Annotated in this window: 42 protein-coding genes and 1 tRNA gene (1 of these 43 running past the window's edge); 19 read left to right on the top strand and 24 right to left on the bottom strand. The window is 66.6% G+C overall.

The features are described from left to right. Positions 1-565 precede the first annotated feature (565 nt). The 3 genes from ACXRVZ_RS16950 to ACXRVZ_RS16960 form a co-directional block, all read right to left on the bottom strand. Positions 566-1,357: a hypothetical protein gene (locus ACXRVZ_RS16950; protein ID WP_458232604.1), complete on the bottom strand. Its 792-nt coding sequence runs from the start codon at positions 1,355-1,357 to the stop codon at positions 566-568. Between the two features lie 4 nt (positions 1,358-1,361). After that, positions 1,362-1,763, bottom strand: coding sequence for a hypothetical protein (locus ACXRVZ_RS16955; RefSeq protein ID WP_458232605.1), 402 nt, complete (start codon positions 1,761-1,763; stop codon positions 1,362-1,364). A 92-nt stretch (positions 1,764-1,855) separates the two neighbouring features. Then, positions 1,856-2,662 (bottom strand): TIGR04255 family protein, encoded by an 807-nt coding sequence (locus ACXRVZ_RS16960; RefSeq protein ID WP_458232606.1) that lies wholly within the window; start codon positions 2,660-2,662, stop codon positions 1,856-1,858. Between the two features lie 307 nt (positions 2,663-2,969). On the opposite strand from ACXRVZ_RS16960, the gene ACXRVZ_RS16965 reads away from it, so the two are divergent. Further along, positions 2,970-4,508, top strand: a complete 1,539-nt coding sequence (locus tag ACXRVZ_RS16965; protein WP_458232607.1) for a DNA cytosine methyltransferase — start codon at positions 2,970-2,972, stop codon at positions 4,506-4,508. A gap of 19 nt (positions 4,509-4,527) precedes the next feature. On the opposite strand, the gene ACXRVZ_RS16970 is transcribed toward ACXRVZ_RS16965, so the two are convergent. From ACXRVZ_RS16970 to ACXRVZ_RS16980, 3 genes are all read right to left on the bottom strand, one after another. Further along, entirely contained in the window at positions 4,528-4,830 is a 303-nt protein-coding gene (locus tag ACXRVZ_RS16970) for a hypothetical protein (RefSeq protein ID WP_457423060.1), read from the bottom strand. 27 nt (positions 4,831-4,857) lie between these two features. Next, positions 4,858-5,331, bottom strand: coding sequence for a very short patch repair endonuclease (locus ACXRVZ_RS16975; RefSeq protein WP_457423062.1), 474 nt, complete (start codon positions 5,329-5,331; stop codon positions 4,858-4,860). 186 nt (positions 5,332-5,517) lie between these two features. Continuing rightward, a complete protein-coding gene (locus ACXRVZ_RS16980) occupies positions 5,518-7,554 on the bottom strand; it encodes an AIPR family protein (RefSeq protein WP_458232608.1) in 2,037 nt (678 codons plus the stop codon). A gap of 159 nt (positions 7,555-7,713) precedes the next feature. Here ACXRVZ_RS16980 and ACXRVZ_RS16985 point away from each other — a divergent pair, with 159 nt between their 5' ends. The 5 genes from ACXRVZ_RS16985 to drmB are packed head-to-tail and all read left to right on the top strand — an operon-like array spanning position 7,714 to position 17,938. After that, the gene (locus ACXRVZ_RS16985) at positions 7,714-8,733 is read left to right on the top strand and encodes a hypothetical protein (protein ID WP_457423064.1); all 1,020 of its coding nucleotides are present in this window, start codon (positions 7,714-7,716) and stop codon (positions 8,731-8,733) included. Next, entirely contained in the window at positions 8,720-10,363 is a 1,644-nt protein-coding gene (locus ACXRVZ_RS16990; RefSeq protein ID WP_458232609.1) for a hypothetical protein, read from the top strand. Before ACXRVZ_RS16985 ends, ACXRVZ_RS16990 begins: the two co-directional genes overlap by 14 nt. 8 nt (positions 10,364-10,371) lie before the next feature. Then, a complete protein-coding gene (locus ACXRVZ_RS16995) occupies positions 10,372-12,147 on the top strand; it encodes an ATP-binding domain-containing protein (protein ID WP_457423068.1) in 1,776 nt (591 codons plus the stop codon). Beyond that, entirely contained in the window at positions 12,144-15,842 is a 3,699-nt protein-coding gene (locus ACXRVZ_RS17000; RefSeq protein WP_457423070.1) for a helicase-related protein, read from the top strand. The genes ACXRVZ_RS16995 and ACXRVZ_RS17000 overlap by 4 nt, the downstream gene beginning before the upstream one ends. Next, complete coding sequence (gene drmB / locus ACXRVZ_RS17005) at positions 15,839-17,938, top strand: DrmB family protein (protein WP_457423072.1); 2,100 nt, start codon at positions 15,839-15,841, stop codon at positions 17,936-17,938. Before ACXRVZ_RS17000 ends, drmB begins: the two co-directional genes overlap by 4 nt. Positions 17,939-18,895: 957 nt before the next feature. On the opposite strand, the gene ACXRVZ_RS17010 is transcribed toward drmB, so the two are convergent. The 6 genes from ACXRVZ_RS17010 to rsmB all read right to left on the bottom strand — a co-directional run bounded on the left by ACXRVZ_RS17010 (position 18,896) and on the right by rsmB (position 25,434). Continuing rightward, complete coding sequence (locus tag ACXRVZ_RS17010; protein WP_457423075.1) at positions 18,896-20,191, bottom strand: tyrosine-type recombinase/integrase; 1,296 nt, start codon at positions 20,189-20,191, stop codon at positions 18,896-18,898. Positions 20,192-20,372: 181 nt separating this feature from the next. Then, positions 20,373-20,448 (bottom strand) — tRNA-Phe (locus ACXRVZ_RS17015). A gap of 78 nt (positions 20,449-20,526) precedes the next feature. Then, positions 20,527-21,255: a response regulator gene (locus tag ACXRVZ_RS17020; protein WP_457423077.1), complete on the bottom strand. Its 729-nt coding sequence runs from the start codon at positions 21,253-21,255 to the stop codon at positions 20,527-20,529. Between the two features lie 6 nt (positions 21,256-21,261). After that, entirely contained in the window at positions 21,262-23,547 is a 2,286-nt protein-coding gene (locus ACXRVZ_RS17025; protein WP_458232610.1) for an ATP-binding protein, read from the bottom strand. Further along, entirely contained in the window at positions 23,544-24,104 is a 561-nt protein-coding gene (locus ACXRVZ_RS17030) for a DUF4390 domain-containing protein (RefSeq protein WP_457423081.1), read from the bottom strand. The genes ACXRVZ_RS17025 and ACXRVZ_RS17030 overlap by 4 nt, the downstream gene beginning before the upstream one ends. A 1-nt stretch (position 24,105) precedes the next feature. After that, positions 24,106-25,434, bottom strand: a complete 1,329-nt coding sequence (gene rsmB / locus ACXRVZ_RS17035; RefSeq protein ID WP_457423083.1) for a 16S rRNA (cytosine(967)-C(5))-methyltransferase RsmB — start codon at positions 25,432-25,434, stop codon at positions 24,106-24,108. Positions 25,435-25,477: 43 nt separating this feature from the next. Here rsmB and folE point away from each other — a divergent pair, with 43 nt between their 5' ends. Beyond that, entirely contained in the window at positions 25,478-26,179 is a 702-nt protein-coding gene (gene folE / locus ACXRVZ_RS17040; protein ID WP_457423085.1) for a GTP cyclohydrolase I, read from the top strand. 178 nt (positions 26,180-26,357) lie between these two features. Here the strand turns inward: folE and ACXRVZ_RS17045 are convergent, their stop codons facing one another. The 3 genes from ACXRVZ_RS17045 to ACXRVZ_RS17055 are packed head-to-tail and all read right to left on the bottom strand — an operon-like array spanning position 26,358 to position 29,034. Further along, the gene (locus tag ACXRVZ_RS17045) at positions 26,358-26,903 is read right to left on the bottom strand and encodes a LemA family protein (protein WP_457423087.1); all 546 of its coding nucleotides are present in this window, start codon (positions 26,901-26,903) and stop codon (positions 26,358-26,360) included. Further along, a complete protein-coding gene (queC, locus tag ACXRVZ_RS17050; RefSeq protein WP_458232611.1) occupies positions 26,900-27,604 on the bottom strand; it encodes a 7-cyano-7-deazaguanine synthase QueC in 705 nt (234 codons plus the stop codon). The genes ACXRVZ_RS17045 and queC overlap by 4 nt, the downstream gene beginning before the upstream one ends. Before the next feature lie 23 nt (positions 27,605-27,627). After that, the gene (locus ACXRVZ_RS17055; RefSeq protein ID WP_458232612.1) at positions 27,628-29,034 is read right to left on the bottom strand and encodes a hypothetical protein; all 1,407 of its coding nucleotides are present in this window, start codon (positions 29,032-29,034) and stop codon (positions 27,628-27,630) included. A gap of 137 nt (positions 29,035-29,171) precedes the next feature. On the opposite strand from ACXRVZ_RS17055, the gene ACXRVZ_RS17060 reads away from it, so the two are divergent. Together ACXRVZ_RS17060 and ACXRVZ_RS17065 are read left to right on the top strand one after the other, a co-directional pair. Beyond that, a complete protein-coding gene (locus tag ACXRVZ_RS17060) occupies positions 29,172-30,767 on the top strand; it encodes a mucoidy inhibitor MuiA family protein (protein WP_457423093.1) in 1,596 nt (531 codons plus the stop codon). A gap of 51 nt (positions 30,768-30,818) precedes the next feature. Continuing rightward, complete coding sequence (locus tag ACXRVZ_RS17065; RefSeq protein WP_457423095.1) at positions 30,819-31,151, top strand: YciI family protein; 333 nt, start codon at positions 30,819-30,821, stop codon at positions 31,149-31,151. 33 nt (positions 31,152-31,184) lie between these two features. On the opposite strand, the gene ACXRVZ_RS17070 is transcribed toward ACXRVZ_RS17065, so the two are convergent. From ACXRVZ_RS17070 to ACXRVZ_RS17095, 6 genes are all read right to left on the bottom strand, one after another. Further along, on the bottom strand, positions 31,185-32,573 hold the full coding sequence (locus ACXRVZ_RS17070; RefSeq protein ID WP_457423097.1) for a pectinesterase family protein: 1,389 nt from the start codon (positions 32,571-32,573) through the stop codon (positions 31,185-31,187). 34 nt (positions 32,574-32,607) lie between these two features. Further along, on the bottom strand, positions 32,608-32,907 hold the full coding sequence (locus ACXRVZ_RS17075) for a hypothetical protein (protein WP_458232613.1): 300 nt from the start codon (positions 32,905-32,907) through the stop codon (positions 32,608-32,610). A 139-nt stretch (positions 32,908-33,046) separates the two neighbouring features. Beyond that, complete coding sequence (locus ACXRVZ_RS17080) at positions 33,047-34,306, bottom strand: glutamate-5-semialdehyde dehydrogenase (RefSeq protein ID WP_457423206.1); 1,260 nt, start codon at positions 34,304-34,306, stop codon at positions 33,047-33,049. 20 nt (positions 34,307-34,326) lie between these two features. Beyond that, positions 34,327-36,117 carry a hypothetical protein gene (locus ACXRVZ_RS17085; RefSeq protein WP_457423099.1) on the bottom strand — a complete coding sequence of 597 codons (1,791 nt, stop codon included), beginning with the start codon at positions 36,115-36,117 and terminating at the stop codon, positions 34,327-34,329. A 75-nt stretch (positions 36,118-36,192) separates the two neighbouring features. Further along, complete coding sequence (locus ACXRVZ_RS17090) at positions 36,193-36,813, bottom strand: hypothetical protein (protein WP_458232614.1); 621 nt, start codon at positions 36,811-36,813, stop codon at positions 36,193-36,195. A gap of 23 nt (positions 36,814-36,836) precedes the next feature. Next, positions 36,837-38,018 (bottom strand): FAD-dependent monooxygenase, encoded by a 1,182-nt coding sequence (locus ACXRVZ_RS17095; RefSeq protein WP_457423103.1) that lies wholly within the window; start codon positions 38,016-38,018, stop codon positions 36,837-36,839. 70 nt (positions 38,019-38,088) lie between these two features. On the opposite strand from ACXRVZ_RS17095, the gene ACXRVZ_RS17100 reads away from it, so the two are divergent. The 3 genes from ACXRVZ_RS17100 to ACXRVZ_RS17110 all read left to right on the top strand — a co-directional run bounded on the left by ACXRVZ_RS17100 (position 38,089) and on the right by ACXRVZ_RS17110 (position 45,490). After that, complete coding sequence (locus ACXRVZ_RS17100) at positions 38,089-39,069, top strand: potassium channel beta subunit family protein (RefSeq protein WP_457423105.1); 981 nt, start codon at positions 38,089-38,091, stop codon at positions 39,067-39,069. Between the two features lie 75 nt (positions 39,070-39,144). Then, entirely contained in the window at positions 39,145-42,315 is a 3,171-nt protein-coding gene (locus ACXRVZ_RS17105) for a diguanylate cyclase (protein ID WP_457423107.1), read from the top strand. 193 nt (positions 42,316-42,508) lie between these two features. Next, positions 42,509-45,490 (top strand): P-loop NTPase fold protein, encoded by a 2,982-nt coding sequence (locus ACXRVZ_RS17110; RefSeq protein WP_457423109.1) that lies wholly within the window; start codon positions 42,509-42,511, stop codon positions 45,488-45,490. Here ACXRVZ_RS17110 and ACXRVZ_RS17115 read toward each other — a convergent pair. Beyond that, positions 45,487-46,110 carry a hemerythrin domain-containing protein gene (locus ACXRVZ_RS17115; protein WP_458232615.1) on the bottom strand — a complete coding sequence of 208 codons (624 nt, stop codon included), beginning with the start codon at positions 46,108-46,110 and terminating at the stop codon, positions 45,487-45,489. The genes ACXRVZ_RS17110 and ACXRVZ_RS17115 overlap by 4 nt on opposite strands. Positions 46,111-46,220: 110 nt before the next feature. Between ACXRVZ_RS17115 and tkt the strand changes: the two genes are divergently transcribed. From tkt to gap, 5 genes are all read left to right on the top strand, one after another. Continuing rightward, complete coding sequence (gene tkt / locus ACXRVZ_RS17120) at positions 46,221-48,248, top strand: transketolase (RefSeq protein ID WP_458232616.1); 2,028 nt, start codon at positions 46,221-46,223, stop codon at positions 48,246-48,248. A gap of 80 nt (positions 48,249-48,328) precedes the next feature. Beyond that, a complete protein-coding gene (locus ACXRVZ_RS17125; RefSeq protein WP_458232617.1) occupies positions 48,329-49,306 on the top strand; it encodes a hypothetical protein in 978 nt (325 codons plus the stop codon). Positions 49,307-49,391: 85 nt separating this feature from the next. Next, positions 49,392-50,378 (top strand): hypothetical protein, encoded by a 987-nt coding sequence (locus tag ACXRVZ_RS17130; protein ID WP_457423117.1) that lies wholly within the window; start codon positions 49,392-49,394, stop codon positions 50,376-50,378. A gap of 87 nt (positions 50,379-50,465) precedes the next feature. Then, entirely contained in the window at positions 50,466-51,011 is a 546-nt protein-coding gene (locus ACXRVZ_RS17135) for a hypothetical protein (RefSeq protein WP_457423119.1), read from the top strand. A gap of 75 nt (positions 51,012-51,086) precedes the next feature. Then, the gene (gene gap / locus ACXRVZ_RS17140; RefSeq protein ID WP_457423121.1) at positions 51,087-52,085 is read left to right on the top strand and encodes a type I glyceraldehyde-3-phosphate dehydrogenase; all 999 of its coding nucleotides are present in this window, start codon (positions 51,087-51,089) and stop codon (positions 52,083-52,085) included. Positions 52,086-52,493: 408 nt separating this feature from the next. On the opposite strand, the gene ACXRVZ_RS17145 is transcribed toward gap, so the two are convergent. Together ACXRVZ_RS17145 and ACXRVZ_RS17150 are read right to left on the bottom strand one after the other, a co-directional pair. Further along, the gene (locus ACXRVZ_RS17145) at positions 52,494-53,171 is read right to left on the bottom strand and encodes a cytochrome b/b6 domain-containing protein (protein ID WP_457423123.1); all 678 of its coding nucleotides are present in this window, start codon (positions 53,169-53,171) and stop codon (positions 52,494-52,496) included. Continuing rightward, entirely contained in the window at positions 53,149-53,649 is a 501-nt protein-coding gene (locus ACXRVZ_RS17150) for a rhodanese-like domain-containing protein (RefSeq protein ID WP_457423125.1), read from the bottom strand. Before ACXRVZ_RS17150 ends, ACXRVZ_RS17145 begins: the two co-directional genes overlap by 23 nt. Before the next feature lie 312 nt (positions 53,650-53,961). Between ACXRVZ_RS17150 and ACXRVZ_RS17155 the strand changes: the two genes are divergently transcribed. Both ACXRVZ_RS17155 and ACXRVZ_RS17160 read left to right on the top strand, forming a co-directional pair. Continuing rightward, positions 53,962-56,688: a TonB-dependent receptor gene (locus ACXRVZ_RS17155; RefSeq protein ID WP_457423127.1), complete on the top strand. Its 2,727-nt coding sequence runs from the start codon at positions 53,962-53,964 to the stop codon at positions 56,686-56,688. Positions 56,689-56,829: 141 nt separating this feature from the next. Beyond that, positions 56,830-57,671: the beginning of a DUF1549 and DUF1553 domain-containing protein gene (locus ACXRVZ_RS17160; protein ID WP_457423129.1), read on the top strand. The gene runs 1,648 nt beyond the window's last position; only the first 842 of its 2,490 coding nucleotides appear in the window; it begins with the start codon at positions 56,830-56,832; its stop codon lies off the right edge, out of view.

Consider the following 57,671-nt stretch of genomic DNA (forward strand, 5'->3'; position numbering starts at 1 on the left):
GACGACCCACCTAAATCCTTCGCGACGACCCACCTAAATCCTTCGCCAGCGTTCGAGCTTTTCCGGATATTTCTCGCATCCTTGTCGCGAATTTGCCGGGTTCTTGACGCGAACTTTTCGCGTCCATTTCATCTGTCGATGCACAGCGTATGCGACGCGAATTTACACGGGCTAGACGACTTGGCTGACGTCTTCCGGACGGCTCAGCATCACATCTGCCGCGTGAGGCGGCGGATCAGAGTCTGGTATGCCGCGGACTACCCACTTTCGACCCACTTTTGACCCGCTAATGACCCACTTTCGATCCACTGCTGTTTCGCTGGCGGCTGGTCGAGAACGTCTACCGCCTTCTTTGAAGGGCGTAGAGCTAAGAGGTAAGGCTAGTGCAGGATAGGCTGGACGCCAGCAACTGGATGCATGCGGCCATGCCGAGTGCCGCAGGCACAAGGGCTGCTGCGAGTTCGTGCCGCAGTGTATTGACGATGCAGCACACTGTGGCTCGCCCTTCGAGGTCGAAGCTGCCGAGTTGGGAGCCAACCGGGCGTCACACTGCGCAAGCAGAAGCTCACTGTTGCTGCTGTTGTTGCTGCCTGAGCGCGCTCATCGAATCGTTGTATCTGTTGACACAGTGCTCGAACGGCTTATCTGGAGGGGGCGGTTTGCAGACGTTGGGAAGTTCGGCCAAGATTTGCGCGGCGAGCGGCGTCACGACGGTCTGTGATGCCGGACGCTGAGCCAACGGCAGGGAACCAGCTCCCGCGACCTCCTCTGGCGTCAACCGTAAAGGTTCATTGACCTTTGCCACGGACTTTGATTGGGCAACCGCTTCGGTCCCCGTTCCATGCTTCATTTTTGCCCATGCGCGCAACAGGCAAACCACCGCGTCTTTCCATATCTCGTTTTCGGCATTGCTGACCCAAGTGTTCAAGTCGACAAGCGGAACTTGCATGGACTCAAAGATGTCTGCCACGAATGACGAGCATGTGTGCCCATCCGAATTCGCGGGCGGGTTGTATTCGCCGTCAGCGCCGAACGAGCCAAGGTTGCAGAGCACGTTGATGCCGTAGTTGAGCGCCTTCCGATTTGCACTGACATGAGTCGTGCACAGGCCGTGAAGGAGCGCCACAACTTGGGGAGAAAGATCGGGCGGAAGTGGGATGACCTTGGCAGCCCAGTTCTCGCCTGGATAGTCGATGACCTTGAGGAAGCGATGGAATGCCAAATGGACGAGCTGCGGCGCTTTATCTGGACCGTTGCCAAATGCGATCCCCAAGTGGTAGCCGAGCAGCCCGTAAGTGATGGTGATCGCAACCTCTTCTGATCCGACGGCAACCGATGCTGCACCCTCGYAGAGCATCGATTCACCCGTTCATGAGGCCATACAGAGCATCGTCTACGTTTGCGCCGTCGCGTCGCAGAGCAACCTTGGCCATCTCAAGCGCCGCCTGCCAGCCAGGTGTTTCAGAACGCTTTGCGTATGTTGCCCGTAGAACGACGGCCAAATGGCGCCCATTCACTAAGGGGGCGCGCAGGTCCGAGAGGTTGATCGCCTGCGGGCCCGCGCTGAGTAGATCAGACATGAGCGACTTCACCGTGGCGGTCAGGTCGACCGCTTTGCCAGAGAGCTCGCTGTTCATGACACGACGCTTCCATTCAGGCAGCTGCAAAGCTGTCAGCGGAGCCTGCGATTCGGTAGGGAAGAGCACTCGCGAGAGCAACATGCCGCCGCTCGAATATTGATGCGCATAGCGGTTGTAGTCCATGTCTTCGTAGGACTGAACATGGCCAAATCCGCCGAAATTGGAAAAACTTGATTGGCGCCGGCTGATCGTCGGAGCCGCAGGACAGGAATGCATTATTTTTCTCCCTCTGCTTTCATTAGGTGCGCTATCGGCTTGATCATCACTCGGAAAATATGATCGATGATCTCGTGCGCGTGAACAAACGACTCCAAGATTTGATCGGTGCCGACTTCCGCATTTGGAAAAAATGTCACCGCAGTGTCGAGCAGCACAGCGGGAGTTCCGTTGGCAATGCCATCGCCAACGCTCATCGCGAGCAGCCCGCCGTCTTTCAATGGTATATGGAATTGCGAGTAGGGTCTGCAATCGCCGTCTTGGGCCATGTAGTCCAACGAAATCTTCGGCGATTGAAGTTCAAATCCCAGCTTCTTGATGAAAGCTGCGCTGTCAAGCCCATCGAGGTGATAAGCGGTGAAAGCGTCGAGATAGCGAAGAGTGATCGACGCAATTGGAGAGGAATCCGTTGCGACGCGACGCGCGATGGCCAAAGCTTCCAAGCCTGACCGTACCACGGGCGAGAACATCTCCCAATTTACATAGGGTGGCGTTGCGTTTGCAGAAAAGATCCCAGCGCCAGCCTGATAGAGAGACGGGCCGATGGCCGATCTGGTGTTGTTGGCCCTGATCAATGGCTGATGCAAGAGCGCCGGCAGCGCCGGCGGATATAGGCGCAATTGTTCCGTGTATTCGAGATCGGCGACTGCGCTTGAGAAGGCTTCGATGAATGCGGAAAACTTCTGATCGTCCTGAGGAACAAACCTTGGCGCTCCAACTGCCATTGCTTGAGGTGTCCAGGAAGGCACCCATTTGACCTCGGCGATCAATTCAAGAAGCGGCGCGTTCTGAAGGGTTTGGCTCATAAATATGGTCTCGCCTCTGATCAATCTACGTCGGCAAGGTGTTCCTGGCAATAGCCGGCGAGAGCCTCGGTCTCGGTTGGCGAACGACCGCCGCGAGCGCGGGAAGGCGTTTTCCGCGCTGCGCTTGGCTGCCTGGGCATTGTGGCGGAGGAGCTGGGCAGGGTTCCCCCTAGGTGTGGATTCCCCGCTAGGCCGCCGAGGCTCTCAGCCTGGCAGAATGACGTTGCTTGCGATCGGAGCGCTCGGGGGGCACAGCTGATCGCGGCGCCAACACAGACAGATGCAAACAAAAAGAGAAGCGATACCGGTGATCGATCTGTTCGCCGGGCCGGGAGGGCTGTGCGAAGGGTTCTCGTCCGTCTTGGATGCGACGGGCGCGCGGCGCTTCGCCGTCAAGGTCTCCATTGAGAAGGATCCCATCGCCCATCGGACGCTGCTGCTGCGAGCCATCTTCCGCAAGTTCCCGAAGGGCAAGGTTCCGAGCTGCTACTACGACTACGTCCGAGGCAAGATCAGCCGCGAGCAGTTCTTAGCCCACCCTGACATCAAGGCTGCTTCGGAGCATGCGGCCAAGGAAACCCGTTGCGCGGAGCTCGGCATGATCGCCCCCAAGGAGGTCGATGGATGGATCAGGGAAGCGCTGGGTAACCAGACCGATTGGGTGCTCATCGGAGGCCCTCCTTGCCAAGCCTACTCGCTGGCCGGCCGCTCCCGGCTGCGCAGCAAGGACGTGAAGAAGTTCGAGGCCGACGCCAAGCACTTCCTGTACATCGAATACCTGCGAATCATTCAGCAGTTCGCCCCGGCGGTCTTCGTGATGGAGAACGTAAAGGGGATGCTGAACTCCACCAACTCCGGTAAGCGCATCTTCGAGCAGATCCTTGCCGACCTGAAGGCGCCCAAGGCTGGGCTGAGCTACCAGGTCCGTTCGTTGGTGGTTCACAAGGCGGAGGGTGAACTTGCCCCCAACGACTACGTAATCGAGGCCGACGACCACGGCATCCCGCAAAGCCGACATCGGGTGATCCTCTTCGGCATCCGTTCTGACGTGGCGGCGGCGACCCCGGTGCTCAGGGAGCGCCCCGAGTCCTTCCTGCTTCGCAAGCAACCCAGGAAGGTCGGCGTGAGCGCCGCCCTGGCCGGCCTGCCGGAGCTGCGCAGCCGCTTGTCCAAAGAGCCCGACTCGCAAGAGGCCTGGTTCAAGGCTGTCAAAGAGTCTCCAAGCGGTTTGGTCGGCTGGCGCGTGCCTCTGCGCGGTGTCATCGAGGCGGCCATGGAGAAGTTCATCAAGAAGGCCGAGAAACAATCGACCTTCGGCGGGCCATTCGTAGAGACCGTCGTCGCTCCGGGCAACTACATGCCCAAAGATCTGCAGGACTGGTATCTGGATCCGAAGCTGGGCGGCGTCTTGCACCATGAGACCCGCAGCCACATGCGATCGGATCTGCATCGCTACATGTTCGCCGCCTGTTTCGCAGCCACCCAGAAATACGCCCCGGACCTGCGCAACTTCCCGCCAAAGCTGCTGCCTGACCATGTGAACGTGGACGAGGAGACCATCCCCTTCAAAGACCGCTTCCGGGTCCAGATGGGTAAGCATCCATCGTCGACCGTGGTGGCCCACATCAAGAAGGACGGGCACTACTACATCCACCCGGATCCGGGCCAGTGCCGCAGCCTGACGGCGCGCGAGGCCGCTCGCTTGCAGACCTTCCCCGACAACTACTTCTTCGAGGGGAACCGGACTGAGCAATACGGCCAGATCGGCAACGCCGTCCCACCGCTGCTGGCCAAGCAGATTGGTCAGATCATTTCAGACTTCATGGCCTCGCCGCGCAGGCGGTGAGACTTGCGCCAGGCGCCGGTCAGCCGGCGATACGGAAGTCCCGCCCCTTGGCCAGGTTCCAGGCCTGATCCCACAACGCGCCGTAGAGGTCCATGCCGCCGTCCGCGGCCGGATCCATGCCGTGCCGCAGGAAGACCTCGTAGCGGACCATGTTCGCGTCGCAGAAGTCGTGCGAGTGGCATGCCCCAGGAGCCGTCTCGGCTCGATTGCGTTCGACGACTGCCTGCATCTGCTCCTCGGTCAGGTAGGCATGCAGGCCTTCGCTGAATTGCGGGCCAAGGTGTCGACGAGGGGTTGCATGGTGGTTCGGGTTCAGAAGCAAATGGCGCGTTATAGCGCGCGGGCCACCTCAGCCCTGCCGGGCTGCGGCCAGGCTCTGGGCGCTGATCTCGCCGGTGGCCTCGCCGCTGTCGATCCAAGCCCGGAGGGCATCGGGCAGGCCCTTGACGGCCTCTGGATCGCGGGTGGAGCACTCCCAGACCTTGAGCACCCGCCAGCCCATCTCCGCGAGCTTGTAAACGGCTCGGCGGTCGCGATCAACATTGCCCTGCAGCTTGGCTGTCCAGAACTCAGTCCGCGTCGACGGCGTCTTGGCGTACTTGCATCCCTGGTGGGCATGCCAAAAGCAGCCGTGCACGAAGATCGCGATCTTGCGGCGTGGCATGGCGATGTCGGGCGTGCCGGGCAGATCGCGCCGATGCAGCCGGAATCGGTACCCCTCAGCGAACAACACTCTGCGGACCAGCATCTCGGGCAGGGAGTTCTTGCCCTTGATGCCGGACATCATCTGGCTGCGCTTGGCGGGGCTGACGACATCGATCATGGTGGACCACGATACGCCAGCAGACGCCGGCCAGCCGCTCATGCGCTGCGCGACGGGGTCGGCTGGTTCGACCTCGCGTTCACTGCGACCCGCTCCGAAAGGAACGTCGCAACTCTATTCGCCGAGTCATCGAGGTCCCGGCAGGCTTGATGAGGCGTCGGTCGCGATGTGCTTCGCGGTCCGCGATCACGCAGATGCCGGGAGGCCTTCCCGCAGAAGCTTGCGTTGGATCAGAAGTATTGCGGCCGCCTGTCGCTCGGAAGGGACTTTTCCAGGCGTGGCCGCGATGAGCAGCAGCTGCTCCTCCTTGCCTGTCAGCAGCTTGTTGTCGAGTCCCCACTGCCGCGTCTCTCGCCACTTTGTAGGCTTGGTGGCCACAACCTMCGAGATGTCGGAGATACCGCGGTCGATCCGAGCAGTCTCGACCGCATCGCCGCGGATCTTGTCGACCTGCTCCCTTGAGATCAACTCGGCCTCCAACTCGAGCAAAAGCTCCACGGGCTTGCTGTGCGCCCGCTGCCAGGCAAGCTCCTTCTTGGCCCATTCCGTCACGTTCTCGAGCCCCTGCTCTGGCGACGTGATCACCTGATACATCGCTCGCGCAATCAACTTCAACTGTTCGGTGAACGCCGTCGAGATGCCTTGCTGCTTCCAGATTCGCGGAGTGTCGAGGCTCTTCCCAGGCGCCTGCTCCTCAATCATGGTCACCAGCTTCGCAATCGTGAAGGTCACGACGTTCGCGCGATACCCGCCGTCATACCAGTCCTTCTGCGCAGGGATCAGTCTCTCAAGCTCCCGGAACACGATGGTGTGGGCGACCACCGTTCTGAAGTAGTCATCATTAAACTGGAGCGGCCGGGACAACCACTCTGCAACGATGAACTTGCTGAAGACGTCGAAGTTCTTCTGAGCACCTTTGCTGACGTCATGCGGGATGCATCGCCACGAGTTCTCAACTTTAGCGATATCGGTCTTCGTGATGAGCTGAGACTTTGGGTTCTCCGCCTCGAAGCGCTGCTTCTCGCCTGGGCTCATCTTGGCCGTCTCGATCCTGTACTGGCCCTTCGCACGCTCGTAGAACCACGCGGTGGGACGCTGGGCACCGGCCTTCGGAGGAGCCTTGATCCTGCGCGAGAGTTCCTCCATCCGTCGATRAAACTCGTGGTTCGAGAACAGGTCTGAGTCGGACACCTTGGTCTGCTTGTTTGCGTACTCCGAGATCTTCGGAATGAGATCGCCGGAGAGCTCGTCCCCGACTACTGACAGCTTCATCTGCACGAAGATTCCCGACAGATCCGCACCGTCCTTGCGTCTGGAGAATGTCAACGACGCCGTCGTCTGACCGCCGTTGACGATCTGGAGGTCGGTGGCCGACTTGAGGCGCAGGCCGTCCGGCGTGGCCTCGACCACCACGGAACTAGCCGTGGCCGCGATGCCGTTGTTAAAGGCGAAAAACATCTCCGGGGTTCGAAGAATGGTCTCCCGGATGCCCTTGTTGACCTTAGTCGACTTCCCGAGAAAGGAGCGCACGTTGCCCTCGAGCAGCCTGCTCCCATACGTGTCGTAGATCCGCGCAAGCGCATCGCCGGGAATGACGCAGAGATAGCCGTTGTATTGCGACTGGTTCAGGCTCGCGTGTAGGCAGGGAATGCCTCCTTCGGCAACGTCCGAGAAGTCGACGGTCAGCGCTTCACGTCCTCCCCTACTCGAAAGGGCCGAGGCGAACCGCGTCGTGTCCCAGATGTGGAATTCCGCAGGAATGCCTCCCACCAGTGCGTCGGGCCAGTCGCGCAGCTTGTCGCTGAGGATGCCGTCAGTCACGAGGTACAGCCGCAGACGGGGAATCGCCTCGCGATGCGATGCTAGGAGATCAGCGAAGTCGACTACCGGATCCTCGTCGGCCGGGAGATGGTCGTCATTTCCTGCGAAGGTTTCCTCGATGAATGCGGTGAGACGGTTGAACTCCGTCTTCGCCGCCGTCTRCGTCACCGAGTGAGGTTGCTCTTCGCCTCCGAAATCGGCGATCACGACGCGAAGCGACCCATCAGCGTCATCGAATGCATATCCGTCGACACCGAGGCTGCGCCTACGCGTACCAGTGCCTCTGAAAGGGCAAGGCATGAAGTCGACGACCTCCTCCGCCTCCTCGAGCATGCGACCGGCAACAGCAACGAATCCAGCTTCGGGATCCCGTCCACCGAACTCACCCTGGGCCTGCGACACCAAGTCGCTTCTGAACTGCAGTACCACGTCGYCCAAAACGTCCCCCTCCGGCTGCTGTAACGCCGACCGCACCTGTTTTTCTTCTCTGTCCTCGTGCTTGGCTTGTTACTTCCAGTATCCTATCAGCGGGACAGGGAGGTCCCAGGGAGAGACCGTCCCATGAAGGACGACACGAATGAGCGTGGAGCCCCGTACAGAGGGCGGTTGCGGCTTGTCATAGGCGGTACTGAGCGGGAATTGCCGCCATGGGCCGACTGGCTGATGAGCCTCGGCGAATGGATGCGTGAACAGACTTCGAAATCGGGCAATCGCGCTGTCATCGTGCGACTGCCGACGCGTCCGCTGGCCTCGGCCTTCGTAAGCTTGGGCTCTCTGTGTGCGGCGGCTCGAATGCACGACGAATCCCTTGACTGGGAGGCGCTGCGCGGATTGGCGGTTGGCACCCACGTCCACTGGCGAAGCCCGAACGGGGTGAAGTCCAAACGCTTTGCCGGACGCGTTGCTTCGCTTGTCGCCGGGGATGGCGGAGAGTTCCTCATCCTCGAAGAGGTTGACTCGCGAGGCAAGCCCAAGGGGAACAAGACCTACCTGCCCAGGAAGACAGCACTCTCCTACGGCGTAACTTTGGGGGCAGTATCCGCTCGTGCAGACGCAAGTTTGACGTCCGCGGCGGCGCTCATGCAGGCGCTCAACAGCGACTCGTCGGTGGCGTGGTCGCGATCGCCGATGGCAGACAGCACCGTTGTCACCGAACGGAGCAGCTTCTTGATGAACCTGGAAGGGATCGAACTTCGTGCGCGTCAGAGTCACGCGGCTTCGATGCTTGACGCTCTCTCGATCGCCGACGTCCAAGGACGGGAACACGGAAAGCTCAAGGTGGCATCAACTCGCACCGAGATCGTGGATGACGCACCCGACGGTGTGACGGTCCTGGACGGGACGCTGGCCGCGTCGAAGCTCGGATACATGAAGGCTCGAAGCGTGATCCTCTTGCTCTCGCATTCGGAGTACGACGAGGCAGTCTTGCATGAGATCCGACCCTTCCTGAGTCACGCGACGGATACAGGAATTCATGGTTGGCTTCCCAATGCAAGAGTCGGCGATGTGCCGCCAGGCATTGAGGTGTTCGCCTTCGGCATGGACGCCCAGGACGTGGGAGACCTGCGTGACGTCCTCTGACCGGACAGAATCCCGAGGAAGCGAGCCGGAGCGAGTCCAGCTCTTTGATGTGATCGACGGTCGCTATGCCAACGCTTCGTCCTTTCGATTGAGGAAGATCGTCATCGACCATCCCCTCTTCGCGGACATCGCCAGCTGTTGCGCTCGCGTCTTCTCGATGGTGGATCGTGAGGACGACCATCAACGGCAGCTTGCCAGGAGCGTCTGGCTGCTGAAGTCGACGATCGCTCAGACCCTGCTCCCATTCGATGACAGTCGTCTGGGGATTCAGCCCATGATCGAGAAGCTCGTGCAGCAGGCCGAAACGGTGCCGTCGGTCTCGGGGACCGTCAAAGCGCTTTCTGACGCAGTCGCGTCTCTGGTCACACCCGGGCGGAACCCGAAGCGCGAGATGTTCCTTGATGCGCTGGCGCAGGCCGCCTCGCGCGCCGATAGCGCCGCGGTGTTCGCGGGACTTCAGGGGGGCCTGACTCCGGGCTGGCCTGCGACGGTTGATGCTTCGCAGGATTTTCCCGCAGGCGCTTGTACCGTTCTCAGAACTCGAAAGGACATCGCTGACAGCGGCTTTTCGATCATCGTCATCCCCGGCACGCTCAAATTTGCCTCCACGCCGATCGCAATCGATCTTTTGCATGGCGGGCGAGCCCCGAATGTGGTGCTGCTTGCCTATCGACGCGAGAACGTGTTCGCTCCTGAGCCGTTGGGACTTCCGATCGATAGCAGATTCCACCGAGCGATGCGGACTTCGGAAGAAGTCGAGGTCCAGGTCCAGGTCGTCGAGGAGGTCGAAGATCAGCCTCTCGATCAATGGGCGAACGACACTTTCTGGCAGGAAATCCGCAACCAGCATGCCGGAGGAGCACCGCTCTCGGAAGGAGATGTCACGGTGCCCGCGCGTTTTGTGCTCTTCGCCGATGGCAGCGGCACGTTCCTTCCGGACGAGGGCAGCGTGGTGGAGATCTCTCGACTGCTTGACAGACCCGACCAGCCGCTGGCCGGGGCCGGTCAACTGCCGCGCAAGTCTGTACGGGACCTGGAGGAGCGGGATCTCGTGATGATGCGGCTTCGAGGAAGCGGCGACTACCTCGACGAAGTGGCCGACCGGCTGATGGAGCGAGAAGGGCAAGCCTCGTTGAGGGACGCTGCGACGGCTTGGAAGGGCAATCTTTTCCGAGCGCTCAAGCTGCACGGTGAAGGGATTGTCGCGAGACGCGCACGCGAAGCCGGTCTGAAGTTGCGCTCCGCAAGCTATCTCTGGACGTGGGCCAGCGACGTCGTGATCGCACCGCACGATGTCGAGAGCTTTCGAGCCTTGATGCGCGCTCTGGGCGATCTTCAGGTCGGCGTTGAATCCGATTCGTCCGACGAGTACGCCCTCCATAAGTGGGCCGAGATGGAGCGGCTGAAGATCTTCCACCAGCGCGCTGCGTCCGAGATTCGAAAGGCCTTGCTGGAACGCGTCCACATGCTCGTTGCAGCACGCTCGCACGTGGACGTGGTGGAGTCCATCCAGCTGCCGGGACTAGAAGCTGGAAGCATCGGACTTCTCAGGGTGTCGGCTGTCGACGTGTCCTCGGTGCGAGTACCGTTCTCGCGGCTCTTCCATCTCGTTCCCGTGAAGGTGTCCTAGTGGCTCGAATGATTCCGCCGCAGATCTCGGCGAAGGCGCCCAAGGGCGAACAGCTGATCTTCCGCAAGCTGCGCGACGATCCAGGAACCCGGGACTGGATCGTTTTCCATTCCTTCGACATCCGCCGCCATGCCGTCCGGATCGAGGGGGAGGCAGACCTTGTCGTCGCGGTACCTGGCCTGGGTGTGCTGTGCATCGAGGTCAAGGGCTGCGGCGTCAGCAGACACGACGGACTGTGGACCTACGAGTACGACCCGCCAAGGACATCGCCGGTCGGCCCCTTCAGACAAGCGAGCGAGGCATCTCACTCCCTGCGCGACTACCTTTTCAGACGGGATGCGAGCCTGGCGCCGCTCGTGTTCTATTCGGCAGTGATCTTCACCGAGATCGAATTCGACGAGCGGTCGCTCGAGTGGGATCCCTGGCAGGTGATCACGAAGTCAGCGCTACTCAGGAATCCGATCTCGCGGATCGTGGAACACGTCCTCGAGAGCGCCCATTCCAAGCTGGCTTCAATCCGCCCGAAGCTCGCCTGGTATGGCGAGCGAAGCCGACCGACGGCGAAACACCTGGAATCGATGACAGCGTTGATGCGAGGTGACTTCGAGTATGCGCCGATCGGCGGCATGGCCCTCGATGTGGCGGAGCAGTCCATCCGCCGGTTCACCGAGGAACAGTTCGTCGCTCTGGACCTACTCGCCGAGAACGATCGGGTACTGTTCAAGGGACCAGCCGGCACGGGGAAGACTCTGCTGGCGATCGAGGCCGCTCGACGTGCCGTGAGGGCAGGAAGGAGCACCATACTAGTCTGCTTCAACAGTCTGCTGGGGTCATGGCTCAAGCGCGAGACGGCCGCGATCTCGGAAGAGGCAAGAGCGCTCGGCGTCTCGTTTCAGGTGGGTACGCTTTCGGGATTGATGCTCGGCCTCCAGAAGTCGCCTGTGCCTGATAGACCCGAGTCCGCCTTCTGGGCCGTGGACCTCCCTCTGCGCGCCACGGAGGCTCTGCTGACGGGTGAGTCGACGTTCCCTGCCCACGACGTCCTGATCATCGACGAAGCCCAGGATCTCCTCTCGGATGCGATGCTCGACGTCCTCGAGCTCATCACGCGCGGCGGCTTGTCGGCCGGCCGATGGGCGGTGTTCGGCGATTTCGAGCGACAGGCCATCTATGCGGGGCTGGACGGGCAGGCAGGACTCGACCGGCTGAGATCCAGGGCCGGAGGCAACTTCACGACGTCGCCCCTTCGGATCAACTGCCGAAACTCCCCGCGGATCGCGGAGGCGGTGACGCTGACGAGCGGCCTTGCGCCGGGATACAGCCGAGTCCTCGCGGAGACGGAATCCTCGGATGTCGATCCGGTTTTCTACAAGTCCGCATCACACCAGGTGGAACAGCTCGCGACGACGCTCAAACGCCTGCTCAAGAAGTTCCACCCCGATCAAATCGTTGTTCTTTCTACGCGCGCGGACGCTTCATCGTGTGCCGCCGGACTGGCCGCCTCTAGCGGCGACCTCGGCCTCACACCGTACAAGGGCGATGTGTCCAACGCCGTCGGGGTCCGGTACGCGAGCGTGCACTCATTCAAGGGCCTTGAGGCAGCTGCGATCGTGTTGACCGACATCGACTCGGTCGATGACGCTCACGGGAAGTCGCTCCTGTACGTCGGAATGACTCGCGCACGACATGGCCTGACCATGCTGATCAACGATCGAGCGCGCGGTCACTACGATCGATTGCTGATGGACGGATACAGGACGCTGATGCGGGAAGGTTCCAGATGACAACGCTCGAGACGAGTTTGGCCAACCGCGAGAAGATGCTTGAGCGGCTGCGCGCCGAGATCGTCGGCCCGGATCCGGCCGGCAACAAGGTCGGACTTGTCGACAAGCAGCCTATGACGTGGGAGGAATTCCGTGTCGCACGGCAGCAGCTCAACGGGGAAGAGATCGTTTGGCAGGATCCACCCACGAAGCGCTTCGGTGCCGGGATCCTCTTTCCTCAGGGCACTGACGAGCTGCTCGCTCAGGTCGCTGAGGATGCCGGTGGCGAGGCCCTTGCAGATGCGAAGGATTTTGCGCCCGAAGGAGCAGCGCTTGACGACGACTCGGGACAGGCTGATGGAGGAGGCCGGCTGGCCGCGACCGCGGAGTCCGAAGATCCGGGCGAGCAAGGCATCACCCTTGCAAATGCATTTCGTCCGTCTGCGCTCGGGTTGAGCTTCCTCGCTGATCTTTCCGGCAAAGATGGCGGTTTTCGCATCGATCTGGTCAGCGTAGGCCGCATCGCCGCTGATCGAACGGTGGCGAGCGCGTGCGGCGTGTACAGGCCTGTGACGGTAATTGTGGGGGGTGCAATCGGAAAACCCGGCCTCCCGCGCAAGGTGTGGCTAAGGCATTCAGCCGTCGACACCGCCGGCGGAATGCCGGGGATGTCGGTGTCGGGCGCGGAGCTGCTCGCGGCGAAGACTCCAATTCGGCGCCCCATCGATGCAGCAGGACTGCAACTGCAGATGGTGATCGTCTCCCGCAGCTGGCCCGGCGCTCCCTCGGAGCATCATCGACTTATCACGGCATCCATCGTCAACACCGCGAGGGCACAGCGTGAGGAGCTCGATTCGCTGAGCCTGTTCCAAGCGGGCCTACGCGTTTCGAGCCTATCCGGAGCGACGACGATCGATCCGTACCCCGACTATCTCGCAGGCGAATTCCGCGATGAGGATCCGCTGGCCGACGACAACGTCAACCGGGTGCTGTACAGGCAGAGTCGGACCTTTGCCATCGGTCACGGGTGTGGAGCCGACTGGATTCACGGGCGTCCCGGCCGCGTCTCCGAGGTCTGGACAGACGTGCTTCCTGTCTTCGAGACGCCGGCGACGAGCGCCGACCTGTATGTGAAAGGGGAAGACGGGAAGACGCGGAGCCTTCGCACCAGCATGCGCTGTCTCGCCGGGCTGGATCCCGATGACGATGGACTGGACGACGTTCTCTCTCTGATCAAGGAATACCGCCGATGGATCGATGAGCTCAGGTCCGTCAAAGGGACAGTTCCGCTGGCGGACCGGCCTACCGCAGCTGCGCTGATCGATCGATGTCGAGAGTGCGCAGGCCGAATCGAAGACGGCTTGCTGCTTCTGAACAGGCAAGGACCTGAAGGCGACTTGGTGAGACGCGCCTTCAGACTCGCAAACGAGGCGATGCTGGTCGCGCAGCTGAGATCGCGTCAGCCGCTTCGCCTTCCGAAGCGCGATGCAGCGGAGAGACTGACGTGGGACAAGCCGATTGCGAGGATCGAACCCGCAGCGAGAAACCAGTCCCAGGGCTACTGGAGACCGTTCCAGATCGCATTTCTGCTGATGTCGCTGCGAGGCATCGTCGAACCATCCCACGCCGATAGACACACCGTCGACCTGATCTGGTTCCCGACCGGCGGCGGCAAGACCGAGGCCTATCTCGGGCTGACTGCATTCACGGTGTTCTTCAACGCCCTGTCCAAGGAAAACGTGACGGGCGTCGATGTACTCATGCGCTACACGCTGAGGCTACTGACCGCGCAGCAGTTCCAACGGGCAGCCACCCTCTTCTGCGCAATGGAAAGCATTCGACGAAGGGACGTCGAGAACCTTGGGGATCGATCCTTCCGAATCGGCCTGTGGGTCGGGGGCTCCGCCACTCCGAATAAGCGCGCAGAGGCTCTCGAGAAGCTACGTGCGTTGACGAGAGACCCCGATGCAGAGAACCCGTACGTGCTGCTTCGCTGTCCGTGGTGCGCCTCCAAGTTCGGGCCGCACGAGGCGTCTCGCGATGAGCCCACGCGATCCAGAGGCTTCGGCAGATCCAGGGGTGGCGCAACCCGCTCCGAAGTCCTCGGATATTCCAAGGAACGCTCGTCTGCCGGCGATACGGTGGTGTACAGGTGCGCTGACGACGCGTGCGAGTTCGGCGGACACCCGGGGTCGGGAAGACCTCCACTTCCCATCGTCGTGATTGACGAGGACCTCCTTGAGCATCCCCCGAATCTATTGATCGGCACGGTGGACAAGTTTGCAATGCTCGCGTGGAATCCTGCTGCGAGAAAGATCTTCGGCCTCAACGATGCCGGACGTCACGACGGGATTCCGCCAACACTGATCATCCAGGACGAACTGCACCTGATCTCGGGGCCGCTCGGTTCGATGGTGGGCGCGTATGAGGCCGTCATCGAAGCTCTTTGCGTCGATCCAATGGGCGGAGGCATCCTTCCCAAGGTGGTTGCGTCGACGGCCACCATCAGTCGTGCACGCGAACAAGTGAAGTCGCTATACGCGCGAAGCTCAGTAGCGCTGTTCCCGCCCGCCGGACTCGATGCGGCAGACTCATTCTTTGCACGTCAGGCTGTCGACGAGAACGGCATACCCCTGCCGGGCCGGCTGTACGCGGGTGTGCTGGCACCGGCTCACGGCTCGGTCCAGACGTCCGAGGCAAGAATTTTTGCCACGCTGATGCAGAGTGCTGCCCTCCTCGAGGGTGAGCCCGCAGACGTCGATCCCTGGTGGACGCTCCTCGTCTTCTTCAACTCGCTAAGGGAACTCGGTGGGGCGCTGACGCTGTTTTCCGCGGACACGCGCGAATACCTGCGCGTGATGCTCGGGCGGCACGGCGTCGACTACTCGCGCATCAGGCAGCTGTTCCGGGTGGAGGAGCTCACAAGTCGCATTCGCGGAGACCACATCCCGCGTCTCCTCGAGCAGTTGGAGGTGCGCCTTTCAAGTCCGGAGGGGAAGCATGAGGGAAGTTCACTGCCTACACCCGTCGACGCGTGCCTAGCCTCGAACATCATCGAGGTCGGGGTCGACATTCCTCGCCTGTCTCTGATGGCAATCGTAGGTCAGCCCAAGACAACTTCACAGTACATCCAGGTGTCCAGTCGGGTTGGTCGCGATACCAGCAAGCCCGGCCTCGTCGTCGTGATCTACGGCCAGACCAAGGCGCGAGACCGAAGTCACTACGAGAAGTTCAGGGCGTACCACCAGAAGCTCTATGCGCAGGTCGAGCCGACCAGCGTCACGCCGTTCAGCCCTCCTGCCGTGGATCGTGCTCTGCACGGCCTGTTGGTTGCCCTGGTTCGCCAGATGGGCAGCCGCGAGCAGGAAGCGTCCCTGCCAGACCCGTTTCCGCTGAAAGCGGGAAGCGCGCTCCGCGCCAGGATCGAGGGAATCATTCGTGATCGCGTCCTCTCGATCGCCCCGCACGAAGAGAACTCCGTGATGCGGAAGCTCCAGCAGAGGCTCGACGAGTGGAAGGCATGGAGCCCCGTCGAATACGGCAGGTTCGGACAGCCACCCGAGGACGCACCGCTGATGCATCCAGCGGGAACTGCGGAGCGCCCCGAGTGGAATCACCGCAGTTGGGCCACGATGTCGTCCCTTCGAAATGTCGACGCCAGCTGCGAGGCCGACGTCACCGATGCATACATTCCGACTCCCGGAGCTCAACCATGAACCGACCTGTTCGCCGGTCCCAGGCGATCTCGCCCTTTGGCATCGGTGCGCTCATCGACTTCCCCGGCCCAGTCTCGCTTGTGCACGCCGGCCTCGACGCTTGGCCGTTCGACCCCGCCAAGCCGGAGCATCGCGAATTTAAGGTCGAGGATGAACCCAGGCTTGCCCGGCGCCTGGGGGTCGACTTCTTCGTGCAGCCGCCCGACTTCCGCATGGCGAACGGTGCAGGATCAACGGAGGCGGTGAATGTAGGGCTGAAGCTGCCATTTCTCCGATTCCCGCTCTGGCACTCCTGCCCTCGGTGCGGACGCATGTTCGAGACCAGGTACCAGGACCGCTCAGCCCCGCAATGCACCGGGCCGGTGGGAAGTGGAGGCGACAAGGGCAAGACACACAAGGCCCGCCGAACCGTGCAGGTTCGATTCGTCACCGTCTGCCGCGACGGACACATGCGCGACTTTCCGTGGATCGAGTGGCTTGGGCTCGAACCTGAAGAATGGAACCGTACGCGATCGGACCGGTGGCTTCGTCTGCTTTCCACGGGTTCGGCGTCGATCGCAGGAGTCATCGTGGTTGCCGAGCGCCAGCAGGCGGACGGTGTCGTCGAGGTCAAGCGCCGCTCCCTGACTGGTGCGTTCGGCGGCGAACTCGGTGTGAAATGCGACTCGCAGGTACCCGCTCTGGGCATCGGTGATGGAGGCGACGACCCCGGCGAAGCTTGTCCGCAGAAGCTACAGGCCGTGCTGCGCGGCGCGAGCAATCTGTACTTTTCCGATGTCCGGAGCTCCATCTACATCCCCGAGGTGAAGGACGCGTCATTCCCTCAGGACGTTCTGGATATTCTTGAAGACCATGAGTTCAAGCAGGAACTTCTGAACGCGGCGATCCTTTCCGAGAAAGGAACGCTCTCGCGAAAGGCGGTGAGCGTCATGCTCAAGAGGCGACGCCCCGAATCGGAAGTCGACCCTGCCATCCTCGCAGAGGCAGCGAACAAGCATGTCCTGCACGAGGCACTGACCCAGCATCGTCAGACGGCCACACTGCTCGCCATAAGAGCAAAGAACAACGAGGGTTGTCTGACGGCGGCGATCATCGGCGAAGTGATCAGCGCATCGCTCGTCTCCGAATGGGAGATCGATCCCGCCTTGCTCGTTAGCCAGCTCACCCACTGGCTCGAGACGAGACTCGACGACTCACCGGGCGATGGACAGACCGCCGGCGCCGAAGTCGCGGAGGGGGCGTTTCGCTTCGAGGAGTATGCGACCTTCTGCCGCGACGGGCAGGAGGGCATGCCGAAGATCAACCTTCTGGTTCGAAGCCACTCGATTGAATCGTATGAACCTGTGGTTCGAGATCGATTCAGTCGGATCGCACTGCTCGACAAGCTGCGTGAGACCCGCGCTTTCGTCGGCTACAGCCGGCTGTTTGCCGCGTCGTCGCAAGACTCCGACAAGCGCTGGAAGCTGATTTCACGCGCGCGGAAAAACTGGCTACCTGCGGTCGTGGTTCGAGGAGAAGGCATCTTCCTCGTGTTCGACGGCGCGAAGCTGGATCGCTGGCAGTCTGCGTACGGGGCGTTCCACCGTGAACGTCTCGTGCAGGTAAACAGGAACGTGCATGCCCAGGCGAGCCGGCGCGAGACTCACGCCTCTGATGTGGATCCGAAGTTCGTCCTGCTGCACACGTTCGCACACGCCCTGATCAACCAGCTGACGTTCGATTGCGGGTACGGCTCATCCTCCCTACGGGAGCGGATCTACTTCTCGGACGAGCACACGCGAATGAGCGGAGTGCTGATCTACACGGCTGCTGGTGACTCGGAGGGAACGATGGGAGGCCTGGTTCGCATGGGATCTCCGGCCTTGCTCGAACCCACCATCGCTCGCGCCATCGACCGCGCTCGGTGGTGCTCAAGCGACCCTGTCTGCATCGAAAGCCTCGGCCAGGGCCCCGACAACTGCAACCTGGCCGCCTGCCATTCCTGTGCGCTTCTCCCGGAGACTTCCTGCGAGCAGCAGAATCGACTTCTCGATCGCGGGGTTCTTGTCGGCACGCTGGATCGCCCGGAAACGGGCTTCTTCTTTCAGGAGACATGAGCGGCCTCGCCGTCGATTTGCGAAGCGGACTCGCCGACCAGTAGTTTTCCGCATCCAGAAGAAGTGGCCCCGACGATCAACGATCGCCGGAGCCAAGCGGCTGGCTAGGAAGCGCCGCGGCTACTCGCGCCAGCCGCTCGAAATCGGAGGAATCCAGAGCTATGCCTTCCATGGAACTATTCGCGTCTACGGCGTGCACAGCCCCGCCGCGCTTGACGCGGCGCCAGCAGGTCAGGCTCCAGCAGGCTTGCGCATTCGTTTTACGGCTCGCCGAAGGCCCGCACTCAGGTTGCCGTCTCCAATCAGCTCAGCCTTGGCAATCGTTTCCTCATCGAGCATCACATTGACCCGCCGCATCGGTATGGTGTGAAGAGGCTTTGCGCCTGCTCCGTCCCGCTTACCTCCGCGCTGCTTGCTAACCATTCGTCATGGCCGCAGTCCGCGCGAACAAGGTCTTTGCTTTCCGTCTCGCCTGAGGCGGCTGCAGGGCCGCATTCATGCCTCCACTAAGTCGGCGATCAAGTACACGTGTGTCGGCTTTATTCGCATGTCGCAGATGAACTCCACGAGCACCCGATCGCCCCGAAGTTCGAGAATGACGAATCGCTCGGTTTCTTCGTCTGGGCTCTTGGGCACTGCGAACCTGACCGTTTGGCCAACCTGCAGTTCAGCGCATGTGCTTGGAATCATTTTGATAATATACACACGCAATCAATGGCGCGGCAAATTTTGGCCTTGTTGAACGCGAGAACATGGTAAGAATTCGTGCCCTAGTGCCGCGTAGCTTGCGGCCTATGCACCCTTGGCGGGGACGCAGCATCCCATCTACGTTGGCAAGGCCGACCCGGTCGACGCAACGGCGAAAGAGCCCATATCGCAAGGCCAGAAGCTGGCTGCTCGCCTGCGCGAGCACGCCAAGACCATCGGGAAGGCAAGGACGACCCTGCACTGCGCAGATCAAGCTTTCTGTCCCCGATGAAGAGAGACCACCGGCGCGCCTTGGCGCAGCTGGTCCAGATAGTCCGCCCACGTCTGCAGCATTTTGCGCCGCTGTTCGACGAACTCAGTGCGGTTGTACGCACGGCCAAGGTTGTCGCGGACCGAGTGCGCCAGCTGCGCCTCGATCACGTCGGGATCAAACCCGAGCCGCTCCTGAAGCATCGTCCGCGCCGTTGCGCGAAAGCCGTGGCCGGTCACCTCATCAGCCGAAAAGCCCATGGCACGGAGCGCTGCGTTGATGGTGTTCTCACTCATGGCGCGGTCGTGATGTCGCTCGCCACGAAAGACCATCGCGGCATGTCCGGTCAACGCGTGGAGCTCGCGCAGCACGGCCACCGCCTGCTTCGGGAGCGGGACGAGGTGAGGCGCACCATGCAGCTTCTGGCGCAGTTCCCGCTTCATGCGCATGGCTGGTACTGTCCATAGGGCGCCGTCCAGGTCAATTTCCGTCCACTCGCCGAAACGCAACTCTCCGGGGCGCAGCAACAGCATCGGCGCCAGCTTGAGGGCCGCGCGCACAACCGGGGTCGCGGCGTAGTAGTCGATGGCGCGCAACAGCTCCCCGAGACGCTTGGGCTCCGTGATCGCCGGAAAGTGTTTGACGTACGGCTGCCGCAGCGCGCCCTTGAGGTCACGTGCTGCATTGCTTGATGCCTTGCCGGTCGCAACGGCGTAGCGAAGGGCTTGGCCAGAGTCCTGCAGCGCCCGGTGTGCCGTCTCAATCACCCCACGCGCTTCGATGCGCCTCATGACCTCGAGAAGCAGAGGTGCCGTCACCTCAGCCACTGGGACCTTGCCAATCCACGGGAAGACGTCGGCCTCGAGGCGCGCGATGATCTTGTCGCTGTAGCTTTTTGCCCAGCTGTCTTTCTTCACACCGAACCACTCGCGCGCGACGGCCTCGAACGAGTCAAGCGGCGGTAGCCCCTGCGCCTCCCGCTCTTGGGCGGCGCGCGCCTCCACGAACGAGGCCTTCGCGGCCCGGCGCTTCTGACTCGGATCGATGCCTTCGGCAAGCAACTGCCTGGTCGCGTCCGCCTTGCGCCGAGCGATGGCCAGGGTGGTGTCTGGGTAGGTGCCCAGCGAGAGCATGTTGCGCTTGCCAGCAAAGCGGTAGTCGAAACGCCAGCCATGCGACCCGCCCTTGACGAACAGGAGCAGGACCAGCCCGTCACCATCGCTCAGCCGCGTTCGAGCGTCTCCGGGCTTGATCGCCTTGATGGTGGCGTCGGAAGTGATCAGGTTGCGCGGCATGGAGTAACTTTCTGGCCTAGCCCACGCTTCGAGGCCGGTTACTGCCAAAGTTACTCCGCCAAACGGAAGAACTCAAGGGATCGGATGCAACCGCTTGAGACGCAAAAAAGCCCTAGAGCGTTGATTCTCTAGGGCTTCTTGGACTTCCTGGGACCTCTTGGGATTCCCCGGAACGACGTTTTGGTGGCCTGGGGCGGAATCGAACCACCGACACGCGGATTTTCAATCCGCTGCTCTACCAACTGAGCTACCAGGCCTTGGGTCTTCACCGGCAGCCGGATTGGCCGCTCAGCGAAGTCCGCGACTGTAGCACAAGCGGCGGCGCTTTGGCTACGTCAGGCACCACTGCCGCGCTTGTTGCGGCTCAGGTCAACACCCAGCTGCTTGAGCTTGCGGTAGAGGTGGGTGCGCTCCAGGCCGGTCTTCTCGGCCACGCGCGTCATGGAGCCGTTTTCCTTGGCGAGATGGAACTCGAAGTAGCTCTTCTCGAAGGCATCGCGCGCCTCGCGCAGCGGGCGGTCGAGCTCGAAAGTCTGCTCGGAGGCCAGCGCGTGGTTGCCGCTGCCACCGCCGGGCATGTGGCCGGACAGGCTGACGCCCTGGCTGGGCGTGACGGGCATGCCCAGGTTGAGGCCGGACGAGGGCTCGGGGCGGGAGTAGCTGGGCAGGCCGATGGCGGCCGGCGCCGGGCGAGCCGGAGCGGTCTTGACCAGGGCTTGCTCGACGGCGCGCAGCAGCTTCTGCAGCGTGATGGGCTTTTCGAGGAAGGCGATGGCGCCGAACTTGGTCGCCTCCACCGCCGTGTCGATGGTGCCGTGGCCGCTCATCATGATGACGGGCATGGTGAGCAGGCCGGCGCCGCCCCATTCCTTCAGCAGCGTGACGCCGTCGACGTCGGGCATCCAGATGTCGAGGAGGACGAGATCGGGTCGCTTGCGCTCGCGCGCCGCCCTCGCCTGGGCGGCGTTCTCGGCAAGCTCGATGGTGTGCCCCTCGTCGGTGAGGATCTCTGACAGCAGGGCGCGAATGCCCAGCTCATCGTCGACAACAAGAATCGTGGCCATGAATCCTTAGGTCCTGGCGCTCGCGCCACCGGGCTCGGTGGCCGGCGCAAGATTTGAAAATGATAGCGAAACTTGCGCGCCGGTCACCGGCAGCTCCGTTCCTTCATCGGTAGGAGAGCCCGCATCCGCAGCGGCATGCAGGTTGCGCAAGGAGATGCGGGCGCCGTGTTCGTCGGCAATTTTCTTCACAACGGCCAGGCCCAGGCCCGTGCCTTTGGTCTTGGTCGTCACATAGGGTTCGAAGGCGCGCTTGAGCACCTTCTCGGCAAAACCGGGGCCGTTGTCGATGATGTGCAGGCGCACGGAGCGCGGCGCGCCGGCGTCGGTCAGCGACAGCGAGGAGCGCACGGTAACGCGGCCGTCGGGGCGATCCTGCACAGCGTCCAGCGCGTTCTGCACGAGGTTGTGGATGACCTGGCGCAGCTGGCTGGCGTCGCCCTTGATGTGCAGCAGGCTGGGCGCGAGATCGGTGAGCAGGCGGCCCTTCTCCTGCGCCTCGGCGTAGAGGCTGAGCACCTCGTGGATGAGGCCGTTGAGCTCCAGGGGCTTCAGCTGCGCCGACGGCAGGCGGGCGTAATCGCGGAACTCGTTGACGAGCTGCTTCAGCGCCTGCACCTGGTTGACGATGGTGGCCACCGAGCGCACGAGCATGGCCTGGTCGCTGCCCTCCAGCTTGGCTTCGAGCTTGTGCTGCAGGCGCTCGGCGGAGAGCTGGATGGGCGTGAGCGGGTTCTTGATCTCGTGGGCCAGGCGGCGGGCGACCTCGCTCCAGGCCGCCGAGCGCTGGGCGGAGACGACCTCGGAGATGTCGTCAAAGACGACCAGGCGGGCGCCATAGGGCAGTGGCGCGCCACGCACGAGCAGGGCGAGCGCGTGCCGCTTGGGGTCGAGCTGGAGCTCGAAGGATTCCTGCCAGAGCTCTCGGTCCATGTCGGCCGCGCCGTCGTTGCTGAGGCTCTGCTCGAAGCGCTGCACCAGCGAGGCGGAGAAGTCGGCAAGACCTGGCACATCGGCCAGCGGGCGGCCGATGTAGGCCGACAGCGGCAGGCGCAGGATGCGCGTGGCGCCTGGGTTGACGGTCTCGATGTGGCCATCGGGGTCGAAGACGAGGACGCCGGCGGTGAGGTTGTCCAGGATGGTCTGCAGGTGGGTGCGGGCGGCGTCGAGCTCGGCCACCGTGCGCGAGACCTGGGCGCGCGCGTCGGCGAGCTGGCCGGTCATGTCGGCAAACGATCGTGTCAGGCCGCCCAGTTCATCGCGCGAGGCAAGCACCGGGCGCACGGAGAGGTCGCCCTGGGCCACCATGCGCACGCCGTCGGCCAGCATCAGCAGCGGCCGCGCGAGCTGGTTGCCGAGCGTGACGGCCAGCAGCAGCGCGGCGAAGACAGCCAGGATGAGCACCAGCGTGAGCGTGCCGAGGTACATGCGGCGCAGGCCGACGCGTTCCAGCGCGCGCTGCTGGTATTCGCCGTTGGCCGTCTGCACGGCCAGCGCGTTGGCGAGCGTGCTGGCCGGCACGCGCTGGATGACCATCAGGTAGCGCTCGCCCAGGCCCAGGCGCAGTTCGGTGTTGGGCAGCAGCGCCAGCGCGCGGATCTGGGCACCGCCCTGCAGGGCTGCGGCCTCGTCTTCCAGGCCTTCGAGCTGGCTGACCGGCCCCCCGCCTCGCGCACGGCTCAGCATGCTGTCACTGGGCCGATCAGGCGTCAGCTGGCGGGTATCGCCACCGCCCTCCAGCAGGATCTGGCCTTTGCCGCCAACGATGGCGACGGTGCGGGCGCCGAGCTTCTCGCGCAGGCGCTCCAGCGCGAGAAGCTGGGGCGTGTTGTTGTCGGCCAGCTGCTCGGCGGCGTCGCGGGTCTTGGCGCCGAGGTCGGCCACCATCGCGTCCAGCGTGCCGCGGCCGAGGTTGAGGCCGGCCTCAAGCGCGCTGGCCAGGCGCACGTCGAACCAGGTCTCGATGCTGCGGTTCACGAACTGGTAGGAAACGGCGTAGATCATCAAACCGGGCACGACGCCGACGAGGGCAAAGATGCCGGCGAGCTTGAGCAGCAGCCGGCTGCCGAAACGGCCGCTGCGCACCCGCACGAAGAGCCGCACGGCGGCGGTCAGGATGATCAGGGTCAGCACGGCGGCGACACCGACGTTGACCCAGTAAAGCCAGTGGTAGTGGCGCTCGAAGAAGCCGCGCTCGGAGGTGGTGCCGACGATCAGCACGAAGGCCAGCACACCGGCCACGCCCGTGAGGGTCACCAGCGTGATGACCCAACCCCAACGCGACGCTTTCGTCATTTAAGGGAAAAGTCGGGCGCGAAGTTGCGCTTCTGCTCGATGCTGAGCGCAAAGCCCGACTGCAGGCCGATCTGCATGGGGCGGGGCAGCTGGGTGACGTCGAGCTTGTAGCTGAACTCGAGGTAGTAGCTGCCTCCGTCCTCGATGTCCTTGGGCTCCGCGATGCGCCARTTGCTGATGCCGCGGATGACGCTCAGGGCTTCGTCCAGCGTGGCAAAGCTCTGGTGCAGGCCGCCGTTGGAGATGCGGTACTGGCGCGTCAGCGACTGCCAGGCCAGCCGCCAGGTGCGCTCGGCCTGGGCGATGCGGGCGTCGCGCCAGTACCAGCGGTTACGCAGCACCTGGGCCTCAGCCACGAAGTACAGCGGCACGCCCTTGTGCAGCGCGTCCTCGGCCAGGCGGCCGAGTTCGAAGCGGGTCGTGAAGCTCAGCTCCAGCCCGTCGTCCGCGCGCCGCGTGGTCAGCTGGGCCAGCTCGACGCCATCGGCCCGCGCAGCGCCCGGCAACAGGGCGAGCAGCAAGGCGACGAAGGCAGCGATGGCGATGCGGGCGAACAAGTCAGGGTTTCGTGATCAGGGCGTAGAAAAAGCCGTCCAGGGTCGGCAGAGGTCGTTCCGCATTCTCGGCCACGGGCAGCAGGTGACCCGTGAACCCGGGCACGGCAGGGGACTTCGCGTCAGGCTGGCGTTGCAAAAATGCGTCGAGCTGGGCCTGACCCTCGGCGCGGAAGACCGAACAGGTGGCATAGACGAGGCGCCCGCCCGGCGCCAGCAGCGGCCACAGCGCGTCCAGCAGCTCGGCCTGGATGCGGGCCAGCGCGGCGATGTCGTCCGGCCGGCGCAGCCAGCGCACGTCGGGGTGGCGGCGCACGATGCCGGAGGCGCTGCAGGGGGCGTCCAGCAGGATGGCGTCGAACAGCTGGCCGTCCCACCAGGTGGCCGGCTGGCGGGCGTCGGCGGCCTTCAGCGTGGCCGTCTGGCCCAGGCGGTTGAGGGTGTCCTGCACGCGGGTCAGGCGCTGGGCGTCGGCGTCCAGCGCGGTGAGCTGCAGGTCGGGCTGCAGCTCCAGCAGGTGGGCCGTCTTGCCGCCGGGCGCGGCACAGGCGTCCAGCACGCGGGCGCCAGGTTTGAGGCCGGCACCGATCAGCAGGGGCGCGGCGAGCTGCGCGGCGGCGTCCTGCACGGAGACCAGGCCTTCGGCAAAGCCCGGCAGGGCCGTGACGGGGGCCGGCTTGTCGAGGACCAGGGCCTGGGGCGTGGGTGCGCCGAGAACCTGGGCGCCCATGCCGAGGCCGGCCAGGCGCTCGGCGTAGTCGGCGGCGGACGTGCGCCGGGCGTGCACGCGCAACGTCATCGGCGGCGGGCGGTTGTTGGCGGCCAGGATGGCCTGCCACTGCGCCGGCCAGTCCTGGCGCAGCTTCTCGACCCACCAGGCCGGGTGGTTGAAGGCGCCCAGCGGGCTGCGCTCGGCGGCGGCCACGAGGGCGTCGCGCTCACGCAGGAAGCGGCGCAGCACCGCGTTGATGAAGGCCGCGCTGGCCGGCGCGCGCTGCTTGGCGGCCTTGACGGCCTGGTCGACGAGGGTGTGGTCGGCATACATCGGCGTGTTTGCCGGCTCGGGATCGGGCCACAGCAGCGCGAGTGAGACGAGCAGCAGTGCATCCACACGCGGCGGCGGCGCCTTGGGCGCGAGCTGCTGGCGGGCGGCCTCGGCGCCGCCCAGGCGGCGCAGCGCGGTGAAGGCCAGCGCCTGCGTGCCGGGACGCAGGTCGGCAGGCACGCGGCCCAGCAGCTCGGTGAGGGACTTGCCCTCGCGCACGCCCTGCACCGCGTCCGCCGCCTGGGACAGCAGCCGGTGCAGCGGAGCAGATTGGGGGCTTTGGGACATCGCTTCAGTGTAGAAGTGCTCTTTGCCGAGACAATCCGCGCCCATGAACGCCCCCGCCCCCGACGCCCCCGTCTCAGAGCGCATCCGCTACCGCCTCGTGTCGGCCGGCTGCCGTCACCACGCCAACGACAACATTGCCGCCTACGTCGAGCCGGGCGAGCTAGACGCATTGCAGGCCGAGGTGCAGGCCAAGATGCAGGAGGTGCTGAAGAGCCTCGTCATCGACACCGACAGCGACCACAACACGCAGGAAACCGCCAAGCGCGTGGCCAAGATGTTCGTGCGCGAGGTCTTCGCCGGCCGCTACACCAGCCAGCCCACGGTCACCGAGTTCCCCAACGTCAGCCGACTGAACGAGCTGATGATCGTCGGCCCGATCACCGTGCGCAGCGCCTGCTCGCACCACCTCTGCCCCATCATCGGCAAGGTGTGGATTGGCATCATGCCCAACGAGCATTCCAACCTGATCGGCCTGTCCAAGTACGTGCGCCTGTGCGACTGGATCATGAGCCGCCCGCAGATCCAGGAAGAGGCCGTCATCATGCTGGCCAACGAGCTGGAGAGCCGCGTCAAGCCCGACGGCCTGGCCGTCGTCATGGAGGCCGACCACTTCTGCATGCACTGGCGCGGCGTGAAGGACATCGAGGCGGCCATGACCAACAGCGTCATGCGCGGGGCGTTCCTGACCGATCCCAACCTGCGGCGGGAGTTCCTGTCGCTGATGCCCAAGAAGTCGGCGGGCTGAAGCTCAGAGCTTCATACCGAGCCAGGCGGGGCTGATGCATTTGGGGCCGAGCGCCGGGCCGCTCCCAAGCCGGCCCGCTTGGGCGATGTGCGTGCGGCTCAATGCCGCATGCATCGCCGTCCCCTCGGGGGACCGACCAAGTCCGCCCGCGTTCAGCGCGGCGGATTGGGCGAGGGGCTCACAGCGACCTTGCCTCGCTAAAACCGTACAGGTTCGCCAGCACCCGCGTCGGGAACTGGTGCAGCGCCTCGTTGTACTGCCCCACGGCCTGGTTGAAGACCTGGCGGGTGAAGGCGCGCTGGCGTTCGATGAGCTTCAGCTCGCTGATCAGCGCGTCGATCTCGGTCTCGCTGCGCAGCTCGGCCTGGTGGTCCAGCAGCGACATCAGCCGGGTGAGCGCCGCCGCGTGCAGCGCCCCCGCCACGGCCAAGCTGCCGGCCGGGTCGGGCGCCCAGGGCTTGGCGCGCAAGGCCTGGGTGGCGGCCTGGGACTCGGTCTGCGCGCCGGCCAGCGCGTCGAAGGTGGCCTGCTCGCTGGGCAGGCGCGGGGCGACGATGGCCAGCAGCTTGTCGCAGACCTCGCCGCGCTCCTTCAGGTGAGCGTCGAACTGCGTGAAGGCCTCGCCGATGGCATTGCGCAGCGACATCAGCCGGTTGTAGGCGCCAATGCCCCAGAAGAACAACAGCGCCGCCGCGGCGACGCCACCCCACTGCCACGCCGTCATGCGCCGGCCTTGTACTGCGCGAAGCCGCGCGCCCGGAGCGCACAGGCCGGGCAGTAGCCGCAGCCATGGCCCCAGTCGTGCAGCTCGCCGCGCTCGCCGAGGTAGCAGGTGTGGGTCTCTTCGACGACCAGCTTCACCAGCGCCTCGCCGCCCAGGCTCTCGGCCAGGCGCCAGGTGGCCGCCTTGTCGATGAACATCAGCGGTGTCTCCAGCGTCATGGGCGAATCCAGGCCCAGGCTGAGGGCGACCTGCAAGGCTTTGAGCGTGTTGTCGCGGCAGTCCGGATAGCCGGAGAAATCGGTCTCGCACATGCCACCCACCAGCACCGTCGCGCCACGGCGGTAGGCCAGCGTCGCGGCAAAGGTCAGGAAGAGCAGGTTGCGCCCGGGCACGAAGGTGTTGGGTAGGCCGTTGGCCTGCAGCTCGATCTCGCGCTCGCTGGTGAGGGCCGTGTCGCTGATCTGGCCCAGCAGGCTCAGGTCCAGCAGATGGTCGGCGCCGAGCTTGCTGGCCCAGTGCGGGAACTGCCGCGCGATCTCGGCGCGCACGGTGTTGCGGCAGTCCAGCTCGATGCGGTGGCGCTGGCCGTAGTCGAAGGCCAGCGTCTCGACCTCGGCGTAGCGGTCCAGCGCCCAGGCCAGGCAGGTGGTGGAATCCTGGCCGCCGGAAAAAAGCACGAGCGCTTTGCGGGTATCGGTCATGGGCGGGATGCTAAATGCTGCCGTCACCGGGATGGCTCCGGGCGCGCAGACCGCCGCTCGCACACGGTGAGCAACCAGCCCGCCCTCTCAGGGGCCGACCGCCGGCACTCGGCGGCGTCAGGGAGAAACCCCTGCAGAAGTTCAGCCTGCAGGCCCCGGGGCAAGTACGGAAGCGTCGCCAGCAGCGCGGCCCGCATGTGGCGGGTCTGCGCGTCATTGTCCTGGCGCAGCCGCGGAAAGTCCGGCGACATACACAACGGCCGATCGTCCATGGGATGGGCGCGCAGCCGCTGCAACGCATAGTCGTTGCGCAATTCACCTGCCTGTGGGCTGTCGTCGGACAGCATGTTCTGCGGCAGGCGCGGGCAGCCGCCCCCTTCGCGCTCCGCAGCCAGCAACGCCCCGACCAGCGCCGCCCGCCGCTGCGGCCAGAGCAGGTTCAGCACCTGCAGAGGTTCGAAGCGCTCCATCAGCGCCGCGGACTCCGGCGCGACCAGGCTGCGGGCCAGGCTGCGGCCGATCACGTCGCGCATGAAGTCCCCGGCTCTGCCATCGGGCTGCTGCTGCAAGGCGGCAAGCGCGGCACGACTGGCCACGGCACCCCGCAGGGAAGGCGCCAGCCGCTTCAGCTCTGCATCCAGCCTGCCCAGCGCCGCAGCCAGCGCGGGGTCCGCCGGCAGGACATCTGCCCACAGCGACAACAGCAGCACGCAATCGTCCGGCCCGCGCCCCGTACAACCCTGCGCGTCGAGCGTGCGGGCAAACTTGCCGGCAAGGTGTTCAGCCAAACGCTGGCTCGCCGCAGGGCCATGCCTCAGTCGGGCCTCGGCGGGCGAGTACCTCGCCTCAAGACGGCCCAGACACTCGGAAAATCTCAGGCTCTCCGGCCCAAAGGCTTGCGCTGCCACCGGCAATGCCTCCACCAGCGTGCGCATGGACTCGTCGAACGCCACCTGTTCCGGCGCCCACCAGGCTCCGCCGGGCATGCAGGCCCACAAGGCCACGAAGGCCGCAGGCTCGGCCTCCCAGTTGGCCGCCGGCCCGACAGGCCAGGGCAACGGCTTTGCCGAACGGGCTTGCCGAGCCTGCACGAGCTCGGCAGGAAACCAGCGCTGCATCTTCGCGAGAACGTCTGACGGMTTGTCGAAGCCCAGCCGCTCCGAACCACTGCCGAAATAGGCCAGGGCCTGCTGTCGCGTGCGCAGGCTCAGCTCCGGCCAAGCCGGCGACTCCATCAAGCGGTCGACGCGCTGGCGGATTTCCAGCGTGCCCTTGATCTGGCTCAGCCCTTCTTCGGCTGTGGCGGCCACGCGGTAAACGTCGGCCTTGGCGGCCTCCATTTCGGTGTCGTCCATCGCGAGCGCTGGACTAGCCAGGCCCGCCAGAACCGTCCAGGCCAGCGCCAGGCGCAGGGCGGCAAATACCCTCATCCGCACACTTCGTTCCCCGGCGCCCGGCCCAGTCGGGTGGTGGAGTCCTGGCAGCCGGAGAAAAGGACCAGGGCATTGCGCGGGTAGGTCATGGGCGGGATGCTACCTTTGCCCTCTCACAGGCTTCACGCTCTCCCATGCCTCACCTCCCGAACTCCTGGCTTGCCGTCTGCGCCGCGGCGCTCGCCCTGCACGCCGCAGCCCAGGCCCAGTCGTCCCGCATCGACGAAGTCCTCGTCTACCCCGGCGGCGCCCAGGTCACGCGGCTGGCCACGGTGGCGGCCGGCGCGCGCGAGCTGGTGCTGACCTGCCTGTCGGCGCGCTTCGACCCCGACTCGCTGCAGATCGCCGCGCCGGCCGGCGTCAATCTCGGGCCGGTGCAGATCGAGACGCTGCCGCGCGAGCGCGCGCCGGAGTGCGCCAACAGCCCGCTCGATGAGCAGCTGCGCAAGCTGGAAGGTCAGCGCGACGTGCTGGCGGCCGAGTCGAGCGCGCTGGAGACCAGCCTGGGCTACCTGAAGGCGCTGGGCGGTGGCGAGGCGCGCTCGACGCCGGCCACCGGCATCGCCGCCACGGCCGACAGCATCCGCAAGACGGCGCAGGACGCGCTGCTGAGGCAGGCCCAGTTGAGCCGCCAGATCGCCGACATCGAGAAGCAGCTCGCGCCACTCAAGGGCGAGCGCGACCGCGTGGCCGCCGCCAACCCGCAGTGGCGCAGCCTGCGCCTGCGGCTGTCCACGGCGCGCGAGGCCGAGCTGAAGCTGAACTACCGCGTGGCGCAGGCCGGCTGGGCACCCAGCTACCGCGCGCTGCTGGACACCGCCAGCGGCGCACTCAACCTGGAGCGCCTGGCCCAGGTGTCGCAGCAGAGCGGCGAGGACTGGAAGAACGTGACGCTTCGGCTGTCCACGGCGCAGGCGTCGCAGAAGGTCGGCCAGAACCCGCCGTGGCCGTGGAAGCTGGACCTGCAGCCGCCGCCCGCCAAGATGGCCGAGACGCGCGCCATGCCGATGGCCGCGCCGCCCCCGCCGCCGGCGCCCGTCGCCGCCATGGCTTCACGCGCCAGGGACGAGCCCGAGCAGGAACGCTTCGATCTCAGCGTCTTCCAGGGCGCCTTCGCCACCGAGTTCGTGCTGCCGCTGCGCGGCAACATCGACAGCGGCACGCAGCGCGCCAGCCTGTCGCTGGGCACAGAGAAGCTGCAGGCCAGGGTGCTGGCCCGCGTGCAGCCGCAAAGCGAAGCGGCGGCCTATCTCGTCGCCGACACGCCCAGGCCCACCGGTGCGTGGCCGCGCGGCGCGCTGCAACTGGTGCGCGACGGCGCGCTGGTGGGCAACAGCACGCTCAACATCGCCAGCGGCGAGGAGCGGCTAGAGCTGCCCTTCGGCCGCGACGACGCCGTGCGCGTGCAGGTCGAGCCCGAGCAGCGCAACGCCGCCAACACCGGCTTCATCGGCGCGCGCGCCGAGCACCGCTACGGCCGCGCCTGGGTCATCGAGAACCGCCACACGGCGGCCATCACGCTGCAACTCATCGAAGCCGCACCGGTGTCGCAGCACGAGGACATCAAGGCGCAGGCCCAGTTCAGCCCGGCGCCCACAACGCAGGCCTGGCGCAAGCAGCCCGGGCTGGTGCTGTGGGAGCTGCCGCTGGCGGCAGGACAGAGCCAGCGGTTCACGGCGGACTATGTGATCAGTGCGCCGAAGGAGGCGCAGGTGACGGGGTTGCGTTAAGGGGAACACCGTTTGCCCCGACCAAGCCTGCGAAACAGCCGAGGTGCCGTCATGGCGAAGTTCATCACCGTCGGGTATGGCGATGAGAGTGGTTACAACCGGACCGATCCCGCCGTGCGCGACGCCTCGCATGCGCACGATGCCCACCTGAAGGAAGGCGGCACCCTGATCGGCCGGGCGGGCACGCCCGTGCAGGTCCGCAACCCCGACGGTGCGGGCGTGCAAACCGCGGACGGGCCCTATCTGCGCAGCGACTTGCCGATTGCAGGCTTTGCCGTCATCGATGCAAAAGACCTGCGGGAGGCCATTGCACTGGTGTCGAAGTCACCGTGTGCGGTGGCGCATGGCGTGGTCGAGGTGTGGCCGCTTCAAGAGATGTCCTGAAGCGGCCGCTCCGCCGCGCTTCTGCTCCCAGCGTCAGGCGGTGGCCGGCAACCTGGGCTCGGCGAACACCAGTTCCGCCCCCGCCTCGCTGCCGATGATGGCGCCGCGGTCGAAGACCAAGGCCAAGGGCGCGACGGCGCCCTCGCCGGCCGGCACCTGGAACTCCAGCGTGTTGGAGCCGCTGCCGCCGACGTAGCGCGCGCGGCGGCCGGGGCCCAGCGCCAGTTCGGGCGCGCCCTTCACGGTGACGAGGCGGTCAAACGCGACGGCGTAGCGATCAACCCGCACGCCGACCGCAATGGCGCGCGGCCCCTGGCGGCTCTCCGGGTCCCAGGAGCCGCCGAAGGTCCAGCGGGCGGTGATGTCTTCGGCCCGCGGCGCACCCACCGCATGCGCAAGGTTGTCGGCCAGCCAGCCGAAGTCGCCGCTGCGGCGATGGCTGTTGTGGAAGTAGCTGCGCACACCCACGCTCGTCTCGCGGGCGATCTTCTCGTTGGCGGCGATGTCCTTCTCGCTCGGCGTGCCGCCATCGAGCGGATAGCGCACGAGGTAGGGCGGCTTGTCGCGCAGGCGCTCGGAAAAGCTGCAGTCGACGAAGAAGAACTGCGCGTCGCGGTGGGCGCGAGCGAGGAAGAAGTCGGGTGGGCCGTCGACGCGCGTGCGGCGGATGACGAACTTCTTGTCGGCGTTGTTGTTGCCGCCGTCATGCCAGAACGCCGCCTCGGCCTTGGGGTAGACCTGCGCTATGTCGCAGTCGGTCATGTAGCACCAGCCGCGCGGGCAGACGAAGTCCACCGAGCCGATGACGCGCAGGCCACGGTGGTAGTAGCGGCCGCCGTCCTCGGTCAGCGGCGTGGCGCCGGGGCCGCTGGACAGGCCAGCCTCCTCGCGCGACTTGCCCTGGCGCCACAGCGACAGCGTGTCGGCGCCGCGGCTCAGGATGTCGGCGTTCTGGATGATGGTGCGGTCCGCCCGCCCCAGCACCGCGAAGGCATGCGGGCCGGCGGTCTCGACGGTGTTGTGGATGGTGAGGTTCTCGGCGACGAAGTCATGCGCCGTCGACGAGATGTTGAGCACCGCCGTGCCGATGTCGTCCTTGGGCGCGCTGGCCGGCCGGTTCAACGCGATGCGCGTGCCGTGGCGGCTCTCGCCACGCAGCGTCACGTAGGCGGCGTCGACGCGGACGTGTTCTTCGTAGACGCCGTCGCGGACCAGCACGACGCGGCGCTCGCGGTTGTCCTTGGGGATGGATTGCAGCGCGGCGTGGACGGACGTGAAGTGGCCGGAGCCGTCCTTGGCGACGATGAGGTCGGGTTGGAGTTGGTAGGGGGCGGAGGCAATGCCGGGCACTGCGACTCCCGCCAACAGGCCGCCGATAGCACTGCGACGGTTGATCTGGAAAGCCTGTTCGACGCCTCTCATACCTTTCCTCCAAGTCCTGGGCGCCGAAGGACGCTCAGGGGACAGACTTACGCGAATACTTCGCAAGTTGATCAGCAGATCGCGGCAACGGGCCAGCAGCCAGAGCGACGACCGAAATGTCCAATGCGCCTGGATCCGTTGTCTTGATTCGTGCCGAATACCAGCGTTCTCTTGAGCAGCCCGAAACAAGCCAGTCTTGTTCGACCTGAGGCGGCATCGTTTCGCCCGCACCGCCCCTGAACCTTTGGCCCGTCGCCGAAAAGTAGTCGCTAGCGGACGCCCCCTCGATCGCGCAACCAGAGTCGGCGCGAAATTTCGCGATCACGCGCTCCATGGTTGTATCCAAGAGCTGCGGGGACGACCACAGAGAGCCAATGGGCGCCGCACATCCGAAAAGCGTCACTGCACCAAGGGCGCAGACGATAAAACGGCTCATTGATCCCCACCAAGTGCTTGAGGAAGGGTCGGCTGGCTCACCCCCTCACCTCACCCTGCCCCAACACCACCCACTTCATCGACGTCAGCCCCTCCAGGCCCACCGGGCCGCGGGCGTGGAACTTGTCGGTGGAAATGCCGATCTCGGCGCCCAGGCCGTACTCGAAGCCGTCGGCAAAGCGGGTGCTGGCGTTGACCATCACGCTGGCCGAGTCGACCTCGCGCAGGAAGCGCATGGCGTTCGGGTGGTTGGTCGTCAGGATCGCATCCGTGTGGTGTGAGCCGTAGCGGTTGATGTGGGCGATGGCTTCGTCGAGTGAATCGACCAGCTTGATGCTGATGATGGGCGCGAGGTATTCGGTGGACCAGTCTTCCTCGGTCGCGGCCACCGCGCCGGGCACCAGGGCCAGCGTGCGCAGGCAGCCGCGCATCTCCACGCCCTTGGCCTTGAAGACGGCCGCGATGCGCGGCAGGAAAGCCGGCGCCTGGGCCGCATGCACCAGCAGTGACTCGGTCGCGTTGCAGGGGCTGTACTTCTGCGTCTTGCCGTTGTCGACGACCTTCACGGCCTGTTCGAGGTCGACCTCGGCGTCGACATAGCTGTGGCAGTTGCCGTCCAGGTGCTTGATGACGGGCACCTTGGCTTCGGCGCTGATGCGCTCGATGAGACCCTTGCCGCCGCGCGGGATGATGACGTCCACCCATTGCGGCTGCGAGATCAGCAGGCCGACGGCGGCGCGGTCGGTGGTGTTGACGAGCTGCACGGCCGCACGCGGCAGGCTGGCTTCTTCGAGCGACGCGCTCACGATCTCGGCCAGCGCGAGGTTGGAATGAATCGCCTCCGAGCCGCCGCGCAGGATGCAGGCGTTGCCGCTCTTGATGGCCAGCGACGCGGCCTCGATGGTCACGTTGGGGCGGCTCTCGTAGATCATGCCGAACACGCCCAGCGGCACGCGCATGTGGCCGACGCTGATGCCGGTGGGGCGGCGCTTCACGCCGGTGATCTCGCCGACGGGGTCGGGCATGGCGGCGATCTGCTCGCAGCCTTCGGCCACGGTGGCCAGCGTCTTGGCATCGAGCTTCAAACGATCCCGCAGCGGGCCGCTCAGCTCGGCAGCGCCGGCCAGGTCGCGGGCATTGGCTTCGGCCAGCGCCGGGCCGGCCTCGCGCAGGCGGCGGGCCAGAGCCAGCAAGGCGTTGTTCTTGGCGGCCGTGGGGGCGGCGGCCATCGCGGTGGCGGCGGCGCGGGCGGCGCGACCGAGGTCGTCCATGTAGGCAGTCAGGCTCATGGCCGCCATTTTCATCGACGACCCCTCGCCTAGAGCTTCGTAAGGTCGGGCCCGCCCTCCGCGCCGAACCAAGCCTTGCTCAACGCCTGACGAGCGCTCTGCTCGGCGGCGGCGTCGCCGCGCTTCTTGTAGACCTCGGCCAGGGCGGCCAGCGCCCAGCCGTTGTTGCGCACGCGGGCCAGCGATTCGCGCAGCGCCGTCTCGGCCTCGTCCAGCCGGCCCTGGCGCAGGCGCACGGCGCCGAGGGACTGGCGCACCGGGTAGTACCAGTAGGGCGGCTCGGTGTAGGCCAGGCCGTCCTCGATGGCGACGGCCTGCTCCAGCGCAGTGGCCGCACCGGCCAGGTCGTCCTGCGCATCGGCCAGGCGGGCGGTGGCGACCAGGCGGGCCGTCTGCGCAATGGCCTTTGCGGGGATGCCCCAGGCGTCGAAGGGGGTGAAGTCGGCGCCCTCCAGCTTCGTCAACGCGGCGATCTCCTGCTGGGCTGCCGCCGCATCCTTGCGAGCGGCCTGGGCCACGGCCCGGGCGTAGTGGTACATGACCCGCACCAGCAGCAGGTCGTCGGCAGGAGCGGGCAGCGCCAGGATGACGTCAGGCGGACTGAACTGCGCATGCGTCGTGTAGGGCGCGGCCTTGACGGGCTGCATGATGGGGAAGGCCTTGACGACGTCGACCGGCATGGACGCATCCAGCCGGGCCGCCGCGTCCACCGCCGTGCGGCCGTCACCGCCCATCTGCGCCGACACCATCAGGAAGTGGATGTTGTGCGGGTAGTAGGCCGAGCGGTAGAGGGGATCGGACGGCGAGGTCTTGAAGTAGGCCTCGTCCACGGCGATGGCGCGGCGGTTCAGCTCCAGCGACTCGCGGTACAGGCCCACGCGGTAGTAGATGTGGGCCGGCATGTGGACGATGTGGCCGGCGCCGGGCATCAGCGCGGCCAGGCGGCGCGCGGGGGCCAGCGCGCGCTCGGGCGTCGTGGACGCTTCGACGGCGTGGATGTAGAGGTGGATGGCGCCGGCGTGGTCGGGGTTGCGCTTGAGCACGGTCTCCAGTGCCGCGACGATATCGGCCGCACGGCCCTTGGGTTTCGCGCCGCCGGCCTCCCAGTAGTCCCAGGGCTGGGTGTCCATCGCAGCCTCGGCGTGCAGCACCTGGATGAGGTCGTCGCCGGGGAAGTTCGCGGCCACGCGCTTCATCGCGTTGGCGTAGTCGGCGTCCAGCGGCGCGCGGTCGGCGGGCGGGTTGGGCAGGTAGCGGATCTGCAGGGCTTCGATGAGGGCCTTCTCGCGCGGCGGCAGGCCGCGCTTCAGCGCCTCCGCACGTTGCAGCGCGGCCCAGGCGGGCGCGACGGCCTCGGCCTGCATGGGCACGTTGATGTTGGGGCCGAGAACGAGGGCCTCGCCCCAGAAGCACAGGCCGCAGCGCGGGTCCAGCTTCTGCGCGGCCTGGAAGGACCGCTGCGCCTCGGCATGGTTGAAGGCCAAGGCCAGGCGCAGGCCCTGGTCGAAATAGGCCTGCACCTTGGGCGCGGCCTTGCCGAGCTTGAAGCTCATGGCGCCCAGGTCGCCGTAGAGCGGCACGTCGCCCGCAGCGGCCTTCATCGTGGCGGGCTGGAAGGGCGCGGTCTCGCTCTTGCGCGTGGCGGCGGCGAGCAGCGCCTGCAGCAGCAGGGGCTGGCCGCCGGCCGCCGCGCGGCACAGGCCGCCGCCGTCCAGCAGCGGGTCGAAGGCGGCCCTGGATGCACTGCCGGCAGGCAGGCCCGCGGCGGCAAGTGCACTGGCAGACACGAGGCGGAGGACGCGGCGGAGGAGCGGCTTCATGGAGTCTCCAGGCCCGGCAGGGGCGCCGCATCCTCCCACCGCCGCCGCCGCGTCACAACCTATGTCGGTGGGACGTCACTCCACGTCCAGCGTGTAGGTCACCGCCTGCGATATCCCCGGCAGGATGCCGCCGAAGTTCAGTGTGTAGCGGCCCTTCTTCAGCGGGCCCAGCGCCACGTAGAAGCCGTTGCCGGCGGCGCGCGTGTCGTCGTCCTCGKCGACATGGAAGCAGCGCCGCGTGGCCTGGCGGTGCGCGGCCAGGCCGTTGAAGCGCTTGCCGTTGACCTCCAGCACCAGGGCATCGGGCGCGGGCGTCAGGTCGGCGGCGCGCTTCTTGAGCGAGGCGCAGGACTCGTCCGCGTCATCGGGCTCGAAGGTGACGTAGTTGATCAGCGGGAAGAACAGCGTCTTGCCGGCCGGCACGCGGCAGCTGCGCACGGTGCGCGCCGTGCCGTAGGTACCGGCCAGGAACCAGACGGGGCCGTCCTGCCCGGCAGCGCAGAAGCGGCCGTCGCGGTCGGCGACGGGGCTCTCGTCGTCGTCGAAGGACCAGGCCCAGCGCCACCAGCGCTTGGACCATTCCTCCTGCGAGGCACCGGCAATGGGCTTGGCCGCAGGGATCAGCGGCACGGTCTGGGCCTGGGCGAGCGGGATGCCAAGCAGCAAGGCCGCGGCGAGGGTGAGCTTGAACTGCATCGGATTTACCTGGTGCGGCCGGGTCAGCCGCCAAACATCATGCGGCGCGCCACGGCGGTCTTGATCGGCGTGGCCAGCTCCAGGCCGGCCAGCGCCAGGCCGCGCAGGCCCGGCAGGCCCGGCAGGCGCCAGGCAAAGCTGCGGGCGAGGAAGTCGGTCGCGGCGATCATGGGCCAGCGGTCGGGGGCGCGCTGGCGGTCGATGCGAGCCAGCGTGGCGTCCAGGCTGGCGCCGGTCTCGGCCGCTTCGCGCAGCGCGTCGACCAGCGCCTGGGCATCGCGCAGGCCAAGGTTCAGCCCCTGGCCGGCGACCGGGTGCAGCGTCTGCGCGGCGTTGCCGATGCGCAGCGTGCGGCCTTGCAGCAGGCGGGTCTCGGCGTTCAGGCCCAGCGGGAAGCACTTCAGCGCCGAGATGGCTGTGAGCCGGCCGGCGGCGGCGGGCAGTTGCTGCTGGATGACGACCAGGCGCTGGGCGTCGTTCAGCGTGGCGATGTCGTCCTCGGCCTGCGGCAGGCACCACACCAGCGCCGCGCGCGGGCCCTGCGCGTCGTCGGGCAGCGGCAGCAGGGCCAGCGGACCGTTGCGCGTGAAGCGCTCGATGGCAAGGCCTTGCAGGCCGGGCGCGGCCAGACGGACCGTGCCAACCCAGGCGTTCTGGTGATAGTTGCTGGTGATCGACTTGCGGTCCTGCTCGGCGAACACGCCGCCCTCGGCGACGACGGCGAGGTCGAAGCGCTCGGCCAGGTGGGCGTCGCCGCTGTCCAGCTCCACGCCGTCCGCCTCCGAGCGAATGGCGTGCACGGGGGTCCCAAAGCGCGTGAACAGCCGCTGCGGCTGCTGCGCGGCGCGAGCCAGCCAGCGCTGCTGCAGCGGCGCTACCAGCGCGCCGTAAGGCAGCACGGCGCCGAGCTGCGGCACGCCCAGATCGGCCGCGCGGATGCGCACCTCGCCCGAGATGGGCGACGGCGGCGCCTGGCTGACGTGCACGGTCTGGATGGCCTGGGCCACCTCCGGCCGCCAGGCGGCCAGGCGCTGCAGCAGCCGGATGCTGCCGAGGTTGAGCGCCAGCGTGCGCGCGTCGCCGCTGACGTCGCGGTCCAGCGGGCGGGTGTCGAAGAGATGGATCTGGGCGGCCGGCAGGCGCTCGGCGGCCAGCAGGGCGAGCGCGAGGCCGGCGGGGCCTGCGCCGATGACAGCTAAGTTCATGTCCCTAACGATACCCGGGCAGCAAGCCGCCTTTAAGCTGCCGCCCTTTCCTCACCAGCAGGACTCCCCCATGCAATACCGCCGTCTCGGCCGCGCCGGCCTCCAGGTGTCCGAACTCTCGCTCGGCTCCTGGGTCACGTATCACAACCAGGTCGACACCAAGGCCGCCACCGAGATGCTGGCCGCGGCGTTTGACGCCGGCATCAACTTCTTCGACAACGCCGAGGTCTATGCCCAGGGCGAGAGCGAGGTCGTCATGGGCCAGGCCTTCAAGGCGCTGGGCTGGAACCGGCTGGACTACATCGTCTCCAGCAAGTTCTTCTGGGGCCTGGCGCGGGACGGCGTGACGGTCAACCGCAAGGACACGCTGAACCGCAAATACCTGATGCAGGCCGTGGATGCGTCGCTGAAGCGCTTCCAGCTGGACCACCTGGACCTCATCTACTGCCACCGCGCCGACCCCAACACGCCCATCGAGGAAACCGTCTGGGCCATGAGCGACATCATTCGCCAGGGCAAGGCGCTTTACTGGGGCACCAGCGAGTGGAGCGCCGGGGACATCCGCGCCGCCTGGGAGATCGCCGAGCGTCACCACCTGCACAAGCCGGTCGTGGAGCAGCCGCAGTACCACCTCTTCCACCGCCGCAAGGTCGAGCAGGAGTTTGCGCGGCTGTACGACGAGATCGGCCTGGGCCTGACGACCTGGAGCCCGCTGGCTTCGGGCCTGCTGACCGGCAAATACCGCAACGGCATCCCCGCCGGCAGCCGCGGCGCGCTGGACAACATGGCCTGGATGCGCGAGCAACTGCAGGACAAGGCCAAGAACGATGCTGTCGGCAAGCTGGCGGAGATTGCCGCCGAGCTGGGCTGCGACACGGCCCAGCTGGCCATCGCCTGGATCAATCGCAACCCGCGCGTGTCCACGGTCATCCTGGGCGCCAGCAAGCTGGAGCAGCTGCAACACAACCTCGCCGCGCTGGCCGTCACGCCCAAACTCACGTCGGAAGTCATTGAGCGCATCGACGCCATCGCCAAGCCCTTGGCGAGCTGAGATCAGGAACGATTCACGTCGACTGAGGGCAAGACCCGGCCTGACCACCCTTGCCGCTGCATGAGAATCCGCCGCATGAGGGTTTTCACAAAGAGGGGTTGGGCAGCCCTGCTGATCGTCGCGGCAACGGGGCTGGGGCTGACGCAAGGCGCGGCCGCCGTCGTGCCGCGCTTCGAGCCCATCGGTGAGCCGGGTGCCGTGCGGGACAACGTCGTCTCCGCGCTGGCGCAGGACGCGCGCGGCCTGCTCTGGGCCGGTTCGCCCGAGGGTCTGCTGCGCTTTGACGGCTACACCTTCAAGCACTACGCGCTCGCCGCGCCCGACGGCCAGCTGCTGCCCGAGCAGTTCGTGCGCGCCATGCTGCCCGACCCGCGCGGCTGGATGTGGGTGGCCGCCGGCAACAGCGGCCTGGTGCGACTGGACCTGGCCACCGGCCGCTGGGCGCGCTGGGCGCGCGACGGCAATTCCGCCGACGAGACCGCCCCCGCCGCCAACACCGTGCGCACGCTGGCGCTGGAGAGGGACGGCACGCTGTGGATAGGCGGCAGCGGCGGCCTGGACCGCTTCGACGTCAAGGGCGAACGCTTCACCCACCACCGTGGCAAGGAAGACGGCCTGCCCGACCCGCGCGTGCAGACGCTGCTGGTGGACCGCCAGGGCACGCTGTGGATAGGCACCTGGCGCGGCCTGGCCCGCAAGGCGCCCGACGGCCCCATCGAGACGCTGGACGTCGGCCTGGGCGACCAACTCATCACGCTGCTGGCCGAGACGCTGGACGGCCGCATCATTGCCGGCACCGCCCAGGGCCAGCTGCGCGCGCTGGCCACCACCGGCCAGCCGCTGCCCTTCAGCGCCGGCGCCCAGGCGGACGGCAAGGCCAGCGTCTGGCCCGTCATGGCCATGGCCCAGCCGGATGCCGACGAACTCTGGTTTGGCGACTCGTCGGGCCTGTCGCGCCGGCGCGCCACCGACGGCAGCCTGATCGAACGCCTGCCCGCCACCGGCAGCGGCGGCGGTGCCGCCACCGGCCCGCGCAGCGACGTGCGCGCGCTGATGCGCGACCCCTCCGGCACCATCTGGGCCGGCAGCTACGGCGGCGGCCTGATGCGCCATGTGCCATCGCTGCCAGGCCTGAGCATGGTGCGCGACGGCGCCGGCACGACCGCGCTGGACGTGCGCAGCATCCTGCAGCTGAAGAACGGCGAGGTCTGGATGGGCACGCTGGCCGGCGGCATCGAGCGGCGCGACCGCCAGCTCCAGCCCATCGCCCTCATCGCACCGGGCGTCGGCGGCCTGCCGGCCGGGCGCGTCAACGCCCTCGGGCAGACGCAGGACGGCTCCGTCTGGGTGGCTGTCGACACGCAGCTGCTGCGCTTTGACGAGCAGGGCCGCTGGAAGGAGACGCTGCGCAGCGGCAATGCCGTGCCGCGGCGCTTTTACGCTGGCGAGGACGGTGCGCTGTGGATCGCCACGCTGGACGGCCTGATGCGCTGGTCGCCTGGGCGGCCGCAGATGCGCGCCATCCCGACGGCCGGCCTGGTAGGCGGCACCGGCGAGGTCAACGCCTTCGCCCGCCTGCCCGACGGCAGCCTTTGGGCCGGCGGCGCCGCGGGGCTGTTCCGCGTCGCCAAGCCTGATGACGAAGAACCCGTGGCCGAGTGGATCGAGCCCAAGGGCCTGACCGGCCAGACCGTGCTGGGCATGTCGGTGGACCAGGCCGGCCGCCTGTGGGTGGACACCGGCACCGGCCTGCACCGCTTGGTGGAAAGCCACGGCAGCCAGGCGCGCTTCGAGGCTGTGGCCGCGTCGGACGTGGGCGGGGCCTTTGGCGCCAACCTGCTGTTCGACAAGCAGGGCCGCATCTGGTCGCAGCGCAATATGTACGACCCGCGCAGCGGCGAGCGCCGCGAGCTGGGCGCGGCCGATGGCGCCGACCTGGGCACCGGCTGGTTCCGCGCGTATGCCCAGCTCGACGACGGCCGCATGCTGTTCGGCGGCGCGCGCGGCCTTCTGGTCATCGACCCCGAGCGCTTCTCGCCGTGGTCGTACAAGCCGCCGCTGGTCATCTCGGAGCTGCGCGTGGACGGCGAGGAGCGGCCGCTGCCGCCCGGCGACGCCAAGCTGGTGCTGGCGCCCGGCGAGAACGCCTTCAGCCTGGCCTTCGCGTCGCTGGACTACAGCCAGCCCGGCCGCAACCGCTATCGCTACCGGCTGCAAGGCCTGGACGACGGCTGGGTGGACGGCACGCTGGGCCGCACCGCCACCTACACCAACCTCTCGCCCGGCCACTACAAGCTGCACGTGCAGGGCAGCAACCGCGACGGCGCCTGGGGCCCCAACGAGCTGCTGATCGAAGTGGATGTGCGCGCCGCCTGGTGGCAGACGCTCTGGGCCCAGATGCTGGCCGTGGTCGCGGTCATCGGCGTCGTGGCCGGCATCGTGCGCGTGCGCACCAGCTGGCTGCTGCGCCGCCACCGCGTGCTGGAGGCGCGCGTGCAGGAGCGCACCGAGGCGCTGGAGGCCGCCACGGCCGCGCTGACGGCCAAGTCCATCGAGCTGGAGGAAGCCAGCCTGACCGACCCGCTGACCGGCCTGCGCAACCGCCGCTTCCTGGACCGCCAGCTGCCCGCCGACGCGGCGCTGGCCGTGCGCCACTACGAAGCCATGGCCAATGGCTCCAGCGCGCCCGTGGCCGGCGGCAGCGAGCAGGACTTGCTGTTCTTCATCATCGACATGGACCACTTCAAGCGCATCAACGACGCCCACGGCCACATGGCCGGCGACGCGGTGCTGACGCAGATGCGCGGCCGGCTGGAGCAGGTGTTCCGCTCGTCCGACTACCTCGTGCGCTGGGGTGGCGAGGAGTTCCTCATCGTCGCCCGCGGCACGCCGCGCAGCCGCGCCGCCGAACTGGCCGAGCGCGCCCGCCAGGCCATTGCGGCCCAGCCCTTCGAGCTGGACGGCGGCTACCGGTTGTCGCTGAGCTGCTCGGTCGGCTTCAGCGCCTTCCCGCTGTGCACGCGCCTGCCGGCCGCGCTGGACTGGCACAACGCCATCGACCTCGCCGACGCTGCCCTCTACGAAGCCAAGGACGTGGGCCGCAACGCCTGGATAGGCCTGCTTGAAGCCAACGCGGCCAACGAGACTGAACTGCGCGACGACGCCCGCCGCCGCCTGGACGACTGGGCGGCCACGGGGCGGCTGACGCTGGTGACGTCTTCAGCCGAGCGGACAAAGACGGTCTGACACCACCCGGGCGCGGCATAGGCGACGTTGAATAAGTCCCCGCGATGCAGCGCGCCCTGGTTTGGGATGGGCTGCAAGGCGCAAACCGCAGCCATAGCGGGCTATGGCGAGGATTTGCAACGCCGCAGGCCGCCCAAAGCAGGGATGCGCTGCGCGTGAGGGACTTGTTCAGCGTTGCCCTAGCATCGGCGCCATGCCGCCGCACACCCAAACGCTCGCTTTCGGGCACGCCGCGCTCGCCAAGCGCATCGTCGCCGAGCTGACGGCCAGCCTGCAGCCGGGCGCCGGCAGCAGCACCGAGCCGGCCCTGGTCGTGGGCGTCTTTGGCGAATGGGGCGCCGGAAAAAGCCGGCTGCTGCAGACCGTGGCCGAGGCGCTGCCGCGTGGCGAAAGCGAACAGTCGCTCAACGTCGTCGTGCCCTTCAACGCCTGGCGCTACGAGCGCGAGGAGCACCTGCTGGTGCCGCTGCTGCGCGTGGCTCAGCAGTGTTTGCGCAAGGCGCTGGAGGACAGCCTGGGCGCCGACATCCGCCGCAACGAGCGCCTGTCCGACCGCCTCGTGCTGCTGGGCGACCTGGCCCAGACCGTCTACCAGCACGGCGGCCGCGAGCTGCTGCAGACGGCGCTGGCGACGCAGGGCGTGGTGCTCAAGCTGCCCGAGCTGAAGGCCGAAGCCGGCAAGGCCCCACCCTCGGCCTGGGCCCGCTGGGGCCAGCGCCGCGAAGCCATGCAGCAGGCCCGCCGCCTCGCCCTGCCGGCCGACGCGCTGCACAGCCTGTACTACGACTTCCTGGAGCACCTGAAGGCCGTCACCGGCCGCAACCCCAAGGCACTGGCCCTGCACCGCCAGCGCCTCAAGTACCGCGGCCTGGGCTGGTGGCCGCGCCTGAGTTGGCGGCTGCGCGCCAGCCTGGGCTGGCTGGGCACGGGTGAGCTGCCAGCGGAGAGCGACTTCCAGCTCAATCTCGTCTTCCTTGTCGACGACCTCGACCGCTGCCTGCCCGACAAGGCCGTCGAGGTGCTGGAGGCGATCAAGCTGTTCCTGGAGGTGGAGGGCTGCGCCTTCGTGCTGGCGCTGGACGAGGAGGTCATCGAGCGCGGCATTGCCCACCGCTACCGCGACTACGCGCTGCAAGGCCGCGAGGGGCTGACGCCCATCACCGGCGCGGAGTACCTGGAGAAGCTGGTGCACCTGCCGGTGCGGCTGCCCAGGCCGACCGGGGCGGCGGCGCGCGACTTCCTGGCCGACAAATGGCCGGCCTGGTTCGCCGACGCCTCGGGCCAGGCCAACGACCTGGCGACGCTCGTCACCGCCATCACCCCGGGCGTGCCGCGCAAGCTGCACCGCATGACCTCGCTGCTGGCCCTGGCCGAGGCCCTCGGCGCTGGCGACGCCAAGACGCCGCGCCGCCGCGAGTGGCTGGCCATCGTCTGCGCGCTGCAGCTGTTTGCGCCGGCGCTGTACCGCTATCTGCGGCTGCACGGCGCGCAATATCTCATCACGCTGTCGCAGTGGCGCACGGACGCCCTGTTCCGCGACGTGGCGGGCCTGCGCCTGGCACTGCAGGGACAGGTGCGCGGCGTGGATTCGCCCGTGCGCCTGCAGCACCAGATCGTGCTGCTGCGCCTGCCCGACCTGTGCGAGGCGGCGATGAACAACCGCTCCGGCTTCGACCTGCTGGAACTGCTGGCGCGCGTGGGCGAGCTGCACGAGAAGGCCGAGCTGAAGGGCGCACAGCTGGGCGCGCTGATGGTGTTCACGGGCCTGGACGCGGCGCCTGAACCGGCGCCGGCGCCGACTTCGTCAGCCGTGCCGCCGCCCGATGCGGTCTCGCCGCCGGTGGTGCCCGCCACGCCCGCTGCGGTCGCCCCGCCCGAAGCGGTGGGTGCCGTGGAGGCCGCCGCGCTGGCCGTGGCCGAGCCCCAGGCGCCCACGTCGGGCCTGGAGCCGCCCCAGGAGGCCCGCCTGGAGAACGAACGCGCGCTGGTGGAGGCGGTGAACTCGGGCGAGCTGGAGCTGGTGCGCGTGGCGCTGTCCCGCGAAGGCGCTGCACTGCGCGACCGCGTGATCTCGTATGCCCTCTGGGGCATGCTGCGCGCCAGCCGGCTGACGGAGCAGCTGCGCGCCTGGGCGGAGCGCGGCGCGCCGGCCGATCAGACGCAATTCCTGCTGCAGGAGCTGCGGCCGCATCTGTCCCAGGTGGCGGCGTTCGACCTGCTGAGCCAGTTCGGCCTGCCGGTGCTGCGGGTGCTCAAGCGGCCCGACTGGGCGCAGGACGTGCGCACGGGCGACAGCCTGGCGCTGCTCGCGCCGCCGCTGCTCGCCGGCACGGACGTATGGCTGGAAACGGTACGCAGCCATTCGGCGGCCGACTGGCACATCCCCCGCGGCTGGGCCTGCGCGACGCAGACGCTGAGCGCCACGGGTCCGATGAGCCTCAGCTTCGGTTCGGATGAACGTCAGGGCGTGCACGCCGCCTTGCACCTCGGCCGGATCGAGCAGCGCCTGCGCTGGGTGCCGCCGGGCAAGCTCGCCATGGGCTCGCCCAAGGGACCGTCTGAGGAGGGCGAGCTGCACACGGTGAGCTTGAGCCGGGGGTTCTGGATGGCCAACACCGCCTGTTCGCTGGCGCTGTGGTGCGCCGTGATGGAGACGACGCGGCCGCAACAGGACGACACGATGCCCATCACCGGCATCAACGCGATGGATGTCGAGGACTTCCTGGGGCTGCTGGCCCAACAGTTGCCGGGCTGCGAGGTTTCGCTGCCCAGCGAAGCCGAATGGGAGGCCGCCTGCCGGGCCGGCACGCGCACGGCCTGGGCTTTCGGCGACGAGGTCGGGCCGCAGCAGGTGAACGCGGGCGGTACGTCCCCGCTGCCGGTGGCCGGCCTCGCGCCCAACGCCTGGGGCTTCTTCCAGATGCACGGCAACGTGGCCGAGCTTTGCCGCGATCTGCTGGTCGACTCGCAGCGCACCGCCGAGGCCTGGGTCGATCCCGAAGGCCAACCCGGCGCGCAAACAGGCTGGCACGCACTGCGCGGCGGCTCCTTCCGCAGCGACATCGGGCGGACCCGCTCGGCCGCCGTCGACCGCGTCGAACGCAGCGTGCGCCGCGACGACGTGGGCTTTCGCTTCATCATCCGCGCACTCGAGGCGCCCGGCGCCGAGGCCTAAACCCCCAACGCCGGCCCCCAGCCGAACGGCGCCGGCAGCGCCGCCAGGATGCGCTGCCGCAGCGGCGCATAGGCCTCGTCCACCGACTGCCCCGCGCGGGGTGCGAGCGGGTCCTGGTGGCTGCCGAAGGCCTCGTCGAGGTCGGCCCAGTCGTCGGCGCTCAGGAGCTGCACCGCGCGCGGCAGGATCTCGACTTCCTCGCGCTTCATGTGGCGCAGGTAGCGCACCGAATAGACCTTGAGCTGCTGCTCGAACTTCTCCCGCCGCGCCTCGCCCATCTGCTCCCAGGCCAGCAGACTGTGCTGCAGCTCGCGGATGGCGCGTTCGCCCTGGGCGTGGTCGACCTCCAGGTCGTCCAGCGTCTCGCGCAGCGCCGGCGCCAGCGCGCGCAGCTTCGGGAACAACAGCTCGCTTTCCTTTTTGTGATGCAAGCGTTCTGGAAATTCGTCGACATAAAAGAGCATGGCCCGCAGCGCGCCGAAGTCCGGCGGCCCACCACCGAGATCTTGGGCGCGCTGCTGCGCGGCCAGCAGCAGCGGCACGGTGCGCAGCATGGCCGCAAGGGCGTCGTGCTCGGCGCGGATGACCCGAACGGCGAGCGGCATGGTCAAGGCTGACATGCCGCCAAGCGTCGCGCGCCGACGACGCGCCGACCTTGCGCCAGATCAAGACTTGAAAGAGTCGCTCCGTAGAATCCCTGGTTTTGCTCCATCCCAAGAAAGCCTCGGCCATGACTGCATCGACCGCCTCCCCCACCCTGATGGCCAACGCGATCCGCGCACTCGCGATGGACGCGGTGCAGGCGGCCAACTCCGGTCACCCCGGCGCGCCCATGGGCATGGCCGASATSGCCGTSGCRCTGTGGGGCCRSCACCTGCRSCACAACCCGSSCAACCCGCWSTGGGCCRACCGCGACCGCTTCGTGCTGWSCAACGGCCACGSCTCCATGCTGGWCTACGCGCTGCTGCACCTSACSGGCTAYGACCTGCCGATSARYGAGCTGCGCAACTTCCGCCAAATGCACAGCAAGACGCCGGGCCACCCCGAAGTGGGCATCACCCCCGGCATCGAGACGACCACCGGCCCGCTGGGCCAGGGCGTGACCAACGCCGTCGGCCTGGCGCTGGCCGAGAAGCTGCTGGCGCGCGACTTCAACCGCGAAGGCCACGAGATCGTCGACCACCACACCTACGCCTTCCTGGGCGACGGCTGCCTGATGGAAGGCATCAGCCACGAGGCGGCCTCGCTGGCTGGCGCGTGGAAGCTGAACAAGCTGATCGCCATCTACGACGACAACGGCATCAGCATCGACGGCCAGGTTGCGCCCTGGTTCGCCGACGACACGGCCAAGCGCTTCCAGGCCTATGGCTGGCACGTCATCGGCCCGGTGGACGGCCATGACGTGGACGCCCTGGACGACGCCATCGGCAAGGCCAAGGAGAGCAAGGACAAGCCCACGTTCATCATCGCCAAGACGGCCATCGGCAAGGGCTCGCCCAACCGCGCCAACACGAGCAAGGCCCACGGCGAACCGCTGGGTGCCGAAGAAATCAAGCTGACCCGCGCGGCTCTGGGCTGGGAGCACGAGCCCTTCGCCGTGCCCGCCGAGGTCTATGCCGCCTGGGACGCCAAGGCGCGCGGCGACAAGATTGAGGCCGAGTGGGACAAGCGCTTCGACGCCTACGCCAAGGCCCACCCCGAGCTGGCCGCCGAGTTCCAGCGCCGCATGGCCGGCGTGCTGCCCGCCAACTTCGCGCAGGTCGCCGTGGACGCCGTCGTCAAGGCCCACGCCGAGGCGCAGACCGTGGCCAGCCGCAAGGCCAGCCAGCTGGCACTGGAAGCCTTCACGCTGAACCTGCCCGAGTTGCTGGGCGGCAGCGCCGACCTGACCGGCTCCAATCTGACCAACACGTCGTCCACGCCGGCGCTGCGCATCGCCGCGGACGGTACGCCCAACAACGGCCGCCATATCAATTACGGCGTTCGCGAGTTCGGCATGGCGGCCATCATGAACGGCGTGGCGCTGCACGGCGGCTTCATTCCCTACGGCGGCACCTTCCTCACGTTCAGCGACTACAGCCGCAACGCCATCCGCATGGCCGCGCTGATGAAGACGCGCGTCATCCACGTGATGACGCACGACTCCATCGGCCTGGGTGAAGACGGCCCGACGCACCAGTCCGTCGAGCATGTCGCGTCGCTGCGCCTGATCCCCGGCCTGGACGTCTGGCGCCCCGCCGACACGACCGAGACGGTCGTCGCCTGGACCATGGCCATCGGCAACGCGCAGCGCCCCAGCCTGCTGGCCCTGTCGCGCCAGAACCTCGCCTACTCGCCCAAGACCAACGTCGACGAGATCGCCAAGGGCGCCTACGTGCTGTTCGACCCCGTCAGCGCCAAGGGCAAGAGCAAGGCCGAGGCGGTCATCATCGCCACCGGTTCCGAGGTGCAGCTGGCCATGGCCGCCAAGGCGCTGCTGGCCGACGAAGGCATCAAGGTGCGCGTGGTCTCGATGCCGTCGACCAATGWGTTCGACCGCCAGGACAAGGACTACAAGAAGAGCGTGCTGCCCAAGGGCCTGCCGCGCGTGGCCGTCGAGATGGGCGTCAGCGACTTCTGGTGGAAGTACGGCGTGGACGCCGTCGTCGGCATCGACACCTTCGGCGAATCGGCGCCGGCCGGCGTGCTGTTCAAGCACTTCGGCTTCACGCCGGAGAACGTCGCGGCGACCGTCAAGGCCGTGCTGAAGAAGAAGTAAGCCGCCGGTCTGCGCTACAAACCCGCCCTGTCATCACGGACAGGGAGAGTTCGACCATGCGCAGACTGATCACGGCCTGGGTGCTGGGCCTGTGCGCCTGGGGCGCGCAGGCCCAGACGGACATCGTCGGGAGCAGCGAGGCGCAGCGCCTCGGCTGCCTGGTCAAGCCCGCTGCCACGCCCAGGTATCCGGAGCGCAGCAAACTGGACGCCGGCTTTGGCGTCATCCGGCTGCTGCTGACGTTCAGCCGACCGGATGCGAAGCCTGCCGTCCAGGTGCTGTTCAACACCGCCCGCACTGACATGCAGGACCAGGCCTACCGCTACGCCGAGGCTTTCCGCCTTCCCTGTCTGAAGCCCGAAGACGGCAAGGTGAGCGCCGTCCAGGAACTCCAATTCCGGAATCACGATGGTGACCCCGCCCCGCTGTTGGCGCATGCTGAAGACGACACGTCGGACTGCTTGGTCAGACCTCGGACGGACATCAACTACAAACCGCACAGCAGCTTGCTGCCGGGCAAGCCCGAGGTAGAACATCTGGTCGCCCAGATCAGGTTCTCCGGCGATGGGCGGCAGCCCCCTGAGGTGAACTTTGCCTACAACAAGGCATCGTCGCGGTTCGAGAAGGCCGCGCGCCAATGGCTGGCCGAGTTCCGCATGCCCTGTCGGGGCGCTCAGGACAAGCCGCGCACGATCGAGCAGTACTTCGTCAAGGGGGCCGCAGGCAGGTCTCGCCACGCCTTCACGCACTCGCAATTCACGTTGCAGGAGTTCATCGACCTGATGCGGGAACCGGAGAAGCAACCGGCTCGCTTCGACCTCAACTCGATGGGCTGCCCGTTCAAGGTGGAGTTCACCGTCGGCTCGGAGAAGTGGCCGCACCAGGCGAGCGTGGCCGGCCGCACCGACCCGAACAAGGTCCTCTTCCTGCGCTGGATGGCCAGCCTGCGGTTCGACTTCGAGTCGCCTGACGTCGCGGACGACGTCTTCGGCAGCCGGTTGCAGGTGGATGTCCCGTGCGGCGTGGTCAGCTTTGAAACCGATCCCGGCGCAGGCTGACGCACACCTCAGTGGAGTGCCCAAGGCGGCCGCCTGCGGTTTTGCGCTACAACCCCGCCCTGTCACCAAGAACAGGGAGTTCGACATGCGCAGCATGCTCACGGCATGGGCGCTGGGCCTGTGCGCCTTTGGCGTGCAAGCCCAGACCGCAACAGACGATCGCAGCGGCGAGGCCACGCTGGCCTGCCTGGTACGACCGGCCGCGCCAACCTACCCTGCCAAGGCGCTGGCGCTGCGCACCAACGGCTTCTACCGCGTGGAGGTGACGTTCACGCACGCCGACGGACCGCCGGAATTCAAGGTCGCGTTTGGTGCCGGCTCGGAAGAGCTGCTGCATGAGGCCGAACGGTACGTCCGGCAACTGCGCCTGCCCTGCCTTGCGTCAGGGCAAAAGGTCGCCTTGCTGCAGGAGATCCGTTTCAGCGGCATCGGCGATGGGGACATCGCCACCCCGGCGCCGCTGAATCTGCCCAGGGCACCCAATGCCCGCTTCAGCGCCTGCCTGCGCTCACCACCCGAAGGCCCGAAGCTCAGCGAACCCGCGCAGTTGCAGACGTTCCAGCGCGAACTGAAAAACGGCAATCTCGTCATCGACTTGAGCTTCACTGCGGCCGACCAGCCGCCTGAGGTCAAGGTGGTTTACGACACGCTCAACCGGCGCCATCACAACGACGTGCTGCGCCACGTTGAGCAGTACCGCGTGCCCTGCCTGGGTGCGGGTGAGCACTACGCCGTACGGCAAACTTTCCACGTGGGCTTCTCCAACAACCGCCAGTTTGCGTTCAAGGATGTCGGCATCGCGAAGTTCCTGTCCACGGTCAAGAACCTGGAGGCTCGCCCGGTCGACTTCGATCTCGACACCATGGGCTGCCCCTTCCGCTTGCGCTTCGAGCTGGGCCGCCCGGCTGTTCGCAACCGCGTCACCGAGGTGGATGCCCGCAACCCGAACCGACGCGGCCTCATCGCCTGGCTGGAAGAGCTCGAACTGACGCTGACGCCTGAAGAGTTCGAAAGCCTGCTCGGCGCGCAGAGGTTCATCGATGTGCCCTGCGGCACGGTCAAGCTGGGCTGAAGCCTGATGGAAATACACAGCCAACTGGTCCTTGCTCCGGGCGCCCTGGACGGCACCCGGGCACCCGCGCTCTGGACTGGCGTGGGCTTGCTGGCCCTGGTCGCCATCTTTTGTGGCGCCCAAGCCGGGCGCAACGTGCCGGCGAAGTGGACCGACCTGCAGAGCTTCGAACTCGTGCCGCTGACCGCCGTCGAGTTGATCCAGGAGCGAACCGGCTCATTCGCCACGACGCCTGTTTCGCACGGCGAGGTGCTGTTGCTGGCCTTGGAAACGCCGACGCCCCCGGCGCTGTCGTCGGCGTTGATTCCGCTGAGCACCAACTGGGCCCTGCCCATCCACGCCGATCTCAAATTGGGTTTCTCGCGCATCCGCGCGTTGAACCACAACAGCGCCACCTGGACGGTGAGCCTGTTTGACAAGCAGGTGGTGCACATCGCGTCCGCCGACGGCGAATTGCTGCGCTACCGGGAGTTCCAGGACGCCTGGCAGCACAGGCGCTGGCGCATGGTCGCATTTGCCGGCGCCAGCGGGCTGGCCGCCGCGCTGCTGGCGCTCTTCTCTCGCCGCCTGTTGGCCGCGCTCGCAGCCCGCGCCGGGCGATCGCAGGCTTCGCCACTGCTGAAATCGCTCTGAAACCTCTTCGTTACTCGAATCGCTGAGAATCGGCGCCCCGCGCGAGAATTTTTCATTCCTCTGGAGACTCATCCCATGACCATCAAGATCGGCATCAACGGCTTTGGCCGCATCGGACGCATGGTGTTCCGTGCCGCTGTCGCGAACTTCAAGGACATCGAGGTCGTTGCGATCAACGACCTGCTGGAACCCGATTACCTGGCCTACATGCTCAAGTACGACAGCGTGCACGGCAAGTTCGAGGGTGACGTCGCCGTCGAGGGCAACACGCTGGTCGTGAACGGCAAACCCATCCGCCTGACGGCCATCAAGGACCCGACCGAGCTGAAGTGGGCCGAGGCCGGCGCCGACATCGTCATCGAGTCCACGGGCATCTTCCTGGACAAGGCCGGCGGCGAGAAGCACCTGGCTGCGGGCGCCAAGAAGGTCATCTTCTCGGCCCCGTCCAAGGACGAGACGCCGATGTTCGTCTTCGGTGTCAACCACACCAAGTACGCCGGCGAAGCCATCATCTCCAACGCGTCCTGCACGACCAACTGCCTGGCCCCGCTGGCCAAGGTGCTGAACGACAAGTGGGGCATCAAGCGCGGCCTGATGACCACCGTGCACGCCGCCACCGCGACGCAGAAGACCGTGGACGGCCCGAGCAACAAGGACTGGCGCGGCGGTCGCGGCATCCTGGAGAACATCATCCCCAGCAGCACCGGCGCCGCCAAGGCCGTCGGCAAGGTCATCCCCGAGCTGAACAAGAAGCTGACCGGCATGGCCTTCCGCGTGCCCACCTCTGACGTGTCGGTCGTCGACCTGACCGTGGAGCTGAACAGCGAAGCCACCTACGCCGAGATCTGCGCCGAGTTCAAGGCCCAGAGCGAAGGCGCGCTGAAGGGCGTGCTGGGCTACACGGAAGACAAGGTCGTCGCGACCGATTTCCGTGGCGATGCGCGCACGTCCATCTTCGACGCCGAAGCCGGTCTCGCGCTGGACACCACCTTCGTCAAGCTGGTGTCCTGGTACGACAACGAGTGGGGCTACTCGAACAAGGTGCTGGAGATGGTTCGCGTGGTTGCGGCCTGATCGGCATCTGCTAAAGACAAGGGGCGCCGCTGGCGCCCCTTTTTTTTGATAGGCCTTTGCGCGTTGGTTTAAGAAGCGGCAGCGACGGTTTGGGCGCAGGAGAGCGGGCAGACCTGCTGCTGCGTGTCCCCCGGCCGCTGCGCGGCCTCCTCCTTTACCTCCGCATCAGGCCTGCCCGCTCTCCCGCTTGGCGTTGCATTGGGTTGCTCGTCCCAAGTCACCTTCGGTGGAACGGCCGGGATGCGGGTGCGCGCACTTGCGCAGGTAAAGGAGGAGGGCCGCTTGCGGCCCGGGGGACACGGAGCAAGTGCGTGCACCCGCGTCCCGGCATAGCCCGGTCCTCGCAAATGCCATCGAGGCCTTCCTGACGCGTCACGAATCAGTGCGCAAAGCGCCTTGTTTTATGGGTCAGAACAGCAACTGAGCCGCGCCCGCTAGCGCTACCGACAACAGCGTCAACACCCAGCTGACGCGCCCCGCCGACGTGCTCACCGCACCCGGCGCGCGGCCTGTCCACATCGCCTGCAGCAGCGGCCGCTTCAGCCACAGTTGGTAGACGGCGATGGCCAGCACATGCAGGCCCAGCCAGACGTACAGCGCCGTCGCGGCCAGCTTGTGCCAGCCGGTGAGCTTGAGGCTCAAGTCCTCCTCCACCCAGCCCGACCAGGGGCCGGCAAAGCCGATCTCGTCGTTGCCGAGCAGGCCGGTCGTGACCTGGAAGATCAGCAGCGCCAGCACGGCAAACACGGACAGCGCGCCCAGCGGGTTATGTCCATGCCCCTGCCAGCGCCCGCGCAGATAGGCCCACACGCGCTTCGGCGTGGGCAGGAACTGCCAGAAGCGCGCATAGCGGGTGCCCCACAGGCCCCAGCTCAGGCGAAACACCAGCAGGCCCGCAATGGCCTGGCCGGCGCGGCCGTGCCAGACCATCCATGGCCCGCCGAGCAGGCCAGTGGTGATGGCCGCGGTGACCAGCCCCACCAGCGCCCAGTGGAAGACGCGCAGCGGCAGGTCCCACACCAGAACAGGCTGCTGCGTCGGCACGGCGGCGCTCACATCGAGATCAGGGCTGGCGGGCAGCGACATCCGTTCCTCCGGCAGCGGATGCAGCAGCGCGGGGCGCGCGCGGCGGCGGCGCCTGCAAGTGGGCGACGGCCTTGCCGCCCTCGTTCTCATAGTCCTCGCTGCCCGTGGCGCCGACGACCTTGAAGCCCTTGGCCGCCAGGATGTCGCCCGCGACACCGGCGCGCACGGCGTGGTTGGACACGGTCAGGATGAGGCGGTCCTTGGGCAGGTAGGCCAGGTGCTTTTCCAGGTCGCGGTTCTGAATGTTGAGGAAGACCGGGAAGCTGCCGTACTTGATCAGCTCGTCCGGGCGGCGCAGGTCCAGCACCAGCAGCTTGTCGGGCTGGGCCAGCAGCGCGTCGACCTCGGGGGCCTTCAGGCGCGGGGTCTTGTTCTTCCATTCAGCGGCGGCGGCAGGCGCAGAGGCGGCCGTCTGCGCGTGAACGAGCGAGGTGGCGCCGAGCAGCGCGGCCAGGGCAAGGGTGGTGAGTGTCTTCATGAGAGGTTTGCAAGTGAGTGGGCAGACCCCGCTCACAGCGCAGCTTCCATGCCAGCCCTGGCGCCCCGAAAAACGCGCTGAAGACCTCAGAACTGCGCCCTCACCACCAGCGCCTGCTGCCGCGCTGTTGATCGCGCAACAGCACCGCGAGGTCGGTACCAGCAAGACCCGGCACCCAAGACGAAAAACCAGGCGCAAAGCACCCAAAACCGCCGCAGCCAACGCGGAGCGCATCAGCTTAGACGCCCACCGTATTGGGCACGCTTGCTGCAAAGAAGTGGCCGGTAAACATCCTTCCGCTCACTTCGACCCATGACCCAAAAATTCTTTCGTCTGCGCCCACTGACCGCGCTCATCGCCACGCTCGCCGCCGGCAGCGCCTTTGCGCAGGACGCTACCCCGCCCGCCGCCGAAACGCAGGAACTCGGCGCCGTCACCGTGCGCAGCCGCAACCGCATCGAGAAGCTGCAGGACGTGCCGCTGTCCATCTCGGTCATCCAGGGCGACGAGCTGTCGCGCCTGAGCGCCACCGGCATCGAGGAAATCACCAAGCGCGCCGGCAATGTGTCGTGGAACCTGGGCAACCAGCGCACCAGCTCGCTGTCCATCCGCGGCATCGGCAAGGTCGGCCAGACCGAGGCGCAGGACCCGAGCGTGGGCGTCATCGTCGACGGCGTCTCCTTCGCCTACAACGCGCTGACGTCCAGCTTCGACTTCATCGACATCGACACCATCGAGGTCTCGCGCGGCCCGCAGGGCACGCTGCTGGGCAAGAACACCAGCGTCGGCAACATCATCTTCAACACCAAGAAGCCGTCGTTCACGCCGACGGCTGACTATGGCGTCAGCTTCTACCCGCAAAGCCGCGGCCTGCAGGCCTGGGCGGCCGTGGGCGGCCCCGTCGTCGACAACGTACTGGCCTGGCGCGGTGCCTTCTCCGTGCAGCGCGCGGAGGGCGACATCGCCAATGAATACAACCGCAACGTCACCTACACGAACAAGGATCGCGTCTCCGGCCGCGTGCAGTTCCTGTACCGCCCGAGCGAGGACTTCAACGCCATCGCGCGCTTCGAGATCCAGCCCCGCGCCGGCGAGACCACCAACGGCCGGTCCTTCAGCTTCGCGAACAAGTACACCTACCTCAACGGCGACGCCATCCCGGCGTCCAGCACGTCGACCGAGGCGCGCCTGAACCGCCGCTGGTTCAAGGACGTTGCCAGCTACGACATCAACGACTACTACAACACGCTCAACAACGACGCGGCACGCGCCCTCGTCACGGGCAGCAGCGGCGCCTCGCTGGAGGCCAACTGGAAGGTGGCCGGCGAGCACACGCTGACGTCCATCACCGCCTTCAAGAACTACCACTTCAACGCGGTCAACGACGAGGGCACGCCCTTCGACATCTCGCGCAACTCCGGCGGCTACTGGAACGACTACAAGCAGGTCAGCCAGGAAGTCCGCATCAGCTCGTCGACCGGCGGCTTCGTGGACTACCAGGGCGGCATCTACCTGCTGCGCGTCAAGAACTCGGCCCAATACAACCGCATCTGGGGCAACGACGCGGGCGCCTGGAACGCCAGCGCCTCGCAGTACGCGACGCTGGACGCCGACGGCGCCGGCCGCTACCTGATGTCCAGCTCGTTGGCCAACGTGAAGGCCGCCGTGAACTCCACGCCGGGCGTGCAGTTCATCGACAACAAGAGCGCTGCCATCTTCGGCCAGGCCAACTGGAAGTTCTCGCCCGAGCTGACGTTGACGACCGGCCTGCGCATCACCCGCGAGGACCGCAAGAACCTGACCTCGTCGGAACTGCTGGACCCCGGCAGCGCGCCCGAGTTGAACCCGGTCACCATCAACAAGGTGGAGTTGGGCGGCGTCGACACCTACTCCAACACCGGTGCCGCGAAGTACGTGAAGGACGGCAAGGTGGTGACTTCGACGACGCCGGGCGCCGTGCTGGTGGCCGCCGGCACGACCGCGTTGCCGACCATCGCCATCACCACCGACACGACCGATGCGGCGCGCGTCGCCGCTGGCGTCGTGGTCGCCAACAAGATTGCCTCCAAGTATTTCGGCGTCTCCACCTGGGCCGCGCTGACCGATCAGCAAAAGCGTCAGGTCGCCGTCGCCAAGGCCATCCGCCTGGGCCAACTGGGCGTGCTGTTCAACCCCAAGTACGTCGAGCCCTACAAGGCCACGCAGCCCTCTTACACCATCAGCCCGAGCTACAAGTTCACCAAGGACATCACCGGCTATGCCGCCTACCAGCATGGCGAGAAGGCGGGCATTGCCCAGGCCTACAACGGCGAGTCCTACCCGGTGAAGGCCGAGAAGACCGACAACTTCGAGATCGGCTTCAAGTCGCTGCTGCTCAACAAGACGCTGATCCTGAACGCCGACATCTTCCTGACCAACATCAAGAATTACCAGCAGTCGGTGCGCGTCTTTGACGTCTACAACACCAACCTGAACATCGATGCCGGTGTGGCGACCCCTGGCGTGTACGCCTCCATCACAGGCAACTCGCCCAAGGTGCAGGTCTCGGGGCTGGAAATCGACGGCGTCTACAACGGCATCCGCAACGTCTCCTTGCGCTTCTCGGGCGCGTACAACAAGGCCGTCTACAAGGACTTCAAGAACGGCGCCTACCCTGCCGAGGAGGGCAACCTCGTCACCGCTGCCAATCCGTACAAGGACTACTCCGGCCAGACACTGGCCGGCGCACCCAAGCTGAGCTGGAACATCGGCGGCGACTACCGCGTGCCGGTGTGGGGCGACAAGCAGTTCCACGTCACGGGCAACCTGGCCTACTCGGGCGCCTACCTGTCGGACAACGCGGGCTCGATCTACTCGCGCATCCCGTCCAGCTACAAGGTCGACTTCGCCGTCGGCCTGGGCAAGCTGAACAAGTCCTTCGACGTCAGCCTGCTGGCCAAGAACCTGTTGAACGACGACACGCCGCAGTCGCTGAGCTGGACGAGCGTCTCGCCGGCAACGCCGCGCTCCTGGGGCATCCAGATCACCGGCAAGTTGTGACGACTGTTCATCCATCAACAGCGCTCCAGCAGCGCTGTTGATACAGCCACAAACCCAGCCCTCGCCAAGGCGCTTTGCCAGTGTTTTTGCTGGCGCGCTTATTGCGCTGACCCCTTCAGTCCATTCCCTCGGGAGACCTCCGTGCCCCAACGCTTCAGTTTCAGGATCGCTCCTCTCGCGCTCGCCGCCGTGTTGGCCAGCGTCACCACCCTCAGCCCTGCCGAGGACTACGCGCCCCCCGGCGGCTTCGTCAAGGGCAGCGAGCGCCCCTGGTCGTACACGCCGCTCAATGCCAAGGTCGCCACGCCCGCCGTCAAGGCCAAGGCCTGGGTGCGCCAGCCGCTGGACGCCTTCGTGCTGGCCAAGCTGGAGGCGCAAGGCATCACGCCCTCGGCCGAGGCCGACCGCCGCGCCTACATCCGCCGCGCCACGCTCGACAGCTGGGGCCTGCTGCCCACGCCGGAGGAGGTCAACGCCTTCGTCGACGACAAGTCGCCCAAGGCCCACGAGAAGCTCGTCGAGCGCCTGCTGGCCTCGCCGCGCTACGGCGAGCGCCAGGCGCGCCGGTGGCTGGACTTGAGCCGTTATGCCGACAGCGACGGCTACAACACCGATGGCACCCGGCCCAACATCTGGCGCTACCGCGACTACGTCGTCAACGCCTTCAACGCCGACAAGCCCTTCGACCGCTTCGTCAAGGAACAGCTGGCCGGCGACGAGCTCTGGCCCGACAAGACCGAGGCGCTGATCGCCACCGGCTTCCTGCGCAACCTGCCGGACGAAATCAACGCCCGCGACCTGAACCTGAAGAAGCAGGAAGTCGCCAACGACCTGACCGACACCGTCTCCGCCGTCTTCCTGGGCACGACGCTGGGCTGCGCCCAGTGCCATGACCACAAGACCGAGAAGATCACGCAGCAGGAGTACTTCCAGTTCCAGGCCTTCTTCTCCAACGCCAGCTGGAAGGACGACGTCTCGCCGCT

The sequence above is a fragment of the Roseateles sp. P5_E8 genome, from assembly GCF_054177665.1.

Excerpts from the sequence above, each read along its gene's own strand:
- ACXRVZ_RS16955 (WP_458232605.1), bottom strand. The coding sequence starts at position 1,763 with ATGGACTACAACCGCTATGCGCATCAATATTCGAGCGGCGGCATGTTG.
- ACXRVZ_RS16960 (WP_458232606.1), bottom strand. The coding sequence starts at position 2,662 with ATGAGCCAAACCCTTCAGAACGCGCCGCTTCTTGAATTGATCGCCGAG.
- ACXRVZ_RS16975 (WP_457423062.1), bottom strand. The coding sequence starts at position 5,331 with ATGATCGATGTCGTCAGCCCCGCCAAGCGCAGCCAGATGATGTCCGGC.
- ACXRVZ_RS16985 (WP_457423064.1), top strand. The coding sequence starts at position 7,714 with ATGAAGGACGACACGAATGAGCGTGGAGCCCCGTACAGAGGGCGGTTG.
- ACXRVZ_RS16995 (WP_457423068.1), top strand. The coding sequence starts at position 10,372 with ATGATTCCGCCGCAGATCTCGGCGAAGGCGCCCAAGGGCGAACAGCTG.
- ACXRVZ_RS17000 (WP_457423070.1), top strand. The coding sequence starts at position 12,144 with ATGACAACGCTCGAGACGAGTTTGGCCAACCGCGAGAAGATGCTTGAG.
- drmB (WP_457423072.1), top strand. The coding sequence starts at position 15,839 with ATGAACCGACCTGTTCGCCGGTCCCAGGCGATCTCGCCCTTTGGCATC.
- ACXRVZ_RS17010 (WP_457423075.1), bottom strand. The coding sequence starts at position 20,191 with ATGCCGCGCAACCTGATCACTTCCGACGCCACCATCAAGGCGATCAAG.
- ACXRVZ_RS17020 (WP_457423077.1), bottom strand. The coding sequence starts at position 21,255 with ATGGCCACGATTCTTGTTGTCGACGATGAGCTGGGCATTCGCGCCCTG.
- ACXRVZ_RS17025 (WP_458232610.1), bottom strand. The coding sequence starts at position 23,547 with ATGACGAAAGCGTCGCGTTGGGGTTGGGTCATCACGCTGGTGACCCTC.
- rsmB (WP_457423083.1), bottom strand. The coding sequence starts at position 25,434 with ATGTCCCAAAGCCCCCAATCTGCTCCGCTGCACCGGCTGCTGTCCCAG.
- folE (WP_457423085.1), top strand. The coding sequence starts at position 25,478 with ATGAACGCCCCCGCCCCCGACGCCCCCGTCTCAGAGCGCATCCGCTAC.
- ACXRVZ_RS17045 (WP_457423087.1), bottom strand. The coding sequence starts at position 26,903 with ATGACGGCGTGGCAGTGGGGTGGCGTCGCCGCGGCGGCGCTGTTGTTC.
- queC (WP_458232611.1), bottom strand. The coding sequence starts at position 27,604 with ATGACCGATACCCGCAAAGCGCTCGTGCTTTTTTCCGGCGGCCAGGAT.
- ACXRVZ_RS17060 (WP_457423093.1), top strand. The coding sequence starts at position 29,172 with ATGCCTCACCTCCCGAACTCCTGGCTTGCCGTCTGCGCCGCGGCGCTC.
- ACXRVZ_RS17065 (WP_457423095.1), top strand. The coding sequence starts at position 30,819 with ATGGCGAAGTTCATCACCGTCGGGTATGGCGATGAGAGTGGTTACAAC.
- ACXRVZ_RS17070 (WP_457423097.1), bottom strand. The coding sequence starts at position 32,573 with ATGAGAGGCGTCGAACAGGCTTTCCAGATCAACCGTCGCAGTGCTATC.
- ACXRVZ_RS17075 (WP_458232613.1), bottom strand. The coding sequence starts at position 32,907 with ATGGAGCGCGTGATCGCGAAATTTCGCGCCGACTCTGGTTGCGCGATC.
- ACXRVZ_RS17080 (WP_457423206.1), bottom strand. The coding sequence starts at position 34,306 with ATGGCGGCCATGAGCCTGACTGCCTACATGGACGACCTCGGTCGCGCC.
- ACXRVZ_RS17085 (WP_457423099.1), bottom strand. The coding sequence starts at position 36,117 with ATGAAGCCGCTCCTCCGCCGCGTCCTCCGCCTCGTGTCTGCCAGTGCA.
- ACXRVZ_RS17095 (WP_457423103.1), bottom strand. The coding sequence starts at position 38,018 with ATGAACTTAGCTGTCATCGGCGCAGGCCCCGCCGGCCTCGCGCTCGCC.
- ACXRVZ_RS17100 (WP_457423105.1), top strand. The coding sequence starts at position 38,089 with ATGCAATACCGCCGTCTCGGCCGCGCCGGCCTCCAGGTGTCCGAACTC.
- ACXRVZ_RS17105 (WP_457423107.1), top strand. The coding sequence starts at position 39,145 with ATGAGGGTTTTCACAAAGAGGGGTTGGGCAGCCCTGCTGATCGTCGCG.
- ACXRVZ_RS17110 (WP_457423109.1), top strand. The coding sequence starts at position 42,509 with ATGCCGCCGCACACCCAAACGCTCGCTTTCGGGCACGCCGCGCTCGCC.
- ACXRVZ_RS17115 (WP_458232615.1), bottom strand. The coding sequence starts at position 46,110 with ATGTCAGCCTTGACCATGCCGCTCGCCGTTCGGGTCATCCGCGCCGAG.
- ACXRVZ_RS17130 (WP_457423117.1), top strand. The coding sequence starts at position 49,392 with ATGCGCAGCATGCTCACGGCATGGGCGCTGGGCCTGTGCGCCTTTGGC.
- gap (WP_457423121.1), top strand. The coding sequence starts at position 51,087 with ATGACCATCAAGATCGGCATCAACGGCTTTGGCCGCATCGGACGCATG.
- ACXRVZ_RS17145 (WP_457423123.1), bottom strand. The coding sequence starts at position 53,171 with ATGTCGCTGCCCGCCAGCCCTGATCTCGATGTGAGCGCCGCCGTGCCG.
- ACXRVZ_RS17150 (WP_457423125.1), bottom strand. The coding sequence starts at position 53,649 with ATGAAGACACTCACCACCCTTGCCCTGGCCGCGCTGCTCGGCGCCACC.
- ACXRVZ_RS17155 (WP_457423127.1), top strand. The coding sequence starts at position 53,962 with ATGACCCAAAAATTCTTTCGTCTGCGCCCACTGACCGCGCTCATCGCC.